The sequence below is a fragment of the Shewanella hafniensis genome, from assembly GCF_019655335.1.
Lineage (GTDB): Bacteria > Pseudomonadota > Gammaproteobacteria > Enterobacterales > Shewanellaceae > Shewanella > Shewanella hafniensis.
Map to the genome: position 1 here is coordinate 1 of NZ_BPFD01000043.1, position 40,548 is coordinate 40,548.

The window sequence follows — 40,548 nt, forward strand, 5'->3', positions numbered from 1 at the left end:
TTTCGCCTTCAGCCAGATATTGCACGTCGGCGTTATCGACGTTGTAAGTCCAGTTGCCCGCCGCATCGATAGTCAGGCTGCCGAGCGCGCCATTGCTAGCAACGCCGTTGCCCGCTTGGAATACCGCCTGGCCGCTGTCGGCATCGGTAATGGTTAAGGTGCCGCTGTCAGTCAGAACTGGATCGGTGGCATCTTCAGTGACCGCGCCAACATCGTCGCCAGCAATCACAGGCACATCGTTGGTGCCGGTAATGGTGATGGTGACCGTGTGCTCAGTGCCGTCTTGGCTCAACACCACAAAGGTTTCGACCTTAGTTTCGCCTTCAGCCAGATATTGCACGTCGGCGTTATCGACGTTGTAAGTCCAGTTGCCCGCCGCATCGATAGTCAGGCTGCCGAGCGCGCCATTGCTAGCAACGCCGTTGCCCGCTTGGAATACCGCTTGGCCGCTGTCGGCATCGGTAATGGTTAAGGTGCCGCTGTCAGTCAGAACTGGATCGGTGGCATCTTCAGTGACCGCGCCAACATCGTCGCCAGCAATCACAGGTAAGTCATCTACTGGGGAGATCTTGATTGTTAATGTATTCGACTCTCCAGTGTTAGTGACATAGGTGAGGTCTGGTACTGGACCATCGTAATTTGCCGCTGGTGTAAAGCTATAATTACCATCGGCATTTAGTGTAATGCTACCCACTCCAAGAATCACTGCTGTTTGGCCAACAGTGAAGTTTTCTTGGATTCCATCTTTGTTCGTATCAAGGCTGAAACTTACAACGGAAGTATTGCCAACATCATTAGTGAGCACATTTCCAGTACCAATACTGTCTTCGGCTATTTCCAGAGTGTCACTCTGAGTATTGGTTAAGCTAGCCTGATCTTGTCCGGATGAAGTATTTCCTGCCTTATCTGTGACTTCGGCGCTTATAACTAAGTTGGTTCCAATCGCAGGGGCATCAATCGCTAGCGCTAAACCATTGTCTAACATAGCTTGGGTTATTATCCCGTTGAACAACTCATTACCTGCTTGGTCCGTTACTACTAGAGAGTCGCCAACTTCTGTACCTGCACTTAAGGTGACTGCGATGTTTATTTGGCCATTGAGTTCGTCATTGTTAATAAAGCCATCATTGTTGATGTCTTCTGAAATGATTACTGTTGGCGATGAATTGGCAGAGCTTGTATCAATCACTACGTCTTGGGTGACGGTCTTGCTGTTGCCAGCCAGGTCAGTGACGGTGGCGCTGACAGGGTAAGTGCCATCGGCCAAGGTGGTGCCGGTTAAGTCAACACTCCAGTTACCGCTGGCATCAATCACCAAGCCGTTGGCGGTGGTGTAGACCACGCCATTGATGGTGACGGCCAAGGTGCTGTCATCGCCCAAATCGACCGTGCCGTTGAAGACTAAGGTGTTGTCATTGGTGATGAAGTCGCTGCCCGAGGCGCCGGTGTCATCGGTAATGCTGGTGATCGCCACGGTGTTGCCGTCGCCATCTTGGTCAATCTTAGTATCAATCACCACGTCTTGGGTGACGGTCTTGCTGTTGCCAGCCAGGTCAGTGACGGTGGCGCTGACAGGGTAAGTGCCATCGGCCAAGGTGGTACCAGTCAGGTCAACACTCCAGTTACCGCTGGCATCAATCACCAAGCCGTTGGCGGTGGTGTAGACCACGCCATTGATGGTGACGGCCAAGATGCTGTTGTCACCCAAATCGACGGTGCCGTTGAAGACTAAGGTGTTGTCATTGGTGATGAAGTCGCTGCCCGAGGCGCCGGTGTCATCGGTAATGCTGGTGATCGCCACGGTGTTGCCGTCGCCATCTTGGTCAATCTGGGTGTCTACATTGCCATTATCAGTGGCTTTACCTGTATTGCCAGCAGGATCTGTTACTGTTGCTACAGCGGTATAATCACCTTCAGCCAGAGGGGTTGCGACGTCCACTGCGTAGGCGCCATCTTCATTAACAGTCGTTGTTAATGTCTGTTCTGCACCTGTGCTATCTGTGACAACAATCGTAATTGTGCTACCTGGCGTTGCATCTGACGAACCAGTAATAGTAGGGGTGGTATCTTGTGTATTATCCGGTGCATCTACAGTGATGTTAGGTGCTGTGATATCCACGTTACCGTCATCGGTGGCTGTGCCGGTATTACCTGCAGGATCTGTAACTGTCGCTGTTGCTGTAATAGGGCCTTCGGCGACAGGATTGGTAACATCCACAGTATAAGTACCGTCAGGGTTAACCGTGGTGGTTAGCGTCTGCTCAGTACCAGTGCTGTCGGTGACAACAATTGTTATGGTGCTACCTGGAGGGGCATCTGTAGTGCCCGTGATTGTAGGGGTCGTGTCATTGGTTACATCGGGAACATCAACGGTAATATTTGGTGCTGTGTTATCAACATTACCATTATCTGTGGCTTCACCTGTATTGCCTGCTGGATCTGTCACTGTTGCTACAGCGGTATAGCCGCCTTCAGCGAGTGGATTAGTGACATCTACGGAATAGATGCCATCAGGGTTTACTGTGGTGGTGATAGTTTGCTCTGCACCTGTGCTATCTGTCACTACAATCGTAATAGTGCTACCCGGTGGGGCATCAGTCGAACCTGTGATAGTCGGTGTAGTATCTTGGGTATCATCAGGCGCATCAACAGTAATTGTTGGTCCCGTTGTATCAAGTATTGCTGAATCACTGCCTTCTGGAGATACGTTACCTGCACTATCAGTAATAGTCGCGACAACTGTAATCGTTTCGCCTTCCCCAGGAGCTGGAAGGTTGAGATTCACAAAGCCATTGTTGATATCTTCCTGAGTCAATGTGTAGTCAACACCATTAACAGTAAGTGTATCGCCTACATTTGCACCTGTGCCATCTAAGCCAATAGTGACATTGATTTCAGTATTGCCAGCTAGCTCTTCGTTACTAATAAAACCATCATTGTTTGTATCTGTATTGATAGTGACACTAGGCCCCCCATCGGCGACAGGTGTGACATTGATGGTTAATGTTGCTGAAGAGCCAGTGTTGGTGGTGTAAGTAATAACAGGTACTTGGCCATTCCAGTTTTCATTGGGCGTAAAGGTATATGAACCATCGGCGTTCAAGACTAAAGTGCCGCCTTCGAGTGTCACTTCGGTACCTGCTGCGTAAGTGGTACCGTCGACCTCAAAACTCACAACACTTAAGCTTGAGTCTACATCACTGTCATTATCGAGTACGTTACCTGTGGCAACGGAATCTTCATCGGTCGTATTGCTGTCATTGGCGAGTGCCGATGGGGAATCTGCAGCAATGGTCAGTTGTGGATCATTGGCCGTAGTGCCTGTTAGTGCTTGACCTGTAGTTGAATATCCTGATGTGGCTAAGACTTCGCTACCACTGCGAGCGAGAGTGACATAGCCAGAGTTACCGTCACGGCCTGGAGTGTTCCCTGCTGCGGTTTCTGGAAGATTCTGAGTTGGGTCTTCACCGGATGCAATAAGATCTTGTAATGCTTGGATTTCATCTAAGGCGGCCGCGTCAGTGGCGTTGGTGGCTACTGCGGGTTCGTTGGGGGCAACTTCGTTCGATAGCTTAGTGCCATCGTCGAAGGTGATCTCATAGGTCGCGTTTTCGTCAATATGGAGCACAGCACCTTTTGGGAGTTGTTCGCCATCCTTAGCGGGTTGATTTGAACCATCAACTTCGACATTGATTTGCCCTTTTACTAACTTAAGCAAACCTTTCTTTGATGTAATTACCGATCCCATAATTAGCTCCCAACAGCCAAAGTGTGTTAATTCCACAGACGCACAAATCCAACATATGTGCTGGATTGTGATACAAGTGGTCGAATTTTAGCTAACAAAGTAACGCAAGTCAATTTTTTGACATGTCTGCATTGCTTGCTCTGACTGGGGTTTGCGGTATGTTGGCAGTAAAAAAGACAGGATTCAGATTTGTAACTAGATGTAGTAGATATATTTAAAAAAAGGGCTGCATTTAGTATTTTGCAACTCTGTACTTAAGTATATTTATAACAAATTAATTGGGATTGGAAGGTTAATTTTTTATGAAAAGGATGCAATCTGAGCTTGCAAACCACATTTTTGAGCCAAAATCAGGCAAGAACTTTCTTGAATAACAACTGCCGCGATTTACATCACGGTGCAAATCACGGCGTTATCTTTATTAGGGTCGCTGAACTATAGGTTAACCGCCTGGCGATAGCTTTGATTGGCGTTACCTTGCTCGCCTAACTGTTCTTGAATCCGTGCAAGCGCCAGCCATGAGGCTTTTGTTGGTTCGAGTCGGCACACATTCTGCCAACAGCTTTTGGCTTCTTTCATATCCCGCGTTTGCTGATAAAGCTTAGCCAAACACATCTGGTAGTCCGCATTATTCTCATGGGTGACTTCATGTTTGAGTAACTGTTTACGGATCTCTGTGTCTTGGGCTGTCGCGATTTCAGGAATTGCATGTAAAAGTGCTGGCTCGGGAGCGGTGCGTAATTTTTTCGCGAGTAGTTTCAGCGCTTGGTCTTTGCGATTAAAGCGGCATAAACCCATGGCGTAAATCGCTAAAAACTCAGATTGATTGCGTTCACTGCGGGATAACCACTGCCAGCACTGTTCTAAAGCTTCTTCGCCTTTGATGGCTGCGGCTTTGAGTAACGCGCAATTAGTCGCGATATTGAGCTCATTCAACTGAGCATCACCGAGGATCTGACGTTTCTTTAAAATAGGTATTAACAGCTTGAGCGCATCCCAATCCTCTTGAGCTCGGTATAACTCGAGAGCAAGTTTGAGTACTGGCGCTTTACTCTTGCTCGTCGGTGCTAGCTTATCCAGCTCAGCGCGGGCTAGGGCTAATTCCCCTTGTTTTAGGAGGTATCGAGTACGAGTGGTTGCGACGGCATTCGCGGCAAGGGGTTGTGTTGCCGCACGATCAAGATATTGATCTCGCTCGGCTATTTTTTGTTGATACTGAGCTGCACGGGCCGCTGCCAGTAAGTTAAGCGCAGGGAGTTCGCCATTGTCAGCGCCTTTTATCATGGCGCGTTCTGCTGCAGGCCAATCTTCTTCAGCCAGAGCCAGTGCACCCATTAAGGTATGCTTTTTGGCCGAGCGGCGGCGCCAGTGATGGGGAATAAAACGGCTGCGCAGCATCAGATTGATGGCGCTAATCACTAGCCATTCGAGTACTTGGAACACCGCATAAAATACAATTAACGCAATGATCCCAAAGACTAAGCTGGTCTCAATCTGGTAGTCACCCGCAGCAATATAGACATAACCTGTATTGCCAACTAGCCAAGGGCTGATGCAGAGTCCTATTAGCACAATTCCTAAGTAAATTAATATCTTGATCATAGCGGCGCATCCTCTGATGAGGTCAGCTCGCCATAACTCGTCAGCTGTAATAACAGAGGTTTAGCTGCAAAAGATTTCAGGGTAATAGGATTAAGTTCTAAGGTTGCTAATCTATCGATTTCGGCGATGGCCTCAGCTGTCTTGTGATCTTGCGTATCAAAATAGCTTTGGATCCACTTGCGCGCCATCATCAATGATTGGTGATAAGTCGCTCTGTCGTAGCGATATAACGCAAGTTGGGATTGCAGCAGTTTATGGCGAATATTCTCCACCATATACCATTGCTGTTCTGGTGCGAGTAAAGCGGGCGCATCGGCGGTTTTGTGGCGTATGGTAATAAAGTCCTGGGTTAACGCTTTCCACGTTTTGCCCAGATTGCTCTGCCAATCATTCAAATCGCCAGTAATCGTTGTATCTTCTGGGGCATCGGTTTCTGCGTCGGCGCGATTGAGCGGCAGCTTATCGAGTTGTTCAATTAAGGCATCGAGCGCCAACACACTGCCATCAATATCTGTGGTTTTAATGCTGGCCGTGGCGGCGATGTCCTTTGCCAGCGCCTTACGAATCGGCAGTAACGCCGGATTATTCATCGCGGCGATGGTTTCATCCGCCGACTTTAATAGATCGGTGGCGGTGCGGGGATCTTTCTCTAACCAAAGTTTACGGCCTGCCATATTCACTAGATATTCGGCTTCAGAGGCCATCCAATGTGTTGGGCTGCGCTGGGCAAGTTTATTGACCCTGTCCTGCAGCTGATTTTGGTCTTCTGCTAATTTTGTTAATTCTTGGTAAGTCTTAGCATCATTCAGTTGCTGCTGTTCAAGCTGGCCAATACGTTGATTTGGCTGCAATAGTGCTTGCTGTAATTGGTCCTGCAGGGCGATATTTTTCGCATCCTGCGCTAGCAGTTGCTGTTGCATCTGTTGGTACAGCATAAAACCGCCACCAAGAGTGCAAGCGGTTAAACCTAGCGCTAATAACACTCCAAAGCGAATTGCCCACGAGCTTCTATTGGAGGCTGGCGTTTGGCTTGGTGCAGTTGAAGTTGTGGCTTTGGCTGTTTGGGATTCTGTGGATGACGCCGATGTTGCGGATATGTCATCGGTCGTTTCCGGTGACACAATAATAGCGGTAGCCTCTGATTCTGGGCTCTTTGCGTCGTGCTTGTTGTTATCCATTTAACAGTCCTTGAAAACATGCTACTGCCGAAATTCGAGTAAAATCGGGCTAAATAGCGCTTAGAGTTTAAGGGCGTTTAGCACGGCTTTGCTGTTGGCGGCATTGGCATTGGTGACTTGGGTTATACCAAAGGCGTGAGCTTGAGCTTCTACTCGGTTACTTGGGACTATGATATGACATGAGCGCAGCCATGCAAATAACTCTTTTGGCACTAAATTAATCAGGTTATCCAGTACTTCACCGCTGGTCACCACAATAGTGTCTATCCCAAAGGCTTGCCATTGTAGTGCTAACTGTCGTCCATCAAGTGGCGGGCAAGCTCGTTGATACACTTCCCAATAGCGTACTGTTGCGCCGCGCTCAGTCAATTGTTCGGCTAAGGCTTCGCGCCCACCGACGCCACGTATGATAGTAATCTGCTTATCTTTAATCTCTTGCAGCTGCGCGAGCGTGAGTAGCCCTTCGGTTTGCTGGCAATCATCTGGGGCTTCGAGTGCCGAAATACCGAGCAGATCTAATGCTTCCCAAGTCGCATGTCCTACGGCGAAGTATTGAGCTTGAGGCCAAGCTTTGGTGTGTGGATCCGCATTAGTTAAGGCGTTATCAGCAAAAGTCACTGCATTGGCGCTGATGCAGATAATCATATCGGCGTGTGCCAAGGGATGCGGGGTATTCATTGCGATTGGAGGCGTTGCTTCGACACACAGCAGAGGTGTGACCCAGTGAGCAATGCCTCGTTCATTCAAGGCATCGACCATGGACTGATTGCGCCCCTCGGGGCGCGTCAGTAAGACTTTCATTGACTTAGGCTTTAGCGTAAACGGCGTCGAGAATGCTTTTGGCACCTTTGCTGAGTAACTCTTCAGCAAGGGCAACACCTAATTGTGTCGCTTCGGTTTTTGGACCTGTGATCACGCCTTCGATGATTTCACTACCATCAGGGTTACCGACTAGGCCGCGTAATGTCATCTCATCACCATCGATTTCAGCAAATGCGCCAATCGGCACTTGGCATCCACCTTCTAGGCGCGTGTTCATCGCGCGCTCGGCAATCACACGGTAGCGCGTTTCTAAATGTTCTAATGGTGCCAGTAGGGCCTTAACGCGTTCGTCGTTGGTGCGACATTCGATACCCACAGCGCCTTGGCCGTTGGCGGGCAAGGATTCTTCAGCAGAGATAAAGCTAGCAATCCGCTCAGATAATTTCAGGCGAATTAAGCCTGCAGCAGCAAGAATAATGGCATCGTATTCACCGTTATCCAGCTTAGCTAAACGCGTACCCACGTTACCGCGTAAATCTTTGATGATGAGGTCGGGGCGTGATGCGCGCAGTTGGCATTGGCGGCGTAGGCTCGAGGTGCCCACAGTTGCGCCTAATGGTAATTCGCTGATCGATTTATATAAATTCGATACAAAGGCATCGCGGGGATCTTCGCGCTCGCAAATGACTTCAAGGCCCAAGCCTTCAGGGAAGTCGACGGGCACGTCTTTCATTGAGTGCACTGCGATATCGGCAAGATCGTCTAACATAGCGACTTCAAGCTCTTTGACGAACAACCCTTTACCGCCCACTTTGGCTAGCGGCGTGTCTAAGATAACGTCGCCTTTGGTACTCATTGGCAGCAATTCCACCACAATACCTGGGTGAATGCGTTCTAATTCGGCTTTAACAAATTCAGCTTGCCACATGGCCAGCGGACTCTTGCGGGTTGCGATACGGATGCGGTTCTCAGACATGCCTAGTTTCCATCAAAGATCTTAGTTACGCCAATGCTAACATTGGCAAATCGTTTATGTAAGGAAGCCGTATCGATTCTTTGAAGTCGGCGATGTTCTCAACAGTATAAAAGTGTGATGCACTTCACATATAGTTGCTCGTGTTTGCAAAAGTGTTAACATGAGCACACTTCTCATAAGTGCTTAAGTGTTGTGTTTTTGAATGGATCGGCAAATACAGTTTCCTGATATAGCTGAAAGACTTAACAAGGTCCGCATTGCGCGCGCTTTGGCTTTACTATCGCCGCTGCAAAAACACTTATTCCATTTGATCCCCTTTTTAATTCATCAGAACAGCGTTCAGTATCCTGGCTATCATGCCGCCAATACACCTTGTGGTATTAACGAGTATCAACAAGGTGAGATAGAGTCCCAAGCCTGTGATGTGTTCTCGCTGCCTTTTATTATCCAAGAAGCGGACATCAATGCCTTTGATGGCGTATATGCCATGGGCAGTACTGGCAGTTTTGGCCAAAATACCAAGAGTGATGTCGATGTTTGGTTAGTGCATAGAGCCGATTTAAGCCCTGAAGAGTTAGCGCTGATCAGGATTAAAACCGATAGATTGACGGCTTGGTTTGCCGAGTATCAGTTTGAGGTGAACTTTTACTTAGTTCATCCGCAACAGTTTTGTGGTGATCAAACGCAGCGTGGTTGCCAGTCTGCCATGGCCCATGAGCACAGTGGTAGTACTCAGCACTGGTTATTACTGGAAGAATTTTATCGTAGTCAAATTCGTCTGGCGGGTAAAACGATTGCATGGTGGCCAGACGCTAAACTTAATCCCGCCCTCTTGTTTTTAGGCGATGTACATGAATTACCTGCGAGTGAGTACTTTGGCGCTTCGTTATGGCAGCTCTATAAAGGCTTAGAAAAGCCCCATAAGGCGCTGATTAAAGTATTGCTGCTCGAGGCTTATGCCAGCGATTATCCACATTCAACTGTGCTTTGTGATCGCCTCTGGCAGAAAACTTTAGCTGGCGATTTTTCGACATCGAATGATGCCTATTACTCTATCTACGAGATTATCGAAACCTATTTGCTTAAGCAGAATGATACCCGTCGACTTGAGATTGCACGGCGCTGCTTTTATCTCAAATGTGGCGTGCACTTGAGCCGAACCCAAGAGGGCAAAGATTGGCGTTATCCTAAACTGCAAAAATTGGTGCAGGATTGGCAATGGCCCGATAGTTTGATCAGCACCCTAGACGATTGCGAGCATTGGCACAGTGGTCAGCTCAATTGGTTTAACGAGCAGTTGAATGAGCTTTTGTTGGCAAGCTACCAAACTTTACTGCGCTTTGCATCGACCCATGAGCTTAATGAAGGCTTGCGGATTGAAGAGCTGGGCATGCTGACTCGTAAATTACACACTTATTTTAGCCAAGATGAAGACCAAATCGCTAAGCTGAATTTACTGTGGAGTGTCTCGGTCGCCGAGTCCGAAGTGACTATGGTATCAAGCTCTCGCGAGCGGAAATATTATCTTTATCGCCAAGGGCCGCAGCCACTAAATCTGTTGGGTGAGTCGGCGATATGTAAGGGTAAAACGCCATCCGCCTTAATGATCTGGGCATGTCTAAACGGAATTTCGACCCCTGATACGCAATGGCATGAATATGGTCAGAGTAAGGCAAAGTCGAAACGGCTTACCGAAGCTTCTAAGCGGTTACTGAATTTTATCGACCACGATTGGCGGGTATCTAAACGTGACTTATGCCAGCCATGGCATTTTCGTAAGCTGATTTTCGTGCTTAATCTAGACTGCGATCCCACCATTGAATGGCAAGGACAGGAAATGATGGTCGATGTGATGAATGCGAACGTGTTCTCACTCGGGCGTAAAAAAGCCAATATGCTTGGTGCGTTAGATGCGATTTGCTTGAATAGTTGGGGTGAATGGCAGTGCCATCGTTTCGAAGGCGATACGGCGGTATTGCAAGCCTTAGCTTTTGTGACGCCGGGACTCAGGCGGGCCAGCTTACCCGTGGATATGGATGTGATCAGCTGTTCACAGAAGTTACGCCCACAGCTTAAATTAGCAGTGAAAAATCTACTAAAACAAACCATGCGTTTGTGCCAACAAGTGCAGCAATCCAGCACCTTAGTGCAGCCACTGCAGATAAGTCGTACTCGCTATGGGATCTTTTTTAATCCTTTAGGTATGGCTTATCAGGACTTGAGCGATGCCAAGTCATTTTATCAACAGTTATCCCGCAGTCATCTTGTACTATTGCCGCGGCCTGAATTAGGTGACGATCCCTTTTCGAGTATGCCTAAAGTGGTGCAAAACTATGCGGCTAAAGGCGCGATTCAGTATTTTCTACGCCAACGGGTCGATAACTTGGATGTATTTATCCTCGATGAGGAAAATCAACTAAGCCATTACGTGCAGGCGGGATCAAACATGGCCGAGTTGGTAAATAAAGTGAGCCATCACTATGTGTTCGATGAGCATTATGCTTCACGGGCGCGGTTTAATATTCCGCAATTTTTCCATCTAGTGCGAGTGGCGGGGGAGTTAACTGTAGCGCCGTTTGGTATCGATGTTAGCGATCAAGACACTGAGTTTTAGCTGGTTTTTAACATAAATAATGGGAGCCAAGACTCCCATTATTGTTTTGTACTATTACGGTTTTGCACTACGACAGGCTTAGATTAAAAGCTAAGCTCAATTCCGCCTTGGCGTGCGATAGACTCTTGCACGAATGGCATAAACTCGCCGCCATTACGTCCGTCCATCCATTTACCTTCAACAAAACCAAAGTGATATCCACCAAAGCGCGTGGCGACCCAAATCTCATGCAAAGGTTCTTGCTTGTTGATCACTATCTTAGAGCCATCAACAAATTCTAATTGCAATACGTTGCCACTGGCATCGATATCAACATCGGCATCTTGCTCATCAATCGCAGTTTCAATCGCATTTTCTATGGCTTGGAACATGTCATCGGCGAGCTGGTGAAATTCTGTATCTGTCATGGCCATGCATTTCTGTCCTTTGCTTTCGTCAAGATGGGTGCGATTATAAGGCCATTAGTCACCAGATGCACAGATGTTGAGAAAAATGAGACTGTTTTTATTGTTATTGCTTGGTAGCCTATTCATTACTGCATGCGGCCAGAAGGGCCCCCTCTATCGATCTCCGGCCACAGAGGTGAATCAGCCTAAAAAGGTTGAGGCGTCTAAACCTGAGCCTGAAGTAGAAGAGATTAAAACCGAAATTCGAGCCATCGAAGTACAAAAAACACAACAATAATAGCAGCTATAACTATCATCACTATCGCAGCGATAAAGCGCAGTAAGGAATCAGACATTGGATCACTTTCTCTACCAACAAAATGCCCTGCACGCCGAAGGCTGCCAGGTCGCCGACTTAGCTCAAACCTATGGTACGCCGCTGTATATCTATTCCCGCGCCACGCTAGAGCGCCATTGGCATGCCTTTAATAACGCCGTGGCAGATCATCCACATTTGATTTGTTACGCGGTTAAAGCTAATTCGAACTTGGCCGTACTGAATGTGCTGGCACGTTTAGGCAGTGGTTTTGATATTGTGTCGGGCGGTGAGTTAGCCAGAGTGATAGAAGCGGGCGGCGATCCCGCCAAAGTGGTGTTCTCTGGCGTGGGTAAAACTGCGGCTGAAATGGAACAGGCACTTAATCTGGGCATTTATTGCTTTAACGTCGAATCGAGTGCCGAGCTTGAGCAGTTAAATCTGGTCGCAGGGCGTTTAGGTAAAGTCGCGCCTGTGTCCCTGCGGATTAATCCCGATGTGGATGCGGGCACCCATCCCTATATTTCGACTGGCCTTAAAGAAAACAAATTCGGTATCGCTATGGATGAGGCTGAAATCGTTTTCGCCCGTGCCCATGCGTTGCCACATGTAAAAGTGAAAGGTGTCGATTGCCATATCGGCTCACAACTAACTGAAATCAAACCATTCCTCGATGCTATGGATCGTATGCTAGCGTTGATCGATCGTCTGGCGGAGCAAGGTATCATTATTGAACATTTCGATGTGGGTGGCGGTTTAGGGGTGACCTATGATACCGAAACGCCGCCGCATCCGGATGTGTATGCCGCCGCCATATTAGCGCGTTTGGGCGACCGTCAACTGAAGCTTATCTTCGAGCCGGGCCGTGCGATTGCCGCCAATGCGGGGATTTTTGTTACTCAGGTGCTGTATCTTAAAGAAAACAGCGACAAGCGTTTTGCGATTGTCGATGGCGCGATGAATGACTTGATTCGTCCTGCACTTTACAGCGCATGGCAAAATATTATTCCAGTCGTGCCAAGGAACTCAGAGGTCTATGAGTTTGATATTGTTGGCCCAGTGTGCGAAACCGGAGACTTTTTAGGTAAAAATCGCCAGCTCGCGTTAGCAGCGGGTGATTTACTGGCGGTGCGTTCGAGTGGTGCCTATGGTTTTGCTATGGCCTCTAACTACAACACTCGTCCTCGTGCGGCTGAAGTGATGGTCGATGGTGAGCAGGCTTTCTTAGTGCGTGAGCGAGAAAAATTGTCTCAGCTCTGGCAAGGTGAGCAACTCCTGCCGTAAACTAGAAAAATTATATTGATTCAGGCGCTTGGTTTCATACTTTATGAGCGGCGCCTCGGCTTAAAGGATAAGTATCTTGATCCAATTCACTAAGATGCACGGACTGGGCAACGATTTTATGGTGGTCGATGGGGTCACGCAGAACGTGTTCTTTTCGCCTGAGCAAATCCGCCGTTTAGCCGACCGTAACTTTGGCATAGGTTTCGACCAACTACTCTTGGTTGAGCCGCCCTATGATCCCGATTTAGATTTTCATTATCGCATCTTCAATGCCGATGGCTCTGAAGTAGAACAATGCGGCAATGGCGCCCGCTGTTTCGCCCGTTTTGTGCGTAATAAAGGCCTGACTAACAAGAGTAAAATCCGTGTTAGTACTTCGTCTGGTAAGATGACTCTGCGCTTAGAACGCGATGGTACAGTTACCGTGAATATGGGCGTGCCGATCCTCGAACCGAGTCAGATCCCCTTTAAAGCTAAGAAAGCTGAGAAAACCTATTTACTGCAAACACCGCTGCAAACCTTTTTATGTGGCGCGGCTTCTATGGGTAATCCCCATTGCGTGCTCGACGTTGAAGATGTGGCGAGTGCCTCCGTTGCTGAAATTGGTGCCATGCTCACTAAGCATGAGCGTTTTCCCCGTGGTGTGAATGTGGGATTTATGCAGGTCGTGGACTCAGGTCACATTAAGCTGCGGGTGTATGAGCGCGGCGCGGCCGAAACCTTGGCCTGTGGCACTGGCGCGTGTGCAGCTGTAGTTGTAGGTCAAGTGCAAGGGAAGCTCGGCCAGCAAGTGCGGGTGGATTTACCCGGCGGTACTTTAACCATTAACTGGGAAGGCGAGGGGAAACCTTTGTGGATGACTGGGCCCGCGCAGCACGTTTACGATGGACAAATTCAGTTATGACAGAGCCCTTGATGCCGCAGACGGATGTGCCTTTCGATGAGTTGATTATTCGCGAGTATCTGCTGGATAATCCTGACTTTTTTAATCGCTATCCCGAGTTGCTGCTGGCGATGCGCTTGCCTCACATGGAGCGCGGCGCCATCTCTTTGGTGGAACGTCGTCAAGAAATGCTGCGCCAGCGAGTGAGTCAGTTGGAAGAAGAAATTACTAGCCTGTTAACCATGGCGGCGCGCAACGAGAAGATTTACCAATTCAATACCGAGTTATCCTTTCAGTTATTAAATTGTGCCGATCTAGTGTCACTCAAAGAAGTGTTGGCCGACAGTTTGAAATTACAGTTTAATTTCAGCCATGTGCGTTTAATCAGTGTGCTCGATACCGATATGAAGGCAATTTGGGATCAAAGGCTGCATAAAGGTCACTACTTTGGTCGGCTCACGCAGCAAGAGGCTAAACGCCTATTTGGTAGCGAAGTGGGGTCAGTGGCACTGACGAAATTGTCGGAAGACAACCCAGTCATTTTTGCTATTGCCAGCCAAGATGCCACCCATTTTCATCCCGATATGGATAATATGCTGCTGGAACAACTGCGGCGTTTGCTGGCGCACATGCTCGCTAAGCTGTAATGGCTGTCGAGCGATTGTGCTCACTCAAGGCTTAGCAAAACCCATGAGGAAACCGATATGAGTAGGCAAACAGGCGAAGTGTCGGCGCTTAATACTCAATGGTTACAAACCTTTGAACGCTATTTGAGTACCGAGCGGCAGTTGTCGGCCCATACAGTACGTAATTATCTTTTTGAGCTTAATCGCGGAAGCGATCTCTTGCCTGAAGGCGTGCATTTACTCAATGTGAGCCGCGAGCATTGGCAGCAAGTATTGTCTAAATTGCACCGCAAAGGCTTAAGCCCACGCTCGCTTTCCCTGTGTTTATCGGCGGTAAAGCAATGGGGTGAATTTTTGCTGCGCGAAGGCGTGATTGAGCTTAATCCCGCGAAAGGCTTAAGTGCTCCTAAACAAGCCAAACCGCTGCCGAAGAATATCGATGTCGATGCCATCAGTCATTTACTGGATATTGAAGGTACAGATCCGCTGAGTCTGCGGGATAAAGCCATGATGGAATTGTTTTATTCTAGTGGCTTACGTTTAGCGGAGCTCGCCGCGCTTAATTTATCCAGTGTGCAATACGATTTGAAAGAAGTGCGAGTCTTAGGTAAAGGCAATAAGGAACGTATCGTCCCTGTCGGTCGTTTAGCGATTACTGCGCTGCAAAATTGGCTTAATTGCCGAAAGCAGATCCCCTGTGAAGATGACGCCTTATTTGTGACCGAAAAGGGTAAGCGACTCTCCCATCGTAGTATTCAAGCGCGGATGGCGAAATGGGGGCAAGAACAGGCATTATCGGTGCGCGTGCATCCACATAAACTGCGCCATTCCTTTGCCACTCACATGTTAGAAGCGAGCGCCGATCTGCGGGCGGTGCAAGAATTATTGGGCCATGCGAACCTAGCGACCACGCAAATTTATACCAGTTTGGATTTCCAACACTTAGCTAAGGTGTATGATAACGCCCATCCTAGAGCGAAGAAAACACAGGATAAATAATGCGTTGTTATCTAAGACCTCAAAATATTCAAGCGATCAGTTTCGATCTCGACGATACCCTGTACGACAATCTACCGCATATTTTAAATGCCGAAGCCGAGCTGGCAACGTTTCTGTTGCAGACTTATCCATTGTCGCAGGCGTGGCAACCCCATGATTGGCGCAGGCTAAAGCTGCAACTGTTGCAGCAAAATCGCGAGCTTGCCCACGATACCAGCGCCGCCCGCTTAGCTACGCTTCGCCAAGGGTTAATACAGCTAGGGTATTCGGCGACTGAAGCCGAACGCGGCGCCGAGCAAGGGTTAGCGTGTTTTTATTTTCATCGCAGCCATTTTCAAGTATCTGACGAAGTGCTCTTGTTACTTAAACGCTTATCGCAGCATTTTAGATTAATCGGCATCACCAATGGCAATGTGGATGCCGAGCGAATTGGTTTGGGCGATGCCTTTGAGTTTGTGTTGCATCCTGGCAATGGCGTGCATATGAAACCCGCTAAAGACATGTTCGAATTAGCTTGCTCGCGGTTAAAGATTGCACCGCAACACTTACTGCATGTTGGCGACAGCATGAATGCCGATGTGCGCGGGGCGCGGCTGGCGGGGTGTCAGTCTGTGTGGTTGAATCCGAGTTTTGGCCGAGTCGATTCCTTACCTATCGCTGCTTTGCTGCCCCATTTAGAAATTAATGCTCTCGACGCGTTAATCAAAGTGCTGGCTATCGACGCAAACGAATCCCGCGAGCACTGTTGAATCTGCATCTTTGCTAATCTAAGGGTGATTGAGATCAAGGTTTGCCTCCTAAATTTGCACTAGAGTTAAGCCTAATATTACTGAAGTCACTGACTAAGGCTGTGTTATGGTGCGTATCGGGTTGTTATTACTGCTCACTTTATGTTGGACAGCGCCGGTATCGGCCCATGAGATCCATTCGGGTGGCGGTTTCATGTCGGGTTTTAATCATCCGGTATTGGGCTTCGATCACTTGCTGGCTATGTTGAGCGTAGGCATGTTGAGCACCCAGCTGGGTGGCCGCGCAATTTGGACTGTCCCCTTAGCGTTTGTCACCTTTATGTTAGTGGGCGGGATTTTAGGCTTATACGCCATTGCCGTTCCCTTCGTTGAAATCGGCATTGCCCTCTCGGTATTGTTACTCGGTCTTGCCATCGCTTTTGATCGTCAAATCCCATTGTTATTTGCCATGGCCTTTGTGGGCGTATTTGCGATTTTCCACGGACATGCCCACGGCGCAGAAATGCCTGAATTGGCAAGCCCGGTCTTGTATGCCCTAGGTTTTTTATTTGGCACTGCAGTGATCCATTTAGGCGGCGTTATGATAGGCCTTGGAATGCAGCGGATGACTGGGCAGCGTAACTTAATGCGTGTTACGGGCGCAGCAATTGCGGCTATGGGCGGTTATTTGTTAGCTGGATTTTGACGTAATAACATGTCGGATTAACGCGCCTTGAGTTGCTTCATGCAAAGATGGGCGCGGCGTAACAGTAGATTGACCTGCAGACGGCTTGCATGCATGTCGGCATCTCCCACCCTAAAATAACTCCCTGTGTAAGGATCGCCGCCGACATAGATAGGTTTGAGCTGCTCTGGTGCCAGCGGTACGCGGATACGAATCAGCTTTTTATTCATAATTTCAATAATCTGCACATCTGATATCGCCAAAATATTATGGCTAGTGCGGCTAGGATTATCGAGGATTTCCCAAAACTCTTGTAAAACAGGAAGCGGATTGGGAATGCCTTCAATGCTGAAATGGCCACGTTCTTCGCGTACGCCTAGGATGATCTCGCCACCCAAGGTGTTAGCAAAGGAGCTATAAGTCGCCCAAATATCTTCGGGTAATTGACCTAGGCCGTCGCGGCCACCGGCGAGTTTAAACTCTACTTGGGCCGATTCGTGCAAATTGGCAATATCATCGAGTGCAAATGATTGAAATGTCATGGCAGCTTATCCGTCAGCGACACATAACTTGTTGTAGCACGCCAACAATTGAAAGGCCAGACCTAGGTCCAGCCTCAAAATTCTGCGGATGATCCGAAATTGAAGGGACATCACAGCAGAAACAGCCAATCGATTATTGAGCGAGGCCTAATGCCTTAGGAAATAGAATATTGTTTTCTAAGTGAATATGCTGATGTAAATCAGCCTCAAATTCCGCTAGCGTGGCATAACACACACGCCACGTAGTGCAAGCATGTTCCGGTGGCGTGAAGTCGTTCGTGAGCTCGTGTAATTTTTGCAAGATCAAACCGACTTCTTCATGTTCGTGCTGCATCGCATTGATGGGATTACCAATATGGCCAAAGCAAGTTTCAATGTGCTCTGCTTGACTCAAACCGCGTATCGCCGGAAACAGTATTTTTTCTTCTTTCATTAAATGCGGCATCAAGTCTTCTACTAAAGCACGTACCCAACCCGCAAAGGGAACTATTTCGGCATAGTGCTCACCGTGGGCGCGGACCATCTTCTCAGAGTATTCGACCAATAACGGTGCTTTTTCGCGCACGTATTGATGGTGCGTTGATTCTATATATTCAATAAGTTGATCTAAGGGTAATTGATTCAATTCATCTTCTTTGCTGCCAGTCAGTGTTACGGCATTCAGTGCAGCAACCACTTTTGCGGGATCTATTTCTGCACGCTCGCAGGCGATCGACAGCGGTTTACCGCCGCCACAACAGAAATCGATACCAAATTGGCTGAACACATGGGCGCGGCGAAAATCTTCGGCAACCAACTCACCGACTTTTTGTTCTAGCCAGTGGTTATCCTGAGTGCTCTCACTAAGCGGAAAACCTTGACCAAGTTGTGCATCATGGCGAGGTTGAGAATCCACTCTATGGCCAGTGGCTTGTGCATCTTTTGGGGTAGAAGTAGCAGACATAAATAGCTCCAAAGCAGCAATAAATTTACATTCATATTATTTGCAGCTTTAATGCGTAGCAACTAAACCCGACTAAAATACTCAGGATTTGCTGATGATATCACAGTTAATTGAGCGAAATATCTCTTAAGGAGTAGGTGGCCGCCTTAGCTTGGAGTTGCAAATTGGCTCTCGTAACCTTGAAATACAGATTGACGAAAATGCCAAAGTGTTTCGCTTTTTATCACTTAATTTGGGAGCGATAACTTGGCCTTGTTTAGTGTATTCGTACAACTGGGTAGGTTTTGCCCGCGGTAATTGCGACAGGCCCAAAAGGGGCCGAATCGACCATCCTTTAACAGCATATCGCCGCCACAGAGGCTACAAAGTGGTGCTATATGACCACAGTTCTCATTCAAACATACCTTAAAGCCAGCAAAGCGTGTGCGGGTCATTGGGCTAGCGCAAAGTTCACAGCCTTGCTCCTTGTGATCACACAAGGGAAAATGTGAGCAAGAATAAAACGATTTAAAATTCCCCGTTCTAGGCTTAAGCGTTCCCGTGCTACAACGCACGCATTTTACTTCTTCAAATAACCTTTGCACTAACGAGGTGTTGAACTCATCTTGTTCAATATCGTAGCTTTTTGTAAGCAGTTCAGTGACGAAAGGACTCACATCTGTCATATCGGCAGTCACATAGGCGCGGTGTTTTGCCCGCGTTAACGCGACATAAAATAGTCGGCGTTCTTCTGCAAATTCAAATGCTTCAGTTTTAGGTAAAAAAGCATCCAGTATCGGCGGCGTAATTTTCATCGACGGAAAGCCATGCATTCCCGTCTTCATCCCCATGATCACCACATAATCGGCTTCTTTCCCCTTCGAAGCATGAAAAGATTGGCACTCAATCTTCATGTTGGGGTACTTAGTTTTAAGTTGGTTAACTTGGCTGTTATCGGGTAACTGAAACCTAAAACGGGCCAGCAAATAGACACTCGGTACGCTGCTAAGTTTGTCACTTCCGGCGCTTATCCTTGCACTTATTGCCGTTAATGCTTGTTCCAGTGCATTCGGGCTTGGCTCATCTTTACTGGCAGGTTCGTTTTCTCCTCGGCGTATTATTGAAACTGCGGGGGAGGTAACCTGCGTGAGGGAGCGAATATCCTTGCTCAATTGTGTGGGATTTTGGCTGACAAACTGGGTGGCAACCTTCCCAATACTGCTGTTAAACCTAAAAGTTAGATCTAGTTTGCTTAGGGCGGTTGGGCCAAAATAGCGAGTAAACTGCGTGGTTAAACTCACATCTGCACCGCTAAAGCGATAAATTGCCTGCCAGTCATCCCCGACACAAAATAAAGACGCCTGCGCTTTAGAATGTGGCGCACTGGAATCCCTCAAGGCACGCACTAAGCGGGCACGTGGTTCTGAAATATCTTGGAACTCATCCACCATAATAAAACGCCACGGGCTAATAAATTGCCCACGTTGTAGATACGTCAGCGCTTTGCCAATCATGTCCTCAAAATCAATGTCGCCATTTATTGCTAAATGTTGCTCATAGCGCGTGAGGATGGGCTCAAGCAGTTCGAATGCCTTACGGGTCTGCTGAGCATCGGCGGCGCGGGCAAATACTCCCTCAAGACCATGTTCATCAAGGCAAGTTGCTTTATATAGGCCAATCAGCTGACTAAACATTTTTGCCAATTCGGTTACGCGGCCTAGTTCATGCAGGGTGGCGAGTATGGCTTCATCGGGTAAGGGCGCGTATTGCACTTTAAAGATCTGTAAAGCTTGCTCAAGCTTACCGATTAACGACCCGTTTTTATGTTGGTAATAAAATAGCTCAATACACTTAGTACCATGTTGTTGATGTAGCTGGCGTTTCCATGCCATCGATTCCAAGTACTTTTGGTTATCGATATAAGGGGCGGTATTGTGGTGTTCATCAATACCATAGTATTCAAGATAAACTTGATATTCAGGCAGATAGAAATCGGGTTGATACTGACGAAATTCAATACTGCGCACATCATGCTCATACTTAGCTTCATAAACATATTCGATGCCGTTGCTAAATAGCCAGTTGGCAATGTAGAGCTCACCAAAGCTTTTGACTCGCTCACCTTTAAGACTGTGAATATCGTTATCATTCAAGTATTGAAAATACTCACCTTCCACCTCGAACTCGAACGGGCTTTTTTCAACATAATAGAAACGGCTGAAGTACTCGAAAAGCTGCTTACGGTAAGCCACATCTTCAATCAAAGTCTCAAGGGTATTGTGCACCCACAGCGCTTTGGCTTTGTCATCTTCTGCCCAAGGGGACAAACTGGGTTTAGCGCGCTCAACATCGGCAATAATTTTTAAGCCTAAACTGTGGAAAGTACTCGCCTTGATATTCTCAGTGCCAAGCTTGTTTTTAATCCGCTCATCCATCTCGTCAGCCGCTTGACGGCCATAGGCTAACAGCAGTATTTCATCGGGTTTTGCTTGACCACTCTTAAGTAAATATCCCGCTCGCCCGACCATCACACTGGTTTTGCCCGTGCCTGCACCTGCCAATAGCAAGTTATTGTTATCATCGATAATACAAGCTCGGCGCTGTTTTTCGGTTAAGGGGTTAGATTCTACACGCTCAAAATAGTCGGCAAATTTAACGAGCTGAGACTGAATGTAATTTTCACGCAGCTGTTTTACATCGGCGCGAGTCCAGCGGTGGATTTGCTTAAGCCTCGCTAACAAAGTGTGTAGATTTGCCGCCAAGGGCAGGTTTTCACACCAAGGAAACCAACGCTGATATTCGCGCGCAACTCTGGTTTGTATCATTGCTAAACGCGATTCTCGTAAATAAGTGTGTGCCAGTATTTTATCGACTTTCGCCACTAACTCAGCAATGCGCGCCCCATTGGCATTCGCCCAAAGCAGTGCGATTTCGTTGCCAAATTGATGCTGCGCAAAATAGCTCAGAAACGGCAGTTGATAGGCTTTGCCAGATACAGTGAAACCTAGCAAGTATCCGAGCGGACTTAAGGTAAAAACCGGCGGGGAGTCGAGCTGCTGCCAGGTAAAGCATTCGTCAGCGGCAACTTTGTTAGCGCGGCGAGAGTGAGCAAAAAAGCCGCCTTTAGTGCGATTAATGCTAATACCACTGGCGCTGAGTTTTACCGCATCAGCTTTGCCAATAAAGAAATGGCCAAACCAACTGTGTTTGATATCTTGTTCAGAGTGAGTCAATGACAATGTAAAACCTACGGCTAAAAAAGTTTTAGAATTAACAGGCTGATTTTTAAATGCATTATAACTTAAAACCCGATGGCTCGCGTCAAGGTTGTGCTATGGGTCGGTGTGGATTGTCTATTGATTTTGGTCATCAAACGCAGCCAAGCTCATAGTGTTGGTGAATCATGTCTTAGTTGGCGTGAACCAAGCATGATGGTGACTGTGTAACTATGTGCATAAGAAGGGCGCGCATTAGAAAGGCGTACATTAGAAGATTGTGTGTCAGAAAGCAAAAAAGCCTGAATCTCTTCAGGCCTTTTCTTTTTCAATACAACAGCTTAATCCTTGAGGATTAGTTCATGCCGTATTTTTTCAATTTCTTACGCAGAGTACCACGGTTGATACCTAGCATGTTTGCTGCGCGGGTTTGGTTGCCACGAGTGTGTTGCATGATGATGTCAAGCAGAGGCGCTTCAACTTCGCTTAGCACCATTTCATAAACTTCTTGTGCTTCCTGACCGTCCAACTGTGCGAAGAAGTTAGTTACGGCACGCTTTACTGCGTCACGTAATAACTGGGGCTTGATAGTGCCGTTTGCGGTTTCGATTTTGCCAACGGTAAGCTGGTGAACTTCTGTGTTAGTTGTCTGATCAAACATTCTATTCTGCTCTTTATTAATTCTGTACTAATTCATCAAAATAACATTCCACGAGGGAATACTGTTCTGCAGCGGTTTCCAGCCGATTAAAGTCAGCCCTAAATTGGCGCTGAGCTTCTTGGTCTAGGTACCATCCCATATGTTTTCTGGCGAAGCGGATACCCTTGTATTCACCATATAAGTCATACAGTTTGGTGAGGTGTTCCAGCATCACTTGACGCTGTTCGGCAACCTCAATGGGCGCTAGCTTATTACCCGTTTCCAAGTAGTGCTGGATTTCTCTGAAAATCCAAGGCCGTCCTTGAGCACCCCGTCCTATCATCAAGGCATCGGCACCGGTGTATTCCAGCACAAAGCGGGCTTTCTCCGGACTGTCGATGTCCCCATTGGCGACGACAGGAATCGAGACATTCTGTTTGATTGCTTTGATCGTGTCGTACTCAGCATCGCCTCTGTACATACATTGTCTCGTGCGGCCGTGAACGGCGAGCGAGGCGATGCCACAATCCTCTGCAATCTGGGCGATTTGAACACCATTCTTGTGTTCTGGCTCCCAGCCGGTGCGAATCTTTAACGTGACGGGCACATTCACTGCGGCGACCACGGCTTGTAAAATCTCTTTTACCAGCGGCGGGTTTTGCATCAGCGCTGAGCCAGCCAGCTTTTTATTCACTTTTTTCGCGGGGCAACCCATATTGATATCAATGATGTGAGCGCCTTGTTCAACATTGAACAATGCGGCTTGCGCCATTAAATCAGGATCGGCTCCAGCAATTTGCACTGAGCGGATGCCTTCCTCGCCAGAATGCGTCATGCGCTGGCGGCTTTTATCTGTATCCCAAACTTCAGGATTGGATGAAAGCATCTCGGAAACCGCTAGGGCTGCGCCATAACGAAGACAAAGATTACGGAAAGCTTGATCGGTGACACCTGCCATTGGTGCCACGATCAGCTGATTGTTCAGTTGATAGGGTCCAATCTGCATTTTATGTTTCACCTTAGCTCTTCAAAGGGGCGCTATAGTAGCCCTTTTTGTTGGCCGTGAAAAGGTCAATAAATGACCTAGAGGTAATTTTTTTTCTTGACTTTTAATCGGCGAGAAGTCAGAGGCTAAATAGTTGGAAGCCAGCGGTGGCGCATGTTGCGCCACCCTTTAGCGCTATTTACGCTTGCCTGTCAAGCGGCTCCAATCTTCTTTGTGAGCCGCTGCGTCCATATCGAACCATTGGCTATAAAAGTCAGAGATTTCTTGGGCTTGTTCTTTGAGGAGACCGGAAAGGGCAAGTTTGCCACCGGTTTTTACGCGTTCTGCGATCAAAGGCGCTAATTCACGCAGTGGGCCGGCAAGAATGTTGGCGACCAGTACGTCGGCTTTGAGATCGGCGGGTTGATCTTCTGGTAAGTACAAGGCTAGCTTGTCGGCGACATCATTGCGCTCGGCATTAGCACGTGAAGCGTCGATGGCTTGATAGTCGATATCGATACCTGTGACGTTTTTCGCGCCCAGTTTCAGTGCGGCTACGGCTAAGATGCCAGAGCCACAGCCAAAATCAATTACTTCTTCATTGCTTAAATCTAAGCTGTCTAACCATTCTAAACACAATGCAGTCGTAGGGTGAGTACCTGTGCCGAAGGCAAGACCGGGATCGAGGATCACATTGACTGCAGTTGGATCGGGGATCTCGCGCCAGCTTGGGCAGATCCACAGACGCGTGCCGAATTGGATGGGGTGGAAGTTATCCATCCACTCACGCACCCAGTCTTTATCTTCAATTTGTTCGACTTTATGGCTGAAGTGCTCACCGAGGAAAGGCAAGGTTTTCAACATGGCGATGGTCGGTGTCAGATCGGTTTCTGCATCGAATAAGGCAACGACAACGGTATCGCGCCACAGTGGGGTTTCGCCCAGTTTAGGTTCAAAAATAGGGGTGTCTTTACCGTCTTCAAAGGTGATAGAGACTGAGCCTTCTTCCATGAGCAAGTCGCTGATGGTTTCAGCGTCGTCGCTATTGGTGTTGATTCGGAGTTGGATCCAAGGCATGGGGGCATCCTGTGGCTGAGTGTGCAAACGCTAAGGGTTCAAAATATCGCGCTATTGTAAACCATGGCTTAAGGTTCTGCGACTGACTATCGCGGTGTAGCGTTTTTGTCTGCGTAGACAAAGTGTTAGCGAACACGCATCGATTGGTGCTGGAAAGCGAATTGTCAGTTTTAATTTTTTGTATAACACCATGAAATATATTGGTTAATTAGTTTTACCTTTGTTTGGTTTGGTGCGTTTTTTGTGATCTTGTTCTAAGAGTTGCACTCAATCAGGTGAGTTGGCTCACGCTTTAAATCTGTGATGCTGAAGCCGGATCTGCGTTACTGCTATGGTGTAGTTTGCCAAGAGGTGCCAACGACAAACGACATAGGTGAATCCAAGATGACAAGCATAACTCGAGTTCACAATAGGGTGAGTACATCGCAAGGTCATCCTTGGTCAGCAAAGGCTGATAGGCTACAGAGTGCGACTGGGATTATGCTCGGCGGCTTTTTATTGCTGCATATGCATTTTGAGTCGAGCATTTTGCTGGGTAAAGAGGCTTTTTACCATGTAGTGCAGTTGCTTGAAGGTGGCATGTTCAGCAGCACAGGACATGGTTTCCCTATAGTTACTAAAGTGTTTTCGGTGTTTATGTTATTGATGGTGATAGTACATGCGGCGGTGGCACTGCGGCGTTTTCCGGCGCAGCTCGGGCAATGGCGCGCCCTGCGCTTGCACATGGGTAGCATCAACCACAAGGATACCCATGCGTGGTTTTGGCAACTGATCACCGGCTTTATCTTATTTTTCCTCGTTCCTGTTCATCTCTTCACTATGATTTTGAATCCTGAAATTGGCCCGCATTTATCGGCTGAGCGGGTGTATCACGATAATGCTTGGTTGCTGTATGTGCTGTTGCTGCCTGCTGTGGTTGTGCACGCCATGATTGGCCTGTATCGCGTCGCGGTAAAGTGGGGCATAACCACCAAACGCTCAGGCCTGCGAAAATTCGCCAAGGTGCTGATTATTTACTTGCTATGCCTTGGTACTGCGAGCCTAGTTTCATATCTATTTATCGGCAGTGAGCTGGGTATTCCTGTACAGCCTTTCGTGCCTGAGTAGGTTTTGAGCCGGCAGCAGGATTTTGTTTCACTGCTATTATTTAAGCGTTAGGTTAATTATTCAGCACTCAATTGATCTGGCTCACGTTTTCGTGTGGATATGTGAGCGATATTAATTTGCAGTAAGACTTAATGAGATTGGCTCGATAAGGTCAACGGTATGAGGCGAGAGGATGGCGATCAAACTAACTATTAAAAAATCGAGTGCTTGGCTGGATTTAAGTCAGAGCTTGTCTGGCGTCATCCTCGCGGTTTTTCTGTGGACCCACTTAGTCTTAGTCTCATCGATTTTACTGGGTAGCGATGCCATGAATTGGGTAGCGCGCACTATGGAGCTGAGCTTTCTTTCTGACGATGGCCACGGTTATCCCTTGGTGGTGACGGGTATTGCAATGGGTATCGCGGCTCTTGCGTTAGTGCATGTGTTAGTTGCGCTGCAAAAGTTACCCATGAGTTTGCGCCAGCAAAGGGCATTGCGGCAGCAAATGCAAGTGATCAACCACAGTGATACGCGTCTATGGCGTTGGCAAGCTATTACCGGTGTGGTGATTTTACTGCTGTTGCCAGTACATCTGTGGCTTATTGGCTCGGCTCCCGAAACCATTGGCCCCCAAGGGAGCGCCGACCGTATTTGGAACCAAGGGGTGTGGATGGTTTACCTGCCTTTGCTGCTTACTGTGGAGTTACATGCAGCAATTGGTATTTACCGTGTGGCTTTGAAATGGGGCGCGGCGCGGGATCTCAATAGCCGCAGTCGATTACGTAAGATCAAGACCATTGTGAGCGTGCTATTTATCACAGTAGGCATAGCTTCACTGCTGGCATTTTTACCCCATGCGAGTTAATTCCGCCGGCAATTAATGAATAAGTAAATCAATGAATAAGCTAATCGTGAATAGAATGTCGAACACCGCAAACTACATAAGAATAAATGACCCGATTAAGGAGCAGGCGTGAAACTGATTTATACCGATTCATTGGTGGTAGGTGCCGGACTTGCTGGCTTAAGGGTCGCCATCGCGTCCAAAGAACGTGGACTCGATACCTTAGTCCTGTCACTCATTCCTGCAAAACGTTCCCACTCTGCAGCTGCCCAAGGCGGCATGCAGGCGAGCTTAGGCAATGCCGTAAAAGGCATGGGCGATGATGAAGACGTGCATTTTCAAGATACGGTAAAAGGTTCCGATTGGGGCTGCGATCAAGATGTCGCGCGGATGTTTGCTCACTGTGCACCTAAGGCGGTGCGTGAATTGGCGACGTGGGGCGTACCTTGGTCGAGGGTGAGTGCTGGCCCAAGAGATGTGATCGTTAACGCGCAAAAAGTGACGCTGCATGAGGCGCAGGAAGCCCATGGACTAATTAACGCCCGTGACTTTGGCGGCACAAAAAAATGGCGCACTTGCTATACGGCCGATGGTACGGGTCATTCGCTGTTGTATGCCATGGATAATAAAGCGATTTCTATGGATATTCCCGTCCATGAACGTATCGAAGCGTTGGCACTTATTCACGATGGTAAGCGCTGCCATGGGGTAATCGCTCGCTGTTTGATAACCGGTGAACTGAGGGCTTATGTGGCTAAGTCCACCACCATCGCCACTGGTGGATATGGCCGAATTTATGAAGTGTCGACCAATGCGATTATCTGCGAAGGGATAGGCCAAGCGCTCGCGCTAGAAACCGGCGTTGCCACCCTTGGCAATATGGAAGCGGTACAATTCCATCCCACTGCTATCGTGCCCGTGGGCATTTTAACCACAGAAGGCTGCCGTGGAGATGGCGGTTTATTGCGTGATAAAGACGGTTACCGCTTTATGCCAGACTATGAGTCCGATAAGAAAGAGTTGGCATCGCGGGATGTGGTATCACGCCGCATGACAGAGCACATACGTAAAGGTAAAGGCGTCGATAGCCCCTATGGGCCGCATCTGTGGCTGGATATCACTCTGTTAGGTCGCAAACATATCGAAACCAACCTGCGTGAAGTGCAGGAAATTTGTGAAAACTTCCTCGGTATCGATCCCGCTAAAGATTGGATCCCAGTGCGCCCAACCCAGCATTATTCCATGGGTGGCATTCGAACCAATGCCACGGGTGAAAGTCCACAGCTTAAAGGTTTGTTCAGTGTCGGTGAGGCTGCCTGTTGGGATATGCATGGCTTTAACCGTTTAGGCGGTAATTCGTTGGCCGAAACCGTGGTTGGCGGCATGATTATCGGTAAATATGTCGCCGATTTTTGTGAGAACAATAGCCTTGAGATTGACACTCAGCTTGCAGAACGCTTTATGCAGCAGGTGCAGAGTGAAATTGATCTGCTGATCGAAGGTGATGGCCACGAGAGCGCCTTTGCCCTCAAACGTGAAATGCAGCGCATCATGATGGATTATGTGGGGATTTTCCGTAATGGCCCCGAGCTTGATAAGGCGGTCGCTGAACTTAAAGTGTTGCTGGAACGTTCTCGTAAACTCGGGCTTAAGTGTAAAAAACGTCACGCCAATCCTGAGCTGGTCGAAGCCCTGCGGGTCAAGCGTATGCTGAAAGTGGCGCTAACCGTAGCCTGCGGCGCCGCGGCGCGAACAGAGAGTCGCGGTGCCCATGCCCGTGAGGATTTTCCACAGCGTAATGACCGTGATTGGCTAAATCGCACCTTGGCCAGTTGGCCCGATGCCGATGCGCTCGAACCTGTGCTGAATTACGAAGCGCTCGATGTGATGAAGATGGAACTCCCGCCGGGCTATCGTGGCTATGGCATCAACAACGCCATAGTGCATCCCGACACCGAAAAACGTGAGCAGCAGATTGCCAATATTTTAGCTGAGCTAGGTGAGGATGCGGACCGTTATCAACGGCAGCGGGCGCTTATGCCCTTTGAATTACCCGAAAGCTTACAGCCTAATAATGAACGTTTGAGTGATACCTTAAAAAGCCCATCTGCCAATGCGTTAGGAGAAAAATCATAATGAGCCAAGGTCGCCAGTTAACCTTTAATATCTTTCGTTATGATCCGCAGGAGCCAAACGATAAGCCGAAAATGGTGCGTTATCAGCTTACCGAAACGCCGGGGATGACGGTATTTATCGCCCTTAATAAACTCAGGGAAGAACAAGACACTTCATTGCAGTTCGACTTTGTCTGTCGTGCTGGCATCTGTGGTAGCTGCGCTATGGTGATCAACGGTTTCCCGACGCTAGCTTGCCGCACCTTAACGGCCAAATACCCTAAGGGCGAAATCACCTTAATGCCGCTGCCAGGTTTTGAGTTGATTGGTGATCTCTCGGTTAATACTGGTAAGTTTATGCGGGAACTGGCCGAACGCTTAAAGCTGTGGTTACATCCAAAATCTAACGATATCAGCGTGCATCGACTTGAAGATCCTATGGATCCAGATGAAGCTGCGCGTTTGTATGAGCTAGAGCGCTGCGTTGAATGTGGCGTGTGTGTTTCTGCCTGTGCGACTAAACAAATGCGTGAAACTTTTGTCGGCGCTGTGGGCATGATGAAAATAGCTCGTTTTGAGATGGACAGCCGTGACGCTCGTACTGCCGAGGATTTTTACCATGTGATTGGCAATCAGGATGGCGTGTTTGGCTGCATGACTTTACTCGGCTGCCAAGACAACTGTCCTAAGGATTTGCCACACATGCAGCAAATCGCGTATTTACGCCGCAAGATGGCCATGACTTTGATTCGATAAGTGATAAATGATGAAAAGCGCCAATGTGTTTGGCGCTTTTTTGTTGATTAGCAGGCGTAGCTTTTGTGAATGTCAGCTCGATTGATTATGTCTGCGGTTTGGGCGACAAATGCTTGAAAGTGCGTACTCGCCATATGTTCATCCAATGCTGCTTGGGATTGCCAAATTTCGTACATCCAGAAGATATTTTCATCATCTAATGAGTGATGCAGTTTGTATTCGATGCAGCCTGCCTCGGTATGAGTGTCTGTCACGAGTTGCTTGAGTATCTTAAATAGCGTATCGCTTTGGCCTTGATTCGCTATGATTTGGGCAAATACTGTTATTTTCATTGGTTAAAACCTTCTAAAACAATTTTACCGATCGCTTTGCCAGACTCTATCTGAGCGTGAGCTTTGATTAAATTTTGGGCATTAATGGTGCCGTAGTGTTCACCGAACGTACTCTGTAACTCGCCTGTATCGATAAGGGCGCTTAAGCGGTTGAGTAAGTGATGTTGCGCTACCATATCCTCGGTTTGATAAAGACTACGGGTAAACATCAGTTCCCAGTGTAAGGATAAGCTTTTACGCTTAAGTTTCATCACATCTAATGGCCCCTTAGGATCGTCGATTAGTGCTAGTTTTCCTTGTGGCTTAAGCACTTGTACTATTTCATCAAAATGCTGATCGGTTTGGGTTAAGCTAATCACATGGGTCACATCAGTAATGCCAATATTGGCAAGTTCCTGCGAAAGTGGCTTGGTGTGGTCGATAACAGCATCGGCACCAAGCTTATGCACCCAAGCGGCGGATTCTGGACGAGATGCAGTGCCTATCACTTCTGCACCTGTGAGTTTTACTGCAAGCTGAGTGATGATTGAACCCACACCGCCGGCCGCACCGATAATTAAAATACGGGCGTCAGTTGCCGAACCATCTTGGGGTAAAGCTAAACGGTCGAATAAAATCTCCCATGCTGTAATCCCCGTTAAAGGTAATGCCGCGGCTTGGGCATAGGTTAGACTCTTAGGTTTATGGCCGACAATTCGTTCATCAACCAATTGATATTCTGCATAACTTCCGCTGCGACTAATATCGCCCGCGTACCACACTTCATCACCGACCTTGAAAAGGCTGACGTTTTCGCCAACGGCTTTGACGACACCGACCGCATCCCAGCCGATAATTTTGTATTCGCCTGCAGGTGCAGAGCTAGATGCACGGATTTTTGTATCAACCGGATTGACAGAAATGGCTTTGACTTCCACCAAGAGGTCAAAACCCGTTGCCGTCGGTTCGGCTAACGTGATGTTTTCTAATGCATTGGGTGCTGTGATTGCACCTGCAGTTCGGTAACCAATGGCTTTCATGTTAATTCCTCTGAGTGTACTGGCTTGAGTCTATTTGCTTGAGTCTACTTGTATCGAGTAGCCATTGTGTGGAATATTAGCCAAGAGATAAACAGGGTAAAGTTTGTAATTTTTTCAAAGGATTTTTGATAATCATGTTGATTAATGATTTAGCTTTGTTCGTGCGAGTCGCTGATTGCGGCAATATATCTGCCGCAGCAGCCGAGATGGATATCTCCGCCGCTTCTGCCAGCGCTGCAATAAAACGGCTTGAGAAACAGCTTGATACTAGTTTATTTATCCGCACGACACGCAGCTTACGTTTGACTGTGCAAGGTGAACGTTATCTTATTCATTGCCGACGTGCGCTAAGCGATTTAGCGCTTGGCGAACAGGCTATCGCCAGTGATAAAGGTAAAATATCCGGCACCTTAAGCCTGTCGGTTTCTTCAGACTTTGGTCGTAATCTATTTGTGCCTTGGCTCGATGAATTTTTGCTCGATTTCCCGCAGCTGCAAGTGCGTTTACACCTTGGCGACAACATCAGCAGTTTTTACCACGATAAAATTGATGTCGCAGTGCGTTACGGCAAACCGCAGGACTCAAACCAAGTGGCATTTCCGCTCTGCAGTGTTGACCGTGTCCTGTGCGCCTCGCCAGAATATCTGGCCGAGTTTGGTGTACCTGATTCACTAGAACAATTAGTTGAGCATAATTGCTTGTTTTATAAGTTAGATGAGCGAACGCACGATCAATGGCAATTTAGGCGTGATGGCCAAGAATTCAAAGTGCGTGTCACGGGCAATCGTAGTGCTAACGATGCGGAAATTGCTCGCCGTTGGGCTGTGGCTGGTAAAGGGTTGGTCTTTAAGTCGAGTCTAGATCTGGCCGATGACTTAATCTCAGGGCGATTAGTGCGTTTGTTGCCTGAGTATCAAGGTGAGCCCGTCGATTTGTATTTAGTGTGTCCAGGGCGCGAGCATGTCACGCCTGTCGTGCTCTTACTGCGGGAAATGCTCCGGCAGCGAACACAGGCTTTGAGTAAAAACTTGAGTAAAATATTAGCAGTGAAAAAATCTTAGATAACAAAAAAGCCGCATAATGCGGCTTTTAGTTTAGAGACTCACTGAGTGAGATTTAAGACTTAGTGCGTTTCATGGCGGTAAAGAACTCTTCGTTAGTCTTGGTCATCGCCAATTTATCGATTAAGAATTCCATTGCGCTGACTTCATCCATAGGATTGAGGATCTTACGCAGGATCCACATTTTTTGCAGTTCTTCTTGAGTCGTGAGTTTTTCTTCACGACGGGTACCGCTGCGGTTGAAGTCAATGGCTGGGAACACACGCTTTTCTGCCGCTTTACGTGACAAATGTAGCTCTTGGTTACCTGTACCTTTAAATTCTTCGTAGATCACTTCGTCCATCTTAGAACCGGTATCAACCAAAGCAGTGGCGATAATGGTCAAGCTGCCGCCGTGTTCGATGTTACGTGCCGCACCGAAGAAGCGTTTTGGACGGTGCAGGGCGTTCGCATCCACACCACCAGTTAACACTTTGCCCGATGACGGGATAACAGTGTTATAAGCACGGGCTAAACGGGTGATTGAGTCGAGTAGAATAACCACGTCTTTCTTGTGCTCAACCAAGCGTTTTGCTTTTTCAATCACCATTTCGGCAACTTGAACGTGGCGGCTGGCTGGCTCATCGAAGGTTGATGCGATAACTTCGCCTTTAACGAGGCGCTGCATCTCAGTTACTTCTTCTGGGCGTTCGTCGATCAGTAATACCATCAACACCACTTCTGGGTTGTTGTAGCTGATGCTTTGAGCAATACCTTGAAGTAATAGCGTTTTACCAGCTTTTGGTGGTGCAACGATCAAACCACGTTGACCTTTACCAATTGGTGAGCATAAATCCAGAATACGCGCGGTAATATCTTCAGTTGAGCCGTTGCCGCGCTCCATACGCATACGTTCTTCTGCGTGGAGTGGGGTTAAGTTTTCAAAGAGGATTTTATTACGGGAGTTTTCTGGTTTATCGAAGTTAACTTCGTTGACTTTCAATAGAGCAAAATAACGCTCGCCTTCTTTTGGTGGGCGAATTTTACCAAAAATGGTATCACCCGTTCGCATGTTGAAGCGGCGAATTTGGCTTGGTGAGACATAGATGTCATCTGGACCAGCTAAATAAGAACCGTCTGAGCTGCGTAAGAAGCCGAAACCGTCTTGGAGTATTTCTAATACCCCACCACCGAAAATGTCTTCTCCACTTTTTGCGTGGGCTTTAAGGATTGAGAAAATAATGTCCTGCTTGCGAGCGCGGGCCATATTTTCGAGCTTCATATTTTCAGCTAGCGAGACTAGGTCAGAAATCGGCGTGTCTTTTAATTCAGTTAAGTTCATTTTGGGGGTCTTGTGTTACGCGACAAAGCTTACCGCGATCAATCAGTAAGGATGTAATTCAGGATAGTGATTGACGAGCGAGAAGAGGTTATTAGAAAGAATCTGGTTATTAAAGTAGCACTAACAAAGCGGGGCGTCCAGAAATTTAGGGAAATTCCGGCACAATTAATTTATAGCTTGTGCCGGAGGTCACTCATTACGACATCAAATTAGATTTGCGCGTCGATAAACTCTTTTAATTGCGTTTTTGATAGCGCACCAACTTTAGTTGCGGCTAATTCGCCGTTCTTGAATAACAGTAAAGTTGGGATGCCACGAACGCCATATTTCGCTGGAGAAACATTGTTTTGGTCAACGTTTAATTTAGCGATAGTTACGCGGCCTGCATATTCTTCAGACACATCGTCTAAAATTGGAGCGATCATTTTACAAGGGCCACACCACTCGGCCCAGAAGTCTACCAATACTGGTAAATCAGACTTTAATACGTCGTTTTCGAAGCTGTCGTCGCTCAGGTATATAATTTTATCGCTCATGATGTTCTCCAGTTTGGGTGCCATTGCTGGTTTGTTAATGGCTTACCATGTATATTGGGGCTGAAAAATAGCTTTTCAAGTTACCTTTTTACAATGTGGCTATTTCAAACGATCGAGTATCTTATTGCAACCTCAACAGGTAAGCTTGCGCTATGAGCGAAACACATCTATCTACCCAAAGGTTTGCCGACCTACCTCTACATCCTGAGGTTAAACAGGCCCTTGCCGAGAATGGCTTCGAGTTTTGTACGCCGATCCAGGCGTTATCATTGCCAGTATTACTTCAATCAAAGGATATTGCAGGCCAAGCTCAAACGGGCACAGGTAAGACAATGGCCTTCTTGGTTGCTACTTTTAATCATTTATTATCGACTCCGATACCTGAAGGTCGACTGATTAATCAGCCCCGCGCCATCATTATGGCTCCAACTCGTGAGCTGGCGATTCAGATTGCTAAAGACGCCATTTTACTTGCTAGGCATACTCGCTTGAAGGTGGGTATTGTTTATGGCGGCGAAAGTTACGACATTCAGCGTAAAGTATTAGATCAAGGTGTTGATATCTTGATTGGTACTACGGGTCGAATTATCGACTACGTTCGCCAAGGTATTATTGGCTTGAATTCAATTCAGGCAGTGGTATTAGATGAAGCCGATCGTATGTTCGATCTAGGTTTTATCAAAGATATCCGCTTCTTGTTTAGACGTATGCCTGAGGCAAATCAACGTCTTAATATGCTATTTTCGGCAACCTTGTCGATGAAAGTACAAGAGCTGGCTTATGATCATATGAACGAGCCGGTTAAAGTCGAAATCGCCCCCGAAGAAAAAACCTCTAAAAACATCAAAGAAGAAATCTTCTATCCTTCGCAAGAAGAGAAGATGCGTTTGCTGCTGACCTTAATTGAAGAAGATTGGCCAGAAAAAGCCATCGTTTTCTCTAACACTAAGCACAGCTGTGAAACGCTTTGGTCTTGGCTTGAAGGTGATGGACATCGCGTAGGTTTGTTAACGGGTGATGTGCCACAGAAAAAACGTATTCGTATCCTTGAGCAGTTTACCAGTGGTGAGTTAGATATATTAGTTGCTACCGATGTCGCGGCTCGTGGTTTACATATTTCTGACGTTTCACACGTGTATAACTATGATTTACCTGATGATTGTGAAGATTATGTTCACCGAATCGGTCGTACGGGTCGTGCGGGTAATAAGGGCATGTCGATAAGCTTTGCCTGTGAAGAGTACGCGCTAAACTTGCCAGCAATCGAAAGCTATATTAATCATTCGATTCCAGTGAGTAATTACGACAGTGAAGCTTTATTGGCCGATATTCCAACGCCAGCGAAGATCCACCGTAAACACCCGAGCGGCACTCGAAACCTGCGTGATCGTACAGGTGCAAGCCGAACTGGTGCGCAACGCAGTGGTGCTCGCCCTCCTCGTCATGATAGGACACGTAGACATTCGTAAATGCCAACACCCGCTTATGCCGCTATAACATTAGGCTCAAATAGTTTTAATATGCTGATCGCCAAAACGCGTGGGGGTCAGCCACATATTATTGCGAAATATAAACGCAAGGTGAGACTTGCCGAAGGCATAGGCGACGATGGCAACTTAAGCCATGACGTGATGCAGCGCGGCCTCGACTGTTTGAGTATGTTTGCCCAAATGTTGGTGCAACATAAGATTGAAGCACATCATGTGGCTGTGATTGCTACCGCAACCCTTCGCAGTATCAGCAATGCCGATGAGTTTAATCGGCGTGCATTGCCGCTCTTAGGTCATCCAATTGAAATCATTTCAGGCATGCGTGAAGCTGAGTTTATCTATCAAGGTATGGTGGCGACCACCTGTGGTCAAGGCCGCCGTTTAGTGATAGATATCGGCGGGGCGAGTACTGAGTTTATTATCGGTGATGGGCATCAAGTGTTGTTCAAAACCAGTTTGCCTTTCGGTAGCGTGACTTATAATCGCCAATTTTTTAGTAGCTTGCCGCTGCAACAGTTAGATTTCGATGATGCCAAGCAGCAAGTGCTAACCGCATTAGCTGAGCATAGACAAACCCTACGCGATCTCGGTTGGCATTGTGTTGTTGGTGCCTCTGGCGCGGTACAATCTGTGGTTGAAGTCCTGCTTCACCGTGGCTTATCTGAAACGATAACGCTCGATGTGCTCACTCAGCTGAAGGCTGAAATTCTCGCACAAGAAGACATTAGCTTAACGGGGATCGCTGGACTTTGTAGCGAGCGGGCACCGACTTTTGCAGCGGGTGTCGCTATTTTGTTGGCTTTGTTTGAGTTGCTGGGGATCGAGCATTTAGCCTTATCTGGCGGCGCGTTACGTGAAGGCGTTTTAGTGATGCTCGCGCAGCGAATTATTGACGAAGCGAGCTAAGCTTTCTTTGAATGGATAAAAACCAAAGGCCGCTATGCGGCCTTTATTGTTTGTACTGCGTCACTTATTTCAATAAATCGGCGAGATCTTTTTCTAAGGAAACGGTTGGGCGCTCAACGATACGGCCAACTTCTTTACCTTGCTGTAGCACAATAAAGGTTGGAATACGGGTAAAGTCGTATTTGGCAGCTAAGCCTTCGGGATCTGTCTTCGTCCGGTCGACACCAATATAGGTCACTTTAATATTGGGATTGGCGACGTCTTCCATGATACGGATAAAGCGCGGTGTTTCACGGTGACAATCTGGACACCAAGTACCAATGATCACTACAATTTCTGTAGGTTCAGTAACGCTTTTAAGCGGGGTGATTGCCGCAGTGTCAACTTGGTAGGATTTATATCCTTCGGCAAACTCATTGAGATCTGTGACTAAATGTTGTGCTTCTACTATGCCAGTTAAAATCACTTCTTGTTTCTCCTCGCTGCAGGTCGCAATTAAGCCCTGTTGTTGTTCTTCAAATCCACAGCCACCATTAGCTAGTACCTGACAACTAAAAAATAAGGCGGTAGTGGCTAGGAATGCCTTAACGTTATTGTGCATGATGCGCCCTTAAAATCGAAGAGAAAGAATGAAGCTTGATTCAAACATTATTCTTGATGCGATTAAAGCGGATCATTGATTTGCTGCAAGCTAGATCACGCATTGCTAATATCTATAAGCTTAACGATCACAGGATTGCATGGTTTGCGGAGTTAAGACATTGAAAAAGCACATCCCCGAATTGCGATTCGGGGATAGGGCGAATTGAAATAATGAGGTAAATGGCTCGATTACTGGGCGAGAATTTTTTCTAGAATAGGCTTATTAGCGTCGGGGAAGTCGTAATTAACTAAGTCGGCTTTAGTGACCCAAGCGATAAGCTGACCTTCGAGGCCTTGGGCTGTGCCGTTAAACTCTGTGACTGAATGGATATCAAGTAGCACTTGTTTATCGGGATAATCGAAACTCAGCGCCATAAATGGCTGACTATCGGTGACATCGAGCGCGACTTCCTCTTTGAGTTCACGGATCAGTGCTTGAGTAACCGTTTCGCCCGCCTCAACTTTACCGCCAGGAAATTCCCATTTCCCACCTTGATGTAAATGGTCTGGGCGTTTTGCCAACAGAATGTCACCGGCCGAGTTAGTAATAATGCCGACGGCCACATGGATGCGTTTAGTCATAATATTTATCTATTGAGTAGAGAGTTGGGCAAATCAATCGCTGTGATGGCGTAAGCTGAGCGGTTAGCGCTTCGGATTATTCTTTAAAAAAGTCGCCTTCATCGAGGTCAAATTCATCAAAAGCTTCGGGATCAAATTCGGCTTTAACCGGAATGACATGCTTTTCTGATGCCCAATCGCCGAGGTCGATGAGCTTACAGCGCTCGCTGCAAAAAGGTTTAAATGCAGATTGTGGCACCCATTCGACAGGGGTTTTGCAGATAGGGCAGTTAACGGTCAATGGCATAATTGTTCTCTTGGTTAACGGCGATACAGCGGCCGCCAATACTAATGTCTTTCAGGCCATTAGTGTAAAGGCTTCATGCACAGGTAGCCAGTAAGAAATCAATCGAACGGTCGGAGTGGCGTTGTTGTTCAAATTGAACAAAATGGATTGCAAAACGGTTTTTATGGCCGCTAATCGTAGGATAACACCCGTGGGAGGCATCGACTTTGACTCGCACCAAAGCAAGTGCTTGAGCACTGTCGCCCTGATAAAAGCCAGCATGGGCAACGGCATTGTCGTAATGGGCTGTGCTGCGGGTAAGTTGGAGTAATAGTGTGATGGGGGTGAGTAAAGGTTCGAAATGCGCTATCCAAGTGCGATAATCGTGCTGTTTTTCTTCCCAAGGTTTAGATAGCCAATAATGCAATTGCGGCAGATCGAAGTTGCAGCAGGCGCCCGGCATGCCAAAGCGTTGTCTTAGTGCGGAAATGAATCTGTCTTGTTTTAGTTGGTAGCCGAAGCGGTCGGGCTTTTGCAACGGTTCGCGGGCTTGGGTGAGGGCGTTGATATAAAGATCTATTTGCTGGTGGTCGACGTGATCTAATTCTTGCCATTTGCTGAGTTGCAGCAAGTGCCGCTCAATATCTTTTAATACTTCGTTACGATAATCACAGCGTTCTGACAGCTCACAGAGGGAAAACAACGGATAAAAACATCTATGTTGGTGGTCATGATTTAGATTACTTTGCAGCTGTTTATCGAGGTATTCGAGCCGCAAGTAGCTGCGAATTTTCTCGTTTAAGGGCTGTTCGTAAACTAATTCAGTCATGGGCGTTATCAGTACCAGAAAGTTGTAAATATCGCTGGTGCAATGCTAGCACCTCTCGTTTTAAGGTTGATATCTCTCCTTGATTATCAATAATGTCATCGGCTCGGGCGAGTTTTTCGCTGCGGCTCAATTGGCTGTTAATGATGTTATTTACTTGAGATGCATCAACATTGTCACGTTTTACGGTGCGATTTATTTGCAACTCAGGTGAAATATCCACCACTAAAGTCCGATTGACTAACCTATCTAACCCGTTCTCAAATAGCAAGGGCACGACCATAATTACATAGGCAGAGGTCGCTTTTTCTACCTGCGCGAGCATTTCTTGGCGGATCATGGGGTGTAATAGTTGGTTTAGCCATTCGCGCTCTTTTGGATGGCTAAATATCCGCTGCCGCAACTTGGCGCGATCGAGTTCACCCTCAGGTGTTAATATCTCAGTACCAAAATGAGTGACGATCGCTTCCAGTCCTTTTGAACCTTGAGCGACCACCTCGCGGGCAACGATATCTGCGTCGACTAAGGTAATCCCTTCTGCAGCGAATAAATTGGCAACAGTCGTTTTACCGCTGCCGATGCCACCTGTAAGGCCAACAACAAACTTTGACATAAGATACTCCGAATCACTTTCTGCTTAGTTTGCATGCTCTTACAGTGTCGATAGGTACCAATCGACAATCTGTTGCCCATATAGCAAGGCTATCCAGCCTGCGGCAGCAATATAAGGGCCAAATGGGATGGGATTACCTTGTTTGAGGCGTCTACTGATAATCATAGTGATGCCAACGACTGCGCCAACGAGGGACGAAAGTAAAATCACCAGCGGCAGCATTTGCCAGCCAAGCCAAGCACCGAAAACGGCTAGCAGTTTAAAGTCACCATAACCCATGCCTTCCTTGCCTGTGAGGATTTTAAACAACCAGAAAATGGACCACAGGCTCAAATAGCCTGCCGCCGCACCGATAATGGCATCGGTTGGACTCGCAAAGGTATGATTTAGATTGATGATCAAGCCTAGCCAAAGTAACGGTAACGTCATTTGATCTGGAAGCAGCATCTCATCAAGATCGATACCAGTAAGGGCGACAAGTACAAATGTCAGTATGCTCGCAAAGACAAATTGCCAGCTTGGACCAAAGTGCCACGCTAAAGTCGCAATAAGCAGCCCTGTGATGAACTCAATTATTGGGTAGCGGGCGGAAATCGGTGCGTGACAGGCGGCGCATTTTCCCTTGAGCATTAACCAGCCTAATATAGGCAAATTATGCCAAGGCTTAATTGAGGTTTTACATTTAGGGCAGGCTGAGCCCGGCATAACAAGATTGTACTTTTCAGGAAAGGCATCGATAGGTTTATTGAGTTGGTCTATCCCTATTTTTTTGACTATGTCTTCGTGGTATTCCTGCAAATACTGATTACATTCTTGCTGCCACTCCCGTTTCATCATCACAGGAAATCTGTGGATCACCACATTTAAAAAACTACCAATGGTAGCGGCAAAAATAAAGCTTAGCGTAATAAAGAGCCAAGGACTCTGATTAAAAGAGTGGCCTAAAAGAGAGATAAATTCTGACATTTAGTTTTCTTATTTTATTTGAATCGAATGAATTAGCTGACGATTTTACCCATTTGGAAGATAGGAAGATACATAGCGACAATTAACCCGCCGACGACAGTGCCGATTACCACCATCATAATTGGTTCTATCAGGCTTGATAAACCATCAACCGCATCATCTACTTGCATTTCGTAAATGGTTGATACTTTATTGAGCATATTATCCAGTGAGCCGGATTCTTCGCCTATCATCACCATTTGCACTAACATGTCGGGGAAAAGTCCAGTGGTCTGCATAGCCACATTCATCTGCATCCCCGCCATCACCTCTTGACGAATTTTTAAAATGGCTTTGCGGTATACCGCATTACCCGATGCGCCAGCGGCGGATTCTAAGCCATCAATTAACGGCACACCTGCTGCAAATGTGGTTGCTAAAGTCCGGGCGAATCGTGCCATGGCACCTTTGTGTAATATGGGCCCAATGGCAGGGATTTTTAGCACAGCTTCGTCTACTCTATCTCGCACCATTTGTGAGTTTCGGTGCGCCCGCACAAACAAAAATACTCCGCCAACAATGGCGGCTAGAAAGATGTACCAAGAGGATTGTAAGCCGCGGGAAATATGCAGCACTAATTGAGTAAAGGCAGGCAGTTCAGCACCAAAGCCTTTAAAAATCTCCTCAAATTGAGGCACGACAAAGAGTAATAATAATGTTGTTACTAAAACAGCTACTATGACAACGGCAGCCGGATAGAACATGGCCTTCTTAATTTTTGATTTGAGTGCTTCCGTTTTTTCTCTGTATGTCGCCACGCGATCGAAAACCAAGTCTAGTGAACCAGAATGCTCACCGGCTGCGACTAGGTCTACATAAAGTTCATCGAAGTAACGTCTATGGGGGCGCATAGCACTGAAGGATCCCCTCATAAATCAGCCATAGCATAGCCATATTTGAGCAACTGATTGGCGAATAATACCCAGGCCGCCAGCAATTCTTTCTCCGTGATTTGATAATCAGGCCGCCTGAGTACCTCCAA

Annotated in this window: 37 protein-coding genes and 1 pseudogene; 15 read left to right on the forward strand and 23 right to left on the reverse strand. The window is 47.4% G+C overall.

The genetic code is table 11. The features are described from left to right. From K5Q99_RS13070 to hemC, 5 genes are all read right to left on the reverse strand, one after another. Nucleotides 1-3,748, reverse strand: a 3,748-nt coding sequence (locus K5Q99_RS13070; protein ID WP_220777119.1) for a beta strand repeat-containing protein, incomplete at its 3' end; no start/stop codon positions are given. A 435-nt stretch (nt 3,749-4,183) separates the two neighbouring features. Further along, entirely contained in the window at nt 4,184-5,350 is a 1,167-nt protein-coding gene (locus tag K5Q99_RS13075; RefSeq protein ID WP_106649188.1) for a heme biosynthesis HemY N-terminal domain-containing protein, read from the reverse strand. Continuing rightward, nucleotides 5,347-6,528, reverse strand: coding sequence for a uroporphyrinogen-III C-methyltransferase (locus tag K5Q99_RS13080; RefSeq protein ID WP_106649189.1), 1,182 nt, complete (start codon nt 6,526-6,528; stop codon nt 5,347-5,349). The genes K5Q99_RS13075 and K5Q99_RS13080 overlap by 4 nt, the downstream gene beginning before the upstream one ends. A 60-nt stretch (nt 6,529-6,588) precedes the next feature. After that, nucleotides 6,589-7,329: a uroporphyrinogen-III synthase gene (locus K5Q99_RS13085; protein WP_106649190.1), complete on the reverse strand. Its 741-nt coding sequence runs from the start codon at nt 7,327-7,329 to the stop codon at nt 6,589-6,591. 4 nt (nt 7,330-7,333) lie between these two features. Further along, nucleotides 7,334-8,266: a hydroxymethylbilane synthase gene (gene hemC / locus K5Q99_RS13090; RefSeq protein WP_106649191.1), complete on the reverse strand. Its 933-nt coding sequence runs from the start codon at nt 8,264-8,266 to the stop codon at nt 7,334-7,336. A gap of 202 nt (nt 8,267-8,468) precedes the next feature. Here hemC and K5Q99_RS13095 point away from each other — a divergent pair, with 202 nt between their 5' ends. Further along, complete coding sequence (locus tag K5Q99_RS13095; RefSeq protein ID WP_106649192.1) at nt 8,469-10,880, forward strand: class I adenylate cyclase; 2,412 nt, start codon at nt 8,469-8,471, stop codon at nt 10,878-10,880. An 83-nt stretch (nt 10,881-10,963) separates the two neighbouring features. Here the strand turns inward: K5Q99_RS13095 and cyaY are convergent, their stop codons facing one another. Continuing rightward, the gene (gene cyaY, locus K5Q99_RS13100; protein ID WP_106649193.1) at nt 10,964-11,293 is read right to left on the reverse strand and encodes an iron donor protein CyaY; all 330 of its coding nucleotides are present in this window, start codon (nt 11,291-11,293) and stop codon (nt 10,964-10,966) included. Nucleotides 11,294-11,372: 79 nt separating this feature from the next. Between cyaY and lptM the strand changes: the two genes are divergently transcribed. The 7 genes from lptM to K5Q99_RS13135 all read left to right on the forward strand — a co-directional run bounded on the left by lptM (nt 11,373) and on the right by K5Q99_RS13135 (nt 16,808). After that, the gene (gene lptM / locus K5Q99_RS13105) at nt 11,373-11,564 is read left to right on the forward strand and encodes an LPS translocon maturation chaperone LptM (protein ID WP_168825920.1); all 192 of its coding nucleotides are present in this window, start codon (nt 11,373-11,375) and stop codon (nt 11,562-11,564) included. Nucleotides 11,565-11,621: 57 nt separating this feature from the next. Further along, nucleotides 11,622-12,866 carry a diaminopimelate decarboxylase gene (gene lysA / locus K5Q99_RS13110; protein WP_106649194.1) on the forward strand — a complete coding sequence of 415 codons (1,245 nt, stop codon included), beginning with the start codon at nt 11,622-11,624 and terminating at the stop codon, nt 12,864-12,866. Nucleotides 12,867-12,942: 76 nt separating this feature from the next. Further along, entirely contained in the window at nt 12,943-13,770 is an 828-nt protein-coding gene (dapF, locus tag K5Q99_RS13115) for a diaminopimelate epimerase (RefSeq protein ID WP_106649195.1), read from the forward strand. Beyond that, nucleotides 13,767-14,396, forward strand: a complete 630-nt coding sequence (locus tag K5Q99_RS13120) for a DUF484 family protein (RefSeq protein WP_011848049.1) — start codon at nt 13,767-13,769, stop codon at nt 14,394-14,396. The genes dapF and K5Q99_RS13120 overlap by 4 nt, the downstream gene beginning before the upstream one ends. 57 nt (nt 14,397-14,453) lie before the next feature. Then, nucleotides 14,454-15,374 (forward strand): tyrosine recombinase XerC, encoded by a 921-nt coding sequence (gene xerC, locus K5Q99_RS13125; protein WP_106649196.1) that lies wholly within the window; start codon nt 14,454-14,456, stop codon nt 15,372-15,374. After that, nucleotides 15,374-16,123, forward strand: a complete 750-nt coding sequence (locus tag K5Q99_RS13130) for an HAD-IA family hydrolase (protein WP_106649197.1) — start codon at nt 15,374-15,376, stop codon at nt 16,121-16,123. Before xerC ends, K5Q99_RS13130 begins: the two co-directional genes overlap by 1 nt. A gap of 106 nt (nt 16,124-16,229) precedes the next feature. Then, nucleotides 16,230-16,808 (forward strand): HupE/UreJ family protein, encoded by a 579-nt coding sequence (locus tag K5Q99_RS13135; protein WP_220777120.1) that lies wholly within the window; start codon nt 16,230-16,232, stop codon nt 16,806-16,808. Nucleotides 16,809-16,825: 17 nt separating this feature from the next. Here K5Q99_RS13135 and K5Q99_RS13140 read toward each other — a convergent pair whose 3' ends face one another. The 6 genes from K5Q99_RS13140 to prmA form a co-directional block, all read right to left on the reverse strand. Beyond that, a complete protein-coding gene (locus tag K5Q99_RS13140) occupies nt 16,826-17,329 on the reverse strand; it encodes an AlbA family DNA-binding domain-containing protein (RefSeq protein ID WP_063884684.1) in 504 nt (167 codons plus the stop codon). Nucleotides 17,330-17,462: 133 nt separating this feature from the next. Continuing rightward, a complete protein-coding gene (gene ric / locus K5Q99_RS13145; protein WP_106649199.1) occupies nt 17,463-18,272 on the reverse strand; it encodes an iron-sulfur cluster repair di-iron protein in 810 nt (269 codons plus the stop codon). Nucleotides 18,273-18,499: 227 nt separating this feature from the next. Then, a complete protein-coding gene (locus K5Q99_RS13150) occupies nt 18,500-21,490 on the reverse strand; it encodes a UvrD-helicase domain-containing protein (RefSeq protein WP_220777121.1) in 2,991 nt (996 codons plus the stop codon). 331 nt (nt 21,491-21,821) lie between these two features. Continuing rightward, nucleotides 21,822-22,127, reverse strand: a complete 306-nt coding sequence (gene fis, locus K5Q99_RS13155; RefSeq protein WP_006083371.1) for a DNA-binding transcriptional regulator Fis — start codon at nt 22,125-22,127, stop codon at nt 21,822-21,824. Nucleotides 22,128-22,143: 16 nt separating this feature from the next. Next, nucleotides 22,144-23,112 (reverse strand): tRNA dihydrouridine synthase DusB, encoded by a 969-nt coding sequence (dusB, locus tag K5Q99_RS13160; protein ID WP_106649201.1) that lies wholly within the window; start codon nt 23,110-23,112, stop codon nt 22,144-22,146. A 174-nt stretch (nt 23,113-23,286) separates the two neighbouring features. Continuing rightward, on the reverse strand, nt 23,287-24,168 hold the full coding sequence (gene prmA / locus K5Q99_RS13165; RefSeq protein ID WP_106649202.1) for a 50S ribosomal protein L11 methyltransferase: 882 nt from the start codon (nt 24,166-24,168) through the stop codon (nt 23,287-23,289). A gap of 384 nt (nt 24,169-24,552) precedes the next feature. Here prmA and K5Q99_RS13170 point away from each other — a divergent pair, with 384 nt between their 5' ends. The 4 genes from K5Q99_RS13170 to K5Q99_RS13185 all read left to right on the forward strand — a co-directional run bounded on the left by K5Q99_RS13170 (nt 24,553) and on the right by K5Q99_RS13185 (nt 28,968). Further along, a complete protein-coding gene (locus tag K5Q99_RS13170; RefSeq protein WP_106649203.1) occupies nt 24,553-25,275 on the forward strand; it encodes a fumarate reductase cytochrome b subunit in 723 nt (240 codons plus the stop codon). Nucleotides 25,276-25,447: 172 nt separating this feature from the next. After that, complete coding sequence (locus K5Q99_RS13175; RefSeq protein WP_106649204.1) at nt 25,448-26,119, forward strand: fumarate reductase cytochrome b subunit; 672 nt, start codon at nt 25,448-25,450, stop codon at nt 26,117-26,119. 108 nt (nt 26,120-26,227) lie between these two features. After that, the gene (locus tag K5Q99_RS13180) at nt 26,228-28,234 is read left to right on the forward strand and encodes a fumarate reductase flavoprotein subunit (protein ID WP_106649205.1); all 2,007 of its coding nucleotides are present in this window, start codon (nt 26,228-26,230) and stop codon (nt 28,232-28,234) included. Continuing rightward, entirely contained in the window at nt 28,234-28,968 is a 735-nt protein-coding gene (locus tag K5Q99_RS13185; protein WP_220777122.1) for a fumarate reductase iron-sulfur subunit, read from the forward strand. The genes K5Q99_RS13180 and K5Q99_RS13185 overlap by 1 nt, the downstream gene beginning before the upstream one ends. Nucleotides 28,969-29,015: 47 nt before the next feature. Here K5Q99_RS13185 and K5Q99_RS13190 read toward each other — a convergent pair whose 3' ends face one another. Continuing rightward, on the reverse strand, nt 29,016-29,300 hold the full coding sequence (locus K5Q99_RS13190) for a putative quinol monooxygenase (RefSeq protein ID WP_168825853.1): 285 nt from the start codon (nt 29,298-29,300) through the stop codon (nt 29,016-29,018). After that, entirely contained in the window at nt 29,297-30,319 is a 1,023-nt protein-coding gene (locus K5Q99_RS13195) for a zinc-binding alcohol dehydrogenase family protein (RefSeq protein ID WP_220777123.1), read from the reverse strand. The genes K5Q99_RS13190 and K5Q99_RS13195 overlap by 4 nt, the downstream gene beginning before the upstream one ends. A 134-nt stretch (nt 30,320-30,453) precedes the next feature. On the opposite strand from K5Q99_RS13195, the gene K5Q99_RS13200 reads away from it, so the two are divergent. Further along, nucleotides 30,454-31,380 (forward strand): LysR family transcriptional regulator, encoded by a 927-nt coding sequence (locus K5Q99_RS13200; protein ID WP_220777124.1) that lies wholly within the window; start codon nt 30,454-30,456, stop codon nt 31,378-31,380. A gap of 55 nt (nt 31,381-31,435) precedes the next feature. Here the strand turns inward: K5Q99_RS13200 and rho are convergent, their stop codons facing one another. Both rho and trxA read right to left on the reverse strand, forming a co-directional pair. Beyond that, on the reverse strand, nt 31,436-32,701 hold the full coding sequence (gene rho / locus K5Q99_RS13205) for a transcription termination factor Rho (RefSeq protein WP_011787892.1): 1,266 nt from the start codon (nt 32,699-32,701) through the stop codon (nt 31,436-31,438). A 209-nt stretch (nt 32,702-32,910) separates the two neighbouring features. Next, nucleotides 32,911-33,237, reverse strand: a complete 327-nt coding sequence (gene trxA / locus K5Q99_RS13210) for a thioredoxin TrxA (RefSeq protein ID WP_006083360.1) — start codon at nt 33,235-33,237, stop codon at nt 32,911-32,913. A gap of 152 nt (nt 33,238-33,389) precedes the next feature. Here trxA and rhlB point away from each other — a divergent pair, with 152 nt between their 5' ends. Both rhlB and K5Q99_RS13220 read left to right on the forward strand, forming a co-directional pair. Next, nucleotides 33,390-34,706, forward strand: a complete 1,317-nt coding sequence (gene rhlB / locus K5Q99_RS13215) for an ATP-dependent RNA helicase RhlB (protein WP_220777125.1) — start codon at nt 33,390-33,392, stop codon at nt 34,704-34,706. Beyond that, nucleotides 34,707-35,633: a Ppx/GppA phosphatase family protein gene (locus tag K5Q99_RS13220; RefSeq protein WP_220777126.1), complete on the forward strand. Its 927-nt coding sequence runs from the start codon at nt 34,707-34,709 to the stop codon at nt 35,631-35,633. A 64-nt stretch (nt 35,634-35,697) separates the two neighbouring features. On the opposite strand, the gene K5Q99_RS13225 is transcribed toward K5Q99_RS13220, so the two are convergent. The 7 genes and pseudogenes from K5Q99_RS13225 to K5Q99_RS13255 form a co-directional block, all read right to left on the reverse strand. Beyond that, nucleotides 35,698-36,234, reverse strand: coding sequence for a thioredoxin family protein (locus K5Q99_RS13225; protein ID WP_220591294.1), 537 nt, complete (start codon nt 36,232-36,234; stop codon nt 35,698-35,700). A gap of 230 nt (nt 36,235-36,464) precedes the next feature. Then, the gene (gene mutT / locus K5Q99_RS13230; protein WP_220591293.1) at nt 36,465-36,857 is read right to left on the reverse strand and encodes an 8-oxo-dGTP diphosphatase MutT; all 393 of its coding nucleotides are present in this window, start codon (nt 36,855-36,857) and stop codon (nt 36,465-36,467) included. 76 nt (nt 36,858-36,933) lie between these two features. Next, on the reverse strand, nt 36,934-37,143 hold the full coding sequence (gene yacG / locus K5Q99_RS13235) for a DNA gyrase inhibitor YacG (RefSeq protein ID WP_220777127.1): 210 nt from the start codon (nt 37,141-37,143) through the stop codon (nt 36,934-36,936). Between the two features lie 73 nt (nt 37,144-37,216). Then, nucleotides 37,217-37,951: a cell division protein ZapD gene (zapD, locus tag K5Q99_RS13240; RefSeq protein ID WP_220777128.1), complete on the reverse strand. Its 735-nt coding sequence runs from the start codon at nt 37,949-37,951 to the stop codon at nt 37,217-37,219. Further along, nucleotides 37,944-38,561: a dephospho-CoA kinase gene (coaE, locus tag K5Q99_RS13245; RefSeq protein ID WP_220777129.1), complete on the reverse strand. Its 618-nt coding sequence runs from the start codon at nt 38,559-38,561 to the stop codon at nt 37,944-37,946. Before coaE ends, zapD begins: the two co-directional genes overlap by 8 nt. 39 nt (nt 38,562-38,600) lie before the next feature. Beyond that, on the reverse strand, nt 38,601-39,527 hold the full coding sequence (locus K5Q99_RS13250; RefSeq protein WP_220777130.1) for a prepilin peptidase: 927 nt from the start codon (nt 39,525-39,527) through the stop codon (nt 38,601-38,603). 32 nt (nt 39,528-39,559) lie between these two features. Then, a pseudogene (locus tag K5Q99_RS13255) lies at nt 39,560-40,420 on the reverse strand (type II secretion system F family protein); the annotation flags it as partial. Nucleotides 40,421-40,548: the final 128 nt, after the last annotated feature.

Bases quoted from the DNA above. Each gene is read 5' to 3' on its own strand.
- prmA (WP_106649202.1), bottom strand. From the start codon at position 24,168: ATGCCTTGGATCCAACTCCGAATCAACACCAATAGCGACGACGCTGAA.
- K5Q99_RS13085 (WP_106649190.1), bottom strand. From the start codon at position 7,329: ATGAAAGTCTTACTGACGCGCCCCGAGGGGCGCAATCAGTCCATGGTC.
- fis (WP_006083371.1), bottom strand. From the start codon at position 22,127: ATGTTTGATCAGACAACTAACACAGAAGTTCACCAGCTTACCGTTGGC.
- rho (WP_011787892.1), bottom strand. From the start codon at position 32,701: ATGAACTTAACTGAATTAAAAGACACGCCGATTTCTGACCTAGTCTCG.
- coaE (WP_220777129.1), bottom strand. From the start codon at position 38,561: ATGTCAAAGTTTGTTGTTGGCCTTACAGGTGGCATCGGCAGCGGTAAA.
- lptM (WP_168825920.1), top strand. From the start codon at position 11,373: ATGAGACTGTTTTTATTGTTATTGCTTGGTAGCCTATTCATTACTGCA.
- K5Q99_RS13170 (WP_106649203.1), top strand. From the start codon at position 24,553: ATGACAAGCATAACTCGAGTTCACAATAGGGTGAGTACATCGCAAGGT.
- hemC (WP_106649191.1), bottom strand. From the start codon at position 8,266: ATGTCTGAGAACCGCATCCGTATCGCAACCCGCAAGAGTCCGCTGGCC.
- K5Q99_RS13195 (WP_220777123.1), bottom strand. From the start codon at position 30,319: ATGAAAGCCATTGGTTACCGAACTGCAGGTGCAATCACAGCACCCAAT.
- K5Q99_RS13220 (WP_220777126.1), top strand. From the start codon at position 34,707: ATGCCAACACCCGCTTATGCCGCTATAACATTAGGCTCAAATAGTTTT.
- K5Q99_RS13135 (WP_220777120.1), top strand. From the start codon at position 16,230: ATGGTGCGTATCGGGTTGTTATTACTGCTCACTTTATGTTGGACAGCG.
- K5Q99_RS13095 (WP_106649192.1), top strand. From the start codon at position 8,469: ATGGATCGGCAAATACAGTTTCCTGATATAGCTGAAAGACTTAACAAG.
- zapD (WP_220777128.1), bottom strand. From the start codon at position 37,951: ATGACTGAATTAGTTTACGAACAGCCCTTAAACGAGAAAATTCGCAGC.
- ric (WP_106649199.1), bottom strand. From the start codon at position 18,272: ATGTCTGCTACTTCTACCCCAAAAGATGCACAAGCCACTGGCCATAGA.
- K5Q99_RS13140 (WP_063884684.1), bottom strand. From the start codon at position 17,329: ATGACATTTCAATCATTTGCACTCGATGATATTGCCAATTTGCACGAA.
- K5Q99_RS13250 (WP_220777130.1), bottom strand. From the start codon at position 39,527: ATGTCAGAATTTATCTCTCTTTTAGGCCACTCTTTTAATCAGAGTCCT.
- K5Q99_RS13190 (WP_168825853.1), bottom strand. From the start codon at position 29,300: ATGAAAATAACAGTATTTGCCCAAATCATAGCGAATCAAGGCCAAAGC.
- K5Q99_RS13120 (WP_011848049.1), top strand. From the start codon at position 13,767: ATGACAGAGCCCTTGATGCCGCAGACGGATGTGCCTTTCGATGAGTTG.
- dusB (WP_106649201.1), bottom strand. From the start codon at position 23,112: ATGCAGATTGGACCCTATCAACTGAACAATCAGCTGATCGTGGCACCA.
- K5Q99_RS13075 (WP_106649188.1), bottom strand. From the start codon at position 5,350: ATGATCAAGATATTAATTTACTTAGGAATTGTGCTAATAGGACTCTGC.
- K5Q99_RS13130 (WP_106649197.1), top strand. From the start codon at position 15,374: ATGCGTTGTTATCTAAGACCTCAAAATATTCAAGCGATCAGTTTCGAT.
- trxA (WP_006083360.1), bottom strand. From the start codon at position 33,237: ATGAGCGATAAAATTATATACCTGAGCGACGACAGCTTCGAAAACGAC.
- K5Q99_RS13175 (WP_106649204.1), top strand. From the start codon at position 25,448: ATGGCGATCAAACTAACTATTAAAAAATCGAGTGCTTGGCTGGATTTA.
- K5Q99_RS13225 (WP_220591294.1), bottom strand. From the start codon at position 36,234: ATGCACAATAACGTTAAGGCATTCCTAGCCACTACCGCCTTATTTTTT.
- K5Q99_RS13080 (WP_106649189.1), bottom strand. From the start codon at position 6,528: ATGGATAACAACAAGCACGACGCAAAGAGCCCAGAATCAGAGGCTACC.
- K5Q99_RS13200 (WP_220777124.1), top strand. From the start codon at position 30,454: ATGTTGATTAATGATTTAGCTTTGTTCGTGCGAGTCGCTGATTGCGGC.
- K5Q99_RS13185 (WP_220777122.1), top strand. From the start codon at position 28,234: ATGAGCCAAGGTCGCCAGTTAACCTTTAATATCTTTCGTTATGATCCG.
- cyaY (WP_106649193.1), bottom strand. From the start codon at position 11,293: ATGGCCATGACAGATACAGAATTTCACCAGCTCGCCGATGACATGTTC.
- xerC (WP_106649196.1), top strand. From the start codon at position 14,454: ATGAGTAGGCAAACAGGCGAAGTGTCGGCGCTTAATACTCAATGGTTA.
- rhlB (WP_220777125.1), top strand. From the start codon at position 33,390: ATGAGCGAAACACATCTATCTACCCAAAGGTTTGCCGACCTACCTCTA.
- mutT (WP_220591293.1), bottom strand. From the start codon at position 36,857: ATGACTAAACGCATCCATGTGGCCGTCGGCATTATTACTAACTCGGCC.
- yacG (WP_220777127.1), bottom strand. From the start codon at position 37,143: ATGCCATTGACCGTTAACTGCCCTATCTGCAAAACCCCTGTCGAATGG.